The organism is Rhizobium sp. BIGb0125, from assembly GCF_024810055.1.
Lineage (GTDB): Bacteria > Pseudomonadota > Alphaproteobacteria > Rhizobiales > Rhizobiaceae > Agrobacterium.
This window is the reverse complement of sequence record NZ_JANUDV010000002.1, coordinates 345,594-402,386: the sequence shown is the minus strand read 5'-3', so window position 1 is coordinate 402,386 and position 56,793 is coordinate 345,594. Positions and strand designations below refer to the sequence as shown.

Sequence of the window (56,793 nt, the reverse complement as noted above, 5' to 3'; positions counted from 1 at the left end):
TCTGGATCAGCGCGCGGCGCAGCGCCAGATCATAGATCGCGCGGCCGTAGTCTTCCGCGTTGATGATGGTCACGGCTTCGGCAGCAAGACGTGCGAGGTACTGCGCGACGGTCAGATCACCCACCTTGTCATCAGACGGTAGAAAGGTCTTGATCGTGACCGGGTTGGCGGTCTTGCCCATGCGGATGATGTCACCCGCGACTTCGAAGATCTTGCGGTGCAGCGGTTCATACAGATGAACCGGCTTCAGAAAGTCCGAAACGCGATAATAGGCGTCATTATTGACGAGAATAGCACCCAGAAGGGCCTGTTCGGCTTCAATGTTGTTTGGCGCTTCGCGGTAATGCGGTTCGGCCGGGGAGACCGGGGCGATCTTTCGTGCTGCATCATTCATTGTCTAATGGTCTCCCTGTATCTGCGTCTCATGTGCGCTAACACAGCCGTCCGAAAACCGGGGTGCGGGTTTCGGAAAGCAGCAGACGCAAATGCATTAATTATCGCGTTGGTACATCCAGCTTGGCACACACGCTCACTTAACGATGTGGCGGTACCGGCCGGGACAGTCAATGACATAGTTGCAACACTGCCAAACAGCCGCATTTCAGGGGGATTTGGGCGATCACATTTTATGTTGTCCCCATCAATCCACAGCCCTTTCGGCGTTGAGTGCAAAACCCCAAAACGAATCAAACCGCGTCAGCCTTGAATTTATGGCATGGCTGCCACGTCAGCAAAGCATCTTGAAAATCGTCAGTATCACGTATAAATAGGCAATAAATAAGTAGTATGCTAATTATAAGGAAGTCATATCGTGTCGCGACAAACCGACAAGGAGCAACTGCTGGATGAAATGTCATCCTTCAATCGCAAGCTCAGGACGTTTTTCGATGCGCGGGTAGGCGAGCAGGGGCTGACACTGGCGCGGACGCGGGTGCTTTTTGCTCTGTCGCGCCGCGGATCATTGACCCAGAAGCAGCTTGCCGAAGAGCTTGAAATTGAAACGCCTACTCTGGTGCGCGTTCTCGATGGTATGGAAAAACAGAACCTCATCGAGCGCCGTGAAGAAGCCGGCGACAGGCGCGCCAAGCGCATTCACATGACACCGGAAGGCGAGGCGACTGCCGCCACGGTCAATGCAACGGCTGCGGATCTGCGCAAGCGAATTACCACTGACATTTCTTCTGAAGATATTGCCACCACGCTTAAAGTCGTGCGTAGTCTTATCAGCAATATTCAGGCTCTTTCTTCAGGTGAGGAAGACAGATGAGCACGCGCGGTACATTGTCTGCACAGGCTGAGGATGAGGCATCGCCCGCAATTGCGGATCAACAGGTCGTGGTCGAAGAGCCACCACCTGCAGCACCCGCTCAACCACCTGAGAAATCCCTACCGGAAAAATTGATCTATATCGCCGCTGGCCTGCTGTTTTTCGTTACGCAGGGTCTGGGCATGAATATCGTCACGGCCAACATGTATCAGCTGCAGGGCGAGTTTTCAGCTACGGTTGCCGAAGTCGTCTGGCTGTCTGCTGCCTATATGGCGCCCTATGCCAGCCTGTCGATCGCGCTGTTCAAGATTAGGGCACAATATGGTCTGCGTCCCTTTGCCGAACTGAGCATTATTCTGTTCGTCGTGGCGTCCTGTCTCAACCTGTTTGTCACAGACCTGCACTCGGCAATTGTTGTTCGTTTCGTGAGCGGCATGGCGGCAGCACCGCTATCTTCGCTCGGCTTTCTCTATATTCTTGAAGCCTATCCGGCGCACCGAAAATTGTCTTTCGGTCTCTGCACGGCGCTCACTGGCACGCTGTTGTCTGCCCCTATTGCCCGCATCATCTCTCCCTCACTGATGGAGATCGATGGCTGGCGATCGCTTTATACGATGGAACTCGGCGTGGCGCTGATTGCGCTGCCAGCCATCTACCTCCTGCCTCTAACAGCACCACCGCGCGCCAAGATTCTCGAGCGTGTCGACGTGTTGAGCTATCTCTTTCTGGCTACAGGCCTTGGCTGTCTGGCCTTCTTCTTCTCGCTTGGCCGGTTTTACTGGTGGCTGGAAGCAAGCTGGCTAGGTCTGTTGCTTGCGGCTGCCGTCGTCTGCCTGACCTGCATGGCCTTCATCGAATTGCACCGCAAGAATCCAATGATTGACTTGCGCTGGATATTCTCGCGCCAGAACCTGCATATTGCCGCTGTTCTGATCATCTTTCGTGCCGTGACCTCAGAACAGTCGACCACGGCCGTCAGCTTCTACCAGCAGCTGGGCATCATGAATGACCAGACGGTGACCCTCTATGGCATCATTCTGCTGGCAACGATCCTTGGTGGCGCGTTCTGTGCCTTTCTGATGGTAACGAAATATGTTGATACAGCCCACGTCATTGCGCTCAGCCTGATTGCGATTGGTGCTTTTCTGGATAGCCAGGCGACCAACCTGACCCGGCCGGAACAGATGTATTTCAGCCAGGCGATGATTGCGGGAGGTGCTGCGATGTTCTTGCCGCCTGTCATGGCCAAGGGATTTGCCAGCGCCATGGCCAAGGGCTTGCCCTATCTCGTCAACTTCATCGCCATCTTCCTGTTCACGCAGATCAGTGGCTCTTTGATGATGACGGCGGCACTCGGCAGCTTCGTGACGATCCGTGAGAAATTCCATTCAAATATTCTGTCGGAACATATCGTCCTGACTGATCCGAATGTTGCGCTGAGAATATCGCAGCTTGCCTCGTCATACGGCAAAGTCATTACCGACAAGACACTGCTCAACGCCGAAGGCGTATCGATGCTGGCACAGCAGGTAACGCGCGAGGCCTATGTGCTGGCCTATGCCGATACCTTCCTGCTCATTTCCATGGTGACCGCCGCCGCGCTGGTCATGCTTCTCATCCACCTGGCGTGGAACAGGATCAAGCCCACGCTGATGCCTGCTGAACCCGCCGCGGCACCCCAGAACTCATAACGCCAGAATTCATAACGAACGAGTCAGAAAATGCTCAAGAAAATATTCACCCCGGTTTCCCTTATCGTCCTCATGGCTGGTCTGGCTGGTCTCGGCATGGTGCTTTATGCATGGCGCCTGCCACCTTTTTCCAGCTCCGTGGAAATGACTGACAATGCCTATGTCCGTGGTTATGTCACGCTGCTCAGCCCGCAGGTCAGCGGTTACATCGTTGATGTGCCCGTGAAGGACTATCAGGACGTCAAGCAGGGCGACATTCTGGCCCGCGTCGATGACCGCAGCTACGTGCAGAAACTGGCGCAGGCAAAGGCGACACTGGACGGCCAGAAGGCATCCCTTGCCAATTCCGACCAGAAGGAAAATGCCGCTCGCGCCAATATCTCTTCCAGCGAAGCGTCGATTGAAAGTGCGCAGGCCGCGCTCAAGCAGGCACAGCTGGCTTCCGACCGGCAGGACAATCTGACCAAGAGCGGTGTTGGCACATCCAGCACGCAGGAAGAGGCGCATGCCACGCTTGAAAAGGCCAAGGCGGCGTTGTTGCAGGCCAAGGCAGCACTCGAGGTTTCCAATCAGGATCTGCAGACCATCATCGTCAACAGGGGATCGCTTGAAGCGGCTGTTGCAAGCGCCGAAGCCAGTGTCCAGCTGGCAGAGATCGATCTCGGCAACACTGTCATTCGCGCGCCGCGTGACGGCAAAGTCGGTGAAGTTGGCGCACGGCTTGGCCAGTATGTCACGGCAGGCACACAGTTGATGGCGGTGGTGCCAACCGACGTCTGGGTCATCGCCAACTTCAAGGAAACCCAGCTTGCCGGCATGCAGGTGGGGCAACCGGTTTCGATTTCCGTTGATGCCATGCAGCGCAGGGAAATTCGTGGGCATGTCGAGCGTTTCTCGCCCGCTGCCGGTTCGGAATTCTCTGTTATCAAGCCTGATAATGCGACGGGTAACTTCGTGAAGATTGCCCAACGCATCGGTGTGCGTGTGGCGATTGATCCCGGCCAGGATATGACTTCTGAGCTGTCACCGGGCATGTCTGTCGTGGTGCGAGTGGACAAGAGCAAGGCTCCGGAAGCCGTTCACAGCGTCTCCAACTAAGTGGAGGAAGGTCTTGCCGCTCCCCGCCGGGGAGTGGCTGCTGCGATCATCACGCAAACGATCGCATACTCTCTGTGCCCGAGTAACGATCGGTTACCGCAGGTACCCAAGAACGACAAAACCCCGGATGTTGCCATCCGGGGTTTCTTTTTCAGCCCTGGGGCTGAAATTCTTATTCGTTGTCGAAGTCGCCTTCGGCCTCTGGATCGAAGAAGTCTTCTGGACGCAGAGCATCTTCGTCAACGCCGTAGATAGCGTCAGCAGAGGTGAGGCTTTCGCCCTTTGCCTGACGTTCAGCTTCTTCAGCAGAACGAGCAACGTTCAGTTCAACCGAGATTTCAACTTCGGAATGCAGGTGCAGGAGAACGTTGTGAATGCCGATGGTCTTGATCGGTGTGTTCAGCTCAACCTGGTTACGGCCAACGGTGAAGCCTTCTGCAGACAGGATTTCAGCAACGTCGCGAGCAGCAACAGAACCGTACAGCTGGCCGGTTTCGCCTGCGGAGCGAACGACGATGAAGGACTTGCCTTCGAGTGCTGCTGCAACCTTGTCGGCTTCAGACTTGCGCTCGAGGTTACGAGCTTCGAGCGTTGCACGCTCAGAGTCGAAACGGGTCTTGTTGGCAGCGTTGGCGCGCAGAGCCTTGCCCTGTGGCAGCAGGAAGTTACGTGCGTAACCGTCGCGAACCTTGACGATTTCGCCCATCTGGCCGAGCTTGTTGATGCGTTCGAGAAGAATGACTTCCATCTTCTTGATCCTTTCTTGTTTTAATTGTTGGTTTCGTTCGTTGTGTCTGTTTTCCGCATCGGCGTGAGAGAAATCGTGCTGCGCACGTCGCTCATGCCGATAACGAGAATGATGAGCAGCGGCAACATGAATACCGCCGATAGATAAGCAAGCAGTAGAACCGGCAGACGCCAGTCCTTGCCGCGTGTCCGGTAATGCAGCGACGCATAACCCGACATCAGGAAACCTGCGCCGAATGTTCCTGCGATAACAGCACCACACATGGCAATGACACCGCCAAGGAAGGTTGCGACAATACCGGCAAGGAACACGAATACCGCGTTGCGATGCATGCGAAGCGCTGCCGGAATGTCCTCACGTGGGCGAAGGCCCTTGCCGAAAGAACCAACCAGGCGGCTGGCAAAATAATAGGCTGCAAACAGCAGGATAACCCAGAGAGCACCCTGCATGATTGGCAGCATCAGCACCATCAGAGACTTCGTCTGGGCAAGCGCCAACTGGTCAGGGGAGAAGGATGGTTCCTGCGCCGTGACCGACGACATCATCAGGTCAACCATCTGCGACACCAGTTCCGGACCGTAACCGATGATCGCGCCGAGAATGATAACGGCAATACTGATGGCGATGCACAGATGCAGGATGATGCCGGACAGTGGGTACCAGGCAAGCAGGTCTTCAGGACCGCCGATTTCCGATGCCGGACGCGCCAGATTAGCGTGGTGCGAAATCCAGGCAGCAGGTACCAGCGTGAAGATTGCCAAACTCAGCACAGCTAACATCGGAGCCATCAGTGACCCGACAACGCAAGCGGTAATAACGGCGATAATGGCGGCGCGATTGCCCCAGCCGAGACCGGCAATGAAAACAGGCATGGCGGAGGCGGCGTAAAGCAGGAATGCTAAAGACGGCTGTCTGCTTGCGCCCAGTGTCAGAAACACGGCGGCAATACCGGCAAGAATACCGGAAATCAGCACTGTCTGGTTCAACTTTATCACGTCGCTGTCCTGCTTCTATAGCAGTTAGAGGACCGTCTTTAAAAACGTCGTCCCCAACATGGGTTTTATGTCTGGTATCGATCCGCGCCCAACGCGGAAGGAATTCGAAGCTGCGACCGACTGTTTAAAAGTCAGTTGCTCTGTAGAAAAGCGAGGCCGCACAGGGTGCAGCCTCGCCTTAATTCATTACGCTACAACGTATGGCAGCAGGCCGAGGAAGCGTGCACGCTTGATCGCCTGAGCGAGTTCGCGCTGCTTCTTCTGGGAAACGGCTGTGATACGGGAAGGAACGATCTTGCCGCGCTCGGAAATGTAGCGCTGCAGAAGACGGATGTCCTTGTAGTCGATCTTCGGAGCGTTAGCGCCGGAGAATGGGCACGTCTTGCGACGGCGGTGGAACGGGCGGCGTGCCTGAGAAGATGATGCGTCAGCCATTGTTTTTCTCCTTAACGCTTATGCACGGTCTGTGCGCGGACGGGGAGCGCGTTCGAAGCCGCCTTCACGCGGGCCACGATCAGAACGCTCTGGACGGTCGCCATCACGACGTGGACGGTCGTCACGGTCGCGCTTCTGCATCATAGCAGACGGGCCTTCCTCGTGAGCTTCAACAGCGATGGTCATGTAACGAAGAACGTCTTCGTTGATGCGCATCTGACGCTCTACTTCGTGGATAGCTGCTGCTGGTGCATCGATGTCCATCAGGGCGTAATGAGCCTTGCGGTTCTTCTTGATGCGGTATGTCAGGGACTTGAGGCCCCAGTTCTCGACTCGGCCAATCTTGCCGCCGAACGATTCGATAACGCCCTTGTACTGTTCTACGAGTGCGTCAACCTGCTGGGCGGAAATGTCCTGCCGAGCAAGGAAGATGTGTTCATAAAGAGCCATAATAGCTTGCCTTTCTTGCGTTTTGTTCTCACCCGGTTACGGCGCTAAGCCTCAACGACTGGTCTTGATCGGGGAAAAACCCGTTGCAAGAAAAGTGTTGTTCGAGACGGTCGAGAGCGGAGACACGGGAGGCCGGAAAAACCTTATGGTTCCTGCTGTTTCGAAAACGAAACCAGCCCTCCGTTCAGCCACCAGCCAGTAAGACCGGATGTTGCGAACAGCGCGCTTATACGCATTTCTGGCCGTATTGCAAGACTTCGCAGCAAAAAGGCGGTGCGGAAGTGTCTTTAAGACGGTGGGTTCAACGTGAGGTCTTCAACTTTCCATGCTTGAAGTCTTCTTTTACGAACGTGGTGACGTCTGCTTTTTCCATTTGCGCAGGCGACTACGGGCGTTGGCGTAGGGTGACGCCGTATTGAACTGGATCATGCGACCCAGGCTCCATTTGCCGTACCATGGGCGGCCATACAAGGCGCCATCATCCAGCGAGTGAACGAGAGACATCAACTCTTGATGTGTGGTTTCAAAGCGCAGCAGCAATTGCACATAGGATAGAGAATCATAGTCACGGTAGAACTTGGCTGCGAGTTTGCCGAGTTCATTCCATTTATATCCGGTTTCCGGAAAATCGGGTTCTTCACCGGCAGTACGTAACCTGTTCCATTTGAGAACCAGCTCACCCCAGCCGGTCAGATAGGCCACCAGATCTTTCACGCTCATGGTCGTGCCCTTGGCGTGGCCTTCCATATCGGTCGTGGTCGCCAAGGTCTCAGGTAGAGAAGCAAGCTCGGTCAGCAGTTTTACAAAACCGCTCTCCATGGCATTTAAAAGCTCTACCTTGGTCTGCGGTACTGCCATGCCTGATGCCTTCGGCGAATTAAAAAGCGCGGTAACTCGGGTGAGCTACCGCGCTTTTATGGGATCAGATCGGCATCGGGTACAGGCGGTGTATTGCCGCAATGCCCTTCAGCACGTCGTCGGAAAGTGTGACATCCTTGGCAGCGATATCGATTTTCAACTGTTCCATCGTCGTCGCGCCAATAATGCAAGACGCCATGAACGGACGTGTCAGTGTAAATGCGATCGAAAGCTGTGCTGCATCCAGTCCGTGCTGGGTAGCGAGATCGAGATAGGCTTTGACAGGTGCTTCCTGAAGAGGCTGAAGACGGCCACCGATGTCGGTGTTGATGGTGCCGCGCGAACCGGCTGGCCGTGCGCCGTTCTGGTATTTGCCGGTCAAAATGCCGCCAGCCAGTGGCGAATAGGCCAAAAGGCCGACATTCTCATGGTGTGCAACTTCAGCCAGGTCGAGATCGAATGAACGATACAGTAGGTTATATTCGTTCTGGATGCTGGCGACGCGCGGCAGGCCCTTGGCCTCTGCCAGATCGATATACTTCTGCGTGCCCCAGGCGCTTTCATTGGACAGGCCGATAGCACGGATTTTTCCGGCCTTCACCAGTTCACCCAGCGTCTCGAGCTTTTCATCGATCTCGGCAAGTGTGCGGACCGTGTCCTGTCCCGAAGCATCAAAACCCCACGCGCCGCGGAAGTGATAGGTGCCGCGGTTTGGCCAATGGACCTGATAAAGGTCGATATAGTCTGTGCGCAGGCGCTTCAGGCTGGTGTCGACGGCCTCGCGAATGCCATCAGCATCGATATCGCGACCGTTACGGATATAAGGGCGGCCGGAACCGGCAACTTTGGTGGCCAGAACGACATCCTTGCGTTTACCGGTTTTCTGGAACCATGTGCCGATATAGTCTTCGGTAAGGCCCTGCGTTTCGGCTGAAACCGGTGTCGTTGGGTACAATTCGGCGGTGTCGAAGAAGTTCACACCGTTTTCCACGGCATAATCCATCTGTTCGTGCGCTTGCGCTTCCGTATTCTGCGTGCCCCATGTCATGGTGCCAAGGCAGATTTCCGACACTGAAATGCCCGTGCGCCCGAGGGTGTTGTATTTCATGAATGAAATTCCTGACGTGATGAAAGAAAAGGGAGGGGCCTTGGAATTTAGGAAGGAATTGCGCTGGCGCAAGTCAAAAATATTGGTTCTGGTAACCGGGTATAAAACCGCAAGGACTTGTGAATCCGCAGTTTCTAAGCGGCATCGCACTTGACTCCGTACGTCATTGCGTGAATTGGAAAGCAAAAAATAACCGGAAAAACAGGAAATACCTCATGAAAATCGCTTTCACCTTTCCCGGACAGGGCAGCCAGTCCGTTGGCATGGGCAAGGATCTTGCCGAGAATTTCGCTGAAGCTCGTGCGGTTTTTGAAGAAGTTGACGAGGCTCTGGGACAGAAGCTTTCCGACATCATGTGGAATGGCCCGGAAGAATCCTTGACGCTGACGGCAAATGCCCAGCCTGCGCTGATGGCTGTTTCCGTTGCGGTCATGCGCGTTCTGGAAGCCAAGGGCCTGAACCTTGCCGACAAGGTTTCCTTTGTTGCCGGTCATTCACTCGGTGAATATTCTGCGCTGTGCGCTGCCGGTACATTCTCGCTGGGCGACACCGCCCGTTTGCTGCGCATTCGCGGCAATGCCATGCAGGCTGCGGTTCCAGTTGGTCAGGGCGCAATGGCGGCTATTATCGGTCTCGAGCACGGTGATGTCGAAGCGATCTGCAAGGAAGCGGCCGCTGGCGGCATCTGCCAGATTGCCAATGACAATGGCGGTGGCCAGCTGGTTATCTCCGGCTCAAAGGCTCCTGTTGAACAGGCGGCCGCACTAGCCTCCGAAAAGGGCGCAAAGCGCGCCATCATGTTGCCAGTCTCCGCACCTTTCCATTCTGCACTGATGGCACCGGCTGCCGACGCCATGCGCGAAGCGCTTGCCAAGGTGACAAAACATAACCCGGTCGTGCCGGTTGTTGCCAATGTGCGCGCAGCCCCGGTGACAGATGCGGAAGAAATCGCCAGACTGCTGGTCGAGCAGGTGACGGGTCAGGTTCGCTGGCGCGAAACCGTTGAGTGGTTCGCCGCCAATGATGTGACTCAATTGTATGAGATTGGCTCCGGCAAGGTGCTAACCGGTCTGGCAAAGCGTATCGACAAGACGGTTTCTGGCACTGCTGTGAATACAGCAGCCGATATTGACGCCGCCATTGCAACGCTTCTTGGCTGAATGCAGCGCGCATTTTGAGATAAGGATAAAAACATGTTTGATCTGACTGGCCGCAAAGCACTCGTTACCGGCGCAACCGGCGGCATCGGCGAAGAAATCGCCCGTATGCTGCATGCGCAGGGCGCAACCGTTGGCCTGCATGGCACCCGCGTCGAAAAGCTTGAAGCGCTGGCTGCTGAACTTGGCGACCGCGTGAAGATTTTCCCGGCTAACCTTTCCGACCGCGACGAAGTCAAGGCGCTGGGCGAAAAGGCTGAAGCTGAGCTGGGTGGCGTCGACATTCTGGTCAACAATGCTGGCATCACCAAGGACGGCCTGTTCGTGCGCATGAGCGACGAGGACTGGGACAATGTTCTCGAAGTGAACCTGACAGCCATGTTCCGCCTGACGCGCGAACTGACCCATCCGATGATGCGCCGCCGTTTTGGCCGTATCATCAACATCACCTCGATTGTTGGCGTGACCGGCAACCCGGGCCAGGCAAACTACTGTGCCTCCAAGGCCGGTATGATCGGCTTTTCGAAGTCGCTGGCGCAGGAAATTGCAACCCGTAACGTCACCGTCAACTGTGTTGCTCCAGGCTTCATCGAATCGGCCATGACCGGCAAGTTGAACGAAAAGCAGAAAGAAGCGATCATGGGTGCTATTCCCATGAAGCGCATGGGCACTGGCGCCGAAGTCGCGTCTGCTGTTCTGTACCTTGCTTCGAATGAGGCTGCCTACATGACCGGACAGACGTTGCACGTCAACGGCGGCATGGCGATGATCTAAAGCGTTGTTTCTTCGCATGTCGTTTGCAAACGTCTTTGAGCGACATGCGTTACGCCCGCAGGCATTGTCAGGCTCAAATAGTCTGTAGAGTGCGGTGTGCGGCGCGATTTTCAGTCTTTTCGCCCGAATGAAACCGTGTTAATCGGGCGAAGACTGTGAACAGTTGTCCCGTCGGGAACAGGCGATGGTTGCTCTTTTTTGTGACTATGGCTAGCCTTAGGCGGGGTGAAAGGGTTTGCCCTCGGTGCTGGATTTGAACAGCGCATGCGGGTGTTAACAGGGCAGGGTGTCGCAAGGCAGCCCTTCAAGGATAAAGGTCGAGGAAACCGACATGAGCGATATCGCAGAACGCGTAAAGAAAATTGTAATTGATCATCTTGGCGTTGACGCCGAAAAGGTTGTTGAAGGCGCAAGCTTCATCGACGATCTGGGCGCTGACTCGCTCGACACGGTCGAACTGGTTATGGCCTTCGAAGAAGAATTCGGCGTTGAAATCCCGGACGACGCTGCTGACTCCATCCTGACGGTTGGCGACGCTGTAAAGTTCATCGAAAAGGCTCAGGCCTAATCGATCAGAATGAGGGAGGGTGAGAGCCTTCCCGCCTTGGCCCGGCTAAGTTCCGGGCCAAAGTTTTATCATGGACATGTGAATTCTATATAGGTGGAGCGTTGGCGATGAGGCGTGTCGTTATCACCGGTACCGGCATGGTATCTCCTCTTGGATGCGGAACTGAAGTAACGTGGGAACGGCTATTGGCCGGCCAAAACGGTGCCCGTCTCGTAACTGAATTCGAAGTCGAAGATCTTCCGGCAAAAATTGCCTGCCGCATTCCAGTCGGAGATGGCTCCAACGGAACGTTCAATCCAGATGACTGGATGGAACCGAAAGAGCAGCGCAAGGTCGATCCTTTCATTATTTACGGCATGGCAGCCGCCGATATGGCGCTGAGCGATGCTGGCTGGCATCCGGAAACTGACGAAGACCAGATCATGACTGGTGTTTTGATCGGTTCTGGCATTGGTGGCCTCGATGGTATTGTTGAAGCGGGCTATACACTGCGCGACAAGGGGCCGCGGCGTGTTTCACCATTCTTCATTCCAGGGCGACTTATCAATCTTGTTTCTGGCCAGGTTTCCATTCGCCACAAGCTGCGCGGACCGAACCACTCCGTAGTAACGGCGTGCTCGACAGGCGCGCATGCCATTGGCGACGCAGCCCGTCTGATCGCACTTGGCGACGCGGATGTAATGGTGGCCGGTGGTGCTGAATCACCTGTTTGCCGCATTTCGCTGGCCGGTTTTGCAGCCTGCAAAGCCTTGTCCACGCAGCATAATGACGACCCGCAAAAGGCGTCTCGCCCCTATGATCGTGACCGCGATGGTTTCGTGATGGGTGAGGGTGCCGGTATCGTTGTTTTGGAAGAACTGGAACATGCCAAAGCACGCGGCGCAAAGATTTACGCCGAAGTGGTTGGCTACGGCCTGTCCGGTGATGCTTTCCACATCACCGCGCCATCAGAAGACGGTGACGGCGCATATCGCTGCATGTCCATGGCACTCAAGCGTGCCGGCCTGACGGCTGCCGATATCGATTACATCAACGCCCATGGCACATCGACCATGGCTGACACCATTGAGCTGGGTGCGGTTGAGCGCCTGGTTGGTGATGCGGCTTCGAAAATCTCCATGTCGTCCACAAAGTCGGCCACTGGTCACTTGCTGGGTGCGGCCGGTGCAATCGAGGCGATTTTTGCAACGCTGGCAATCCGCGATAATATCGTGCCGCCAACGCTGAACCTCGACAATCCCGATGTCGAGACGAAAATTGATCTCGTGCCACACAAGGCGCGAAAGCGTGACGTGAACGTTGCCCTTTCGAACTCCTTCGGGTTCGGTGGTACCAACGCCTCGCTGGTGCTGCGTCGTTACGAAGACTAATCAAATCTTTCGTGACTTGCCGTTTGTAGCGGAATCAATCAAAAAGCGATGAACATCGCGGGCCGGAAACCAGATGCTTTCCGGCCCGTTGTTTATTCCCATGGCATGTTATTGCAGTTTTTACGCGTAACGACCTCGAAACATGGGCAAATTTGTGCAGACTGCCTGCCGAACCTGTTTTTGCCGCATTGGATGGTCACATAGGCCATTTTGGAATGCAGAACTGAAAAGGACCGCCGGTGAGCGATACGAACCAGAACAATCAGTCGCCTTACGGACGTGATGCCTCAGGCGAAAACAAGACTGGCCCGATCATTCCCAAATCGCCGACCGAAGCTTTGCGCCCGGAAAAGGTTCCAGCCCCACCAAAGCGTTCGCGCAAGGCACACGGACAGTTCATCGTTTTCCTGAACTTCCTGATGAGCCTGGCGGTTATCGGCTGTATCGTCGCTGTTGGCGGTTTCTATTACATGATCAACACGTTCCAGTCGCCGGGCCCCTTGGCCACCAACACGCACTTCATCGTGCGCAATGGCGCAAGCCTGTTTGACATCGCCAACAATCTTGAGCGCAGCGGCATTATCGATAACAGCCGCGTGTTCCGTTACATGACCGATAGTATGGGCAAGGGCCAGCGCCTAAAGGCTGGTGAATATGAGATCAAGGCCAATGCCTCGATGAAGGAGATCATGACCCTTCTCGAATCCGGCAAGTCCATTCTCTATTCCGTGTCGCTGCCGGAAGGCCTGACCAGCAAGCAGATGTTTGATCGCCTGTTGAATGATCCGGTTCTGGAAGGTGATCTGCCTGCAGAAATTCCGGCTGAAGGAAGCCTGCGGCCTGACACATACCGTTTCTCGCGCGGCACCAAGCGTCAGGAAATCGTGTCGCAGATGCAGGCGGCCCAGAAGGGGTTGATTGAACAGGTATGGGCCAAGCGGGATGCCGATCTGCCGATCAAGACAGTTGAAGAATTCGTCACCATGGCCTCCATCGTCGAGAAGGAAACCGGCAAGGATGACGAGCGCGCCCATGTCGCCTCGGTATTCATGAACCGCCTACAGAAGGGCATGCGCATCCAGTCTGATCCGACCATCATTTATGGTCTGTTCGGCGGTGACGGCAAGCCGGCTGATCGTCCGATCTACCAGTCCGATCTGAAGAAGGAAACGCCTTACAATACCTATATCATTCGCGGCCTGCCGCCGGGCCCAATTGCCAATCCTGGCAAGGCCGCACTGGAAGCCGTTGCCAACCCGTGGCGTACCGAAGACCTGTATTTTGTTGCCGACGGCACGGGTGGTCACGTGTTTGCCAAGACACTGGATGAGCACAATGCCAATGTGCGCCGCTGGCGCAAGATTGAGGCGGAACGTGCTGCCGCCGGTGGCACCCCGGAAACCGCCGTTGACGGTCAACCGGGTGGCGCTGAGGCGGAAAAGCCTGCCAACTGATCGTTTGTTACGGGCGCCTGCATGAAAACTGCAGGTGCCTTTCCTTTTGAGTACGCCAAACAAGAGATAGGGCATTTCCGGTGAGCACCAGTCACCTGAAATGCCTTAGCCATGAGGGCAAGATGACATTGCAATCCATGACCGGTTTTTCCCGCAGCGAAGGCACCAGTGGTCGCCACCGGTGGGTCTGGGAGCTTCGTTCCGTAAATGGCAAGGGGCTGGATATGCGTCTGCGTCTACCGCCCGGCATGGAGGTTCTAGAAGTCGAGGTAAGACGGCTTGCCGGGGAAAGCCTGGTGCGTGGCAACATACAGGCTTCACTGTCAGTGTCCGTGACCGATAATCGCCTTGAGGCCGTTGTCAACCGCGAAACGCTGGATGCGGTGATGACGTTGAAAAAGGAGCTTGGCGGCATCATTGCTGATGGGCCGATGAGTTTTGATACGCTGCTGTCGATCCGCGGGCTTGTCGACTTCCGCGAGGCAGAAGACGACGAGGACACGCGTACCAAACGCGAGCAGGAATTGCTGGCCGGTTTTGGTGATGCTCTGGCGAAACTGAAGGAAATGCGCGAGCGCGAAGGGGCGGCTCTGTTTACGGTCCTGAGCGGTCACATTGACCGTATCGCTGAGCTGGCAGCCATCGTGGAACACGATCCTTCCCGCCAGCCGGACAAGATTGCCGCGCGGCTTTCCGCGCAACTGGCACAGCTTGGCGATGGTGTGCACGGGCTGGACCGCGACCGTCTGCACGCCGAGGCAGCGCTGCTGGCCACCAAGGCGGATCTGCGCGAAGAAATCGATCGTCTCGGCGCCCATGTGGTTGCCTCACGCGAATTGTTGAAAAAAGGCGGCCCTGTTGGCCGCAAGCTCGATTTTATTGCACAGGAATTTAACCGGGAATCGAATACCATCTGTTCCAAATCGAACGCCGTTGCCGTAACGGAAGCGGGTATCGAATTGAAAGTGGTTATCGACCAGTTCCGTGAACAGGTTCAGAATCTGGAGTAGACATATGGCACCGGTGAGCAACTCTCCCGACAAGATCGCCCGCAGAGGGCTTATGCTGGTGATCTCGTCTCCTTCGGGAGCAGGCAAGTCGACGATTGCCCATCATCTTCTGGAAGATGATCCAACGCTTGGCATCTCCATCAGCGTGACGACGCGGGCCAAGCGTCCAAGCGAGATCGCCGGCAAGCACTATCACTTTGTGACCATCCCGCAGTTTGAGCGCATGCGCGAATCCGACCAGTTGCTGGAATGGGCCGAGGTTCACGGTAATTTTTACGGCACGCCACGCGAACCTGTCGAAACGGCGATGGCCGAGGGCCGCGACATGCTGTTCGATATCGACTGGCAGGGCGCCGAGCAGTTGCAGGACAAGATGTCGGCCGATGTCGTGTCGATTTTCATCCTGCCGCCAACCATGACGGAATTGCAGTCGCGTCTTCATCGCCGCGCCGAAGACACCGAAGAGGTCATCCGCACCCGCTTGTTGAATTCCCGCTCTGAAATCGAACACTGGCGCGACTACAACTATGTCATCGTCAATGATGACCTCGATAACGCCTTCCGTTCGGTCAAAAGCATTGTCTACGCAGAACGCCTGCGCCGCGATCGTCGCCACGGCATGTTCGAATTCGTCACCAAGCTGCTGGAAGAAGAACCTAAGCTGTAAAGGTGTCGCAGGAAGGCGACACATTTGCTCACCTTTCTGATCCAGATCACTTCAGTATGATTTTTGCGATGTATTCTCCTGGCTGTGAAATCACAGCATACAGGAGAATACCATGAAAGCTGCGCGCTGGCACAAAGCCAGAGATATTCGCATTGAAGACGTGCCGACACCTGTGCCCGGTCCGGGCCAGGTCAAAATCAAGGTCAAATGGACCGGGATTTGCGGTAGCGACCTTCATGAATATGTCGCAGGCCCGATTTTCGTGCCGGTTGATAAACCCCACGCCGTCAGCCACGAGGTCGCCCCCATTGTGATGGGCCATGAATTCTCTGGTGAAGTCGCTGAAGTCGGCGAGGGTGTCACCAAGGTCAAGCCAGGCGACCGTGTGGTCGTTGAACCGATCCTGTCCTGCGGCAAGTGCTCCGCTTGCCAGCACGGCAAATACAATCTTTGCGAAGACCTCGGCTTCCACGGCCTTTCTGGCGGTGGCGGCGGTTTTTCGGCCTACACGGTCGTTGGTGAGCGCTGGACACACAAGATGCCCGATGGCCTGTCCTTCGAGCAGGGCGCGCTTGTAGAGCCCGCTGCGGTGGCATTGCATGCCGTCCGTCTCTCCAGCCTCAAGGCAGGCGGTACAGCCGCCGTATTCGGTGCCGGCCCAATCGGTCTTCTGGTCATCGAGGCACTGCGCGTTGCCGGTGCAACATCGATCTATGTTGTCGAACTGTCCGAGCAGCGTGGCGCCAAGGCCAAGGAGCTTGGAGCAACGGCAGTGATCGATCCGTCCAAGGAAAATGCAGCGGCGCGTATCAAGGAACTGTCCGGTGGCGGTGTCGACGTGGCGTTTGAAGTGACAGGCGTTCCGGCCGTGCTGCAGCAATGCATTGATGCCACCCGTTATGAAGGTGAAACGGTCATCGTTTCGATCTGGGAAAAGGAAGCCAGCTTCCAGCCTAATACGGTTGTTCTGAAAGAGAAGACCCTGAAGGGCATCATCGCTTACCGCGATATTTTCCCCGCGGTCATGGACTTGATGGTGCAGGGATACTTCTCGGCCGAGCGTCTGGTCACCAAGCGCATTGCACTGGATGATATCGTTGCCGAGGGTTTTGAAACGCTGGTGAAGGAAAAGACCCAGATCAAGATTCTGGTTGAGGCACCAGCCTGATATCACGCACTCTTCAGGTTCAGCTTTTTTTCCGGACCTACCGAAGTTCAAGCCTGCGGCATGGTTTCTTGCCGCAGGTGACCATCCCATGGCAGGGAGCAGGTGACAGGTATTGATTAGAGGGCGTTGGCGATCGCCACGAATTCTTCAACCGATAGCGTTTCTGCACGGCGCGTGGCGTCGATACCAACTTTTGCGAGCAGTGTTTCACCACCCAGCGGCTTCAGGCTCTGACGGAGCATCTTTCGGCGCTGACCGAAGGCAGCTTCTGTTACTTTTTCAAGCTTGGCCGCGTCACATGGCAAAGGGTTGGTCTTGGGCAGAAGATGCACCACGGTCGAGTTGACTTTCGGTGGTGGTGAGAAGGCCTGTGGCGGCACGTCAAATGCCATTTCCGACACCGTTCTCCATCCGGTCAAGACACCGAGACGGCCGTAATGATTGTCACCTTCTTCGGCGACAATACGCTGGCCGACTTCCTTCTGGAACATCAGCGTCATCGACAGCCAGTAGGGCGGCCACACAGGTGGCAGCAGCCAGTTGAGCAGCAGTTGCGTTCCCACATTGTAGGGAAGGTTTGCAATGATGCGCACCGGCTCACCCGCTGGTACAAGCGAGGCGAAATCGGTCTTCAGTGCATCACCTTCGATCACTTCAAGACGACCGGGATAATGGTCTGAAATTTCCTCGAGAACCGGCAGGCAGCGCGCGTCGCGCTCCACTGCGATTACCTTCTTGGCACCAAGCGACAGGATGGCGCGGGTCAGGCCACCGGGGCCGGGACCAACCTCAAACACCGTGACGCCTTCGAGAGGGCCAGCGGTGCGGGCAATCTTCTGGGTCAGGTTGAGGTCGAACAGGAAGTTCTGTCCCAGCGCCTTGCGCGCATCAAGGCCATGTCGCTGTATGACGTCACGCAGTGGCGGAAGTTCGTCAATGCCGGCCATTATAACGCTGCCGCCTTCTGGCGTTCCACAAGTTCGGAAGCGAGGTTTAGCGCAGCAACAAGGCTGCTTTCGCTTGCCATGCCCTGACCGGCAATACCGAAGGCTGTGCCATGGTCCGGCGAGGTGCGAATGAACGGCAGGCCCAATGTGACATTGACCGAATCGTCGAAACCTAGCGCCTTCGCAGGAATAAGCGCCTGGTCGTGATACATGCAGACCGCAACGTCATAACGTTTGCGCGCTGAATCATGGAACATTGTGTCGGCGGGCAGGGGCCCAATGGCCTCGATACCTTCATCACGCAGCTGCATGGTGGCCGGATGCACGATGTCGCGATCCTCGTGGCCAATTGCGCCATCTTCGCCCGCATGCGGGTTAAGGCCGGCAACAGCAAGCCGTGGCGACGCGATGCCAAAACGTTCCTTCAAATCCTTGGCGACAACCCGGCAGGTGTCGACAATCAACTGCTGCGTCAACTGTGTAGCAATGTCCTTGACAGGAATATGGATGGTAACAGGCACGACCTTGAGCTTAGGTCCGGCAATCATCATCACGGGGAAGACCTGCTTGCCAGCAATCTGCAATGAAAGATCGGCCAGAAATTCCGTATGACCCGGGAAACCGAAACCAGCCTTGTAAAGGATCGACTTTGCAACCGGGTTTGTCACGATCGCAGCCGCCCGTCCCTCAAGGCACAGCTTGACGGCGGTCTCAATGCATTTGATCGTCGCAAGAGCGGATGCTTCGTGCGGCTCACCGGCCTGCACGGCAAAACCTGCGGGAATATCGAGAACGGGAATGGCCTTGTCGAAAACGCTTGCCGCATCTTCTGGTGTCGCATCCTGCACTGCGACACCGACGCCGATCACCGCTGCCCTGCTTTCCAGCACGGAGCGGTCACCGACATAGATGAATGGCATTATGCCGTTCTGCGAACGGTTTTTCCATGCTGCAATTGCAATATCAGGACCAATCCCGGCGGGGTCGCCCTGCGTCAGGGCAAGCGGAAGTTCAAGAGCAGCCACGTATATTCCTCAGACTCAGTTATTGACGATCTGAGCCTTTTTCCGCAACTCATCAAGATATTTCTTTTCGTTGGGATTGTCGCCATTCTGCTCTTTGGTCAGGTCTTCAGCACGGAAAACGACTTCTGCGGCGAAGTCATCCGACACCTGGCGTTGTTTGCAGATCGCGAGGTATTCGACGCCCTTTTCCGTGACGCGGGTAGCGGTGGTGCCGCCTTCCTTGGTCTTTTCAATCAGCGGCTTCCAGTCTGGTGGCAGCTCAGGCGCCAGAATGCGGCCGAGATCGCGAATGGACACATCCATCATCGTGGCTGCAAAGGTCTTGGCCTGTTCGCAACCCGGGTATTTGGAACGGGATGCTTCGGCTTCCGACTTGCGCTTGCCGGTAATTGACTGACGTTTTGCCTCAGGTACGACGAAGATGATCTGCTGCAGGAAATATTCCGTGGTAACCGGCTTTTCCTTGCGTTCCATCATGCGCGTGACCAGGTCCTGGTTGGACATGCGGCCAGAGCTGCCATAACGAGCATTGACCAGACGAGGCCAGCTCATCTGCACGGCGATAAATGCCTTGAAGTGTTCAGCGGTTACGCCAGACTGCGACAGGATCTGCGTCAGCTGGGTCGGGTTCATCTTGTTGCTGGCAGCAAACCGGGCAAAGGAAGCATCCACGGCTTCCGTGCTGACCGACATGCGCATGCGCGCGATTTCTTCGCGCTTCAATGCCTCGTCGATCATCTGCTCTCGTGCCAGCTTATTAAGGTCACCCTTCTGGCGCTGCAGCTTAAGGAAGGCGACGCGTTTGGCAATGTCGCTGCTGGTAATCGGGTTCTTGTTGACAACCACAGCCACAGAGCTTGCGGCAGCATTTGCATCAAATGAATGAGGTGCAAGGAACAGGGGCAGGGCCAAGAGAGCCGTTCCGAGTGCCACAGTACGTAATGTGGCCTTGCCGAAATTCATCATGTCCTTCTCCTTATCCCCGAAGCGGATGATCTTCGCCCCTGAGTATCACGATTTATGCTGCCTGTTATTGTAAGGCGCCCGTATATATCACCGCTTATGCTGAAACAGCAACGGTTGCAAAGCGTTATTCCTGCCCGCAGGATTTGGCAAAAGCGTGGCGTTGCCGTGCTCGCATTCAATAATCGAGCAAAAACCGGCATCGACAGGGCGATACCGGTTTAAAAATGTTGTCATCAGTCGGTCGAGCCGATGTTGATGTCGCCCAGCGTACGGAAGCTGAGGCGTGCGCCGATCGACCAGTCATTCGCGGCCTGGCGCTGCGAATTGATTGTGCCGACGTCGGTATAGGCAACGGTCAGGATCGTGCATTCGTCCTGATAGGTGATGCCGATCTTGCGCTCACTGGAGAACTTGTTGTTCAGATCGTAGTTGATCGAACCGAACAGCGACCAGTTGTCGTTGACCTTCACGCTACCTGCCGCCTGAACAATGTCACGGTCAAACACGTAGCCATAGTCAGGCTGCGCCTTGACCTGGGTGTAGCTGACCTTGGCGCTGAAACGACGGTCAGTGTAACCGACGCCGGTTTCAGAACGCTCGATCTCCAGATCATCCTTGTCGAAGCGAAGGCTGGTCGACAGAGTGAGGCCGATTGGGGCGTCGATTGCCGCCATCGCCACATAGTCGGAGCGATCTGTTTCGAGGCCGGAATTGGCACCGACGTTAAGTAGGTCCGGGCTTGCAAACGAGTTTTCGCCAGCCAGAAGGAACGACTGTCCAGCCACGGCGCGGATGCCATAACCATTATCAAACGTACCGTTGTAGCGAATGCCGAGGTTGGCACGGGTGCCGCCTTCGATGCGGTCGAAACCGCTGAACTTGTCGCGTTCGAACAGGTTGGTCGCGTCAAACACGAATGCCTGGGCATCTTCGTTTGGCAGGCCGCCACCATATTGTTCATTTGGACGAACAAACAGCTGCGCAATCGGCTCGATGACGTGGCTGCTGCTCGTACCCGAGATCAAAACAGGATAACGAACTTCAAGACCACCGGTGACCATTCCGCGCAGCGTCGCATCAGAACGGAAATCGCCGTCATAGGTAGAAGGTGCTGTCATGTCGTTCCAGCTTGCATCACCGCGTGCGGCGAGAAGCGGGGTGACCTGCAGGCCGCTGTCGAAGGTAAATGTCCGCTTCCACTCAGTTTCGGTGGTGAAGCGCGAATAGGTACCTTCAAGTCCGTTACGGCGCTGGCTGCCGTCGAGTGTGTAGATGTCCTGCTCAAGTCGTGTCAGGCTGGTGAAGTTTGTCGTAACCGACAATTCGCCGCCATAAACATCGTCAGGGGCATACCATTTGTAGTCAAGCGACGGATGAATGATCGCCTGCTTGCGCTCTTCAGTCTCAGCCTCGTCGCGGTCCTGAACGTTGAAATAGTAACCATTCAGATCGAACGAGTTACGCTTACCTTCACCGGTCAGGTAGATGCGGTTGGTCTGGGTAGAACCGCTATATCCAGACAGTTCGTACGTACGCGAGAAGTTGTTGTCGGTTTGGACCATCACGTCCCAGCCGAATGACCAGCGCGGGTTGATTTTGAAATCGCCCTTGGAGGCGATCATGCCGCGGGTGTCATTTTCCGCGTCGCTGGTGCCCAGCGTAAAGGCATCAGAGTTTTTCTGGTTGATGCCAGCCATGTTAACCGTGTGGCTGCCATTTTCGAACCGCTGGCGGATTTCTGCCTGAAGCAGGAGGCCCTGGTTCGTATAGTAATATGGCGTAATCGTCGCATCGGCAGTATCGGACAGAACCTGGAAATACGGAACGCCAATACCAAAGCCAAGATTGTCCGTCACGCTCATGCGCGGGAACAAAAAGCCGGACTTACGCTTTACCGTATTATCAGGAACGACCATGAAGGGGAGGTAAGCAATCGGTTTGCCGAACAGTTCAAAACGGGCCTTTTCCAGACGCACGGTGTGCGTCTTGCCGTCCTGAACCACTCGTTCTGCCTTGACCTGCCACAGCGGTGCTTTGTCAGGGCGCTGGGCGCACGGAAGACAGGCTGTGTAGACACCATTGTTCAATACGGTGGTGTTTTCGTCGATACGCTCCGCGCTTTCGCCGGCAATACGGGTATTGTCGGTTGTCTCAACACGCAGGGAATTCAGGAAGCCTTGCGAGAAGTCATCCGTGACATCAAGTTCATCGGCGTAGATCTTGTTACCGTCAGGTTCGATCAGCTCGATGTTGCCACGTGCAATAACGCGGCCAGTTTTCTGGTCGTATTCAACTTGCTGGGCCACCATGCGGTAACCCGTATAATGCATACGTACGCCACCCGTCGCGATAACGCGCTCGGAGTCACGATTATAGGTCAGTTGATTTGCTGTAAGCAGGAGTTTCGAATCATCTGTGTTTTCCGTTGTGACAATGCCGTCTTGGGCAAAGGCCACCGGAGCAGATGATATGTACGCGCACACAGCGGCACCCGTCAGAAGGGCCGCCCATAGCCGTCTGATATTCCCGCGGTCATATACCGCCACTAGCCGTCCTCCTGATGAAGCAGCACTGTTGCCCCTAACGCGACCGCCACGATGACTGGTACCCAGACCGCGACGAAAGGTGGGATCACGCCACTACTTCCGAATGCCCTTACGAGCACGGTTATTACATAAAGCACGAAGCCGGAAACTATTCCACCCAGAATCACTGAGCGGGATTGAGCGAACCGGCTGAATTTTAACGATACTGTCGCTGCAATCAAGGTCATGGCGACCAGCAGTAACGGCATCGAAAGCATGAAATGATATTGTGTCTCGAGTGCCTTTGACGACAGACCGAACGAACGTGCAATCTCGATTTTTCGGGAAATATCAAAGAAAGCAACGGTTTCCGGCTGCGACATACGCTCTTGCACGAACTCCTGTCTCAAATTGGTGCTGATTTTTGCGCTTTGAAGGAAGCTCGGAATTTGTCCTGGCTGTGTCTGATACACATCAGTAAGATTCCAGTAACCATCCTCCAACTTTGCTGTGCGTGCGTCCTGCCGCATGGTGATGTTGCCGTCCGTATCAAAATGGATCAGCACGGCATCATTGAGCAGGGTGCCACCGTCCTCGAAGCTCTTCGAGCCGATGATTGTGTCCTGTCCGGCGCTGGTTTGACGCAGCCACGGGATCATGTCTGACTGGTGTACGCTGCCCCCGCTGTTGCGCCATCCGGCTTCCATCGTCAGGGACTGACGTTGGCCCCAGGCTGCAAGCGGGTTGACGATGGTCATCGTGGCAACACCCATCAGGGCAGCGCCGATGATGAACGGCATCATGAACTGCCAGACGGAAATACCGGCGGCCCGGGTAACAACCAGCTCATAACGCCGGTTCAGCGAAATCAGCGTCGTCATACCAACAAACAGCGCGATGAACGGAATGGTCTGTTGCAAGATCAATGGCAGACGCAGTGCTGTCAGACCGAGCGCCGCAGGCACCGAGTATCCCGGGAGGCCGGAAAGGCGTCTTGCCGTTTCACTGAAATCGGCAAGGAAAATAATGCCGGAAACGCCAAGCAGAAACCACACCATTGTGATGAGGTAACGGCTAAGGAAATAGCGCGACAGCGTGTTGAAGATCATGCGCTGGCACCTCCCTTATCAGAGGTAAAGCGCTTGACGACAGAGCGGCGCAGCTTACCCAGACCGTCGGCGAGGGCAGAAGGCAGGCGCAACTTGCGGCCGGTCGCCAACAGGTACATGGCAATAGCGCCACTCAGCACCGGAATGGCGTAAACGAATGGAATGAAGGCCGCATTCTGTTTCACCTGATTGGTGAAATAGAAGCCGAGCCAACGCAGCATGAAGGCGGTGATCAGCGCTGCGACCATCGGATGCATGCGGGCTTCACGGTGCGAACGCGCGTCGGCTGCAATGACCAGCGAGATCAACGCAAAGACGACTGGGAACATCCAGTCGGAAAGTCTGCGGTGCAATTCGGAACGGAAGTTTCCGGGCGACTTCTTGTAGGAATCGGACTCGACATCGGGAGACAGAAGGAATGCCAGGCTGCTGTCGCTTGCGGCAAATGTCTGCTCGGTCTTGCTGCTTTCCGACATGGTCGACAGGTCGAAGGCATAGGACATGAACTTGACGATGGACACTTTGCCATCAGGCGTCTTCTGCTGCACTTCACCGTCACGCATGGTGAGCGAGGTGCCACCAGCGTCGATAGCGCCTTCCTTGGCGTAGTAGATCAGGTCGAAATTCGGGTCGCGTCGGTCGGCAACGAACAGACCACGCAAAACGCGACCCTGTCGTGCATCGATCTGCACATAAAGACCGTCCTGAATGGTGCGGAAGGTCTTTTCCTCGATGACCGAAGACAGAAGATCTGCGTAAGCGGTTGCCACCATCTGTCGCGCCGTGCTGCGGGCAGGAGGCTCGATGAAATTGGTGACCACGAAAGAAAATGCGCCGAGCACAACCGCCAGAATAAGAACCGGCCGAAACAGGATGCTGCGCGGCGAACCGGCGGCGTCGATGATGGCCAGCTCGGAATCATTGTTCATGGCTGTCATGGTCTGCGTGATGCCAATCACCAGCGCAAACGGCAAAACAACCGGAATAAGTGTCGGCAGAAGCATGGTTGCCAGCGTGGCAAACGAACCCATGGACTGGCCAGTGTCCGTCACGAGGTTGATCCGCTGAAGAACCTGTATCGTCCAGATAATTGCCAGGACCGGAAGCAATGCGGCCAGAAACATCTGGCTGGTGCGTTGCATTATGTATTTTTCAAGTAGCGTCATTCCGGTCCCTGAAGACGTTTTGGCTTCATTCCCTTAAGGGAAGTTCGGCTTATCTAATCGCATCGAACGGCGTTGGCGACTCCATGCCAGTCACAAATCCGTTTTATAAAACCTTTTTTTACGGACACTGTGTCTTTTCGTCCGCCGCTTATGGCGCGTTTTTGCTTGCCGCAAGCTTATGTGGATAATTCATATAGGTTGAGCGCAATGAAACATCAAAATGACCGTTTCGAGATGGATTGAACACTTGCGCTGGTCAATTAAAAGACGATGATCGGCCACCCGGTTTGATCTTCTGGTTGCGCCACCCATATGGTGCCTCAACCAAACCGGTCCTTAAACGATTATGTACGAGCAGGAAAATCATGTCCGCCAAGTTCAATATCTCTTTCGCCAAATCTGCTGCCCTTGAAGATGCCATTGCCGTATTGCTGCAAGCGGCAGGGGAAGATGCGCCCGCCGGTACCCAGCAGGCTGATCCCGGTGGTGTGATTCCGAAGGCGGCGAAGATTGCGGGCTTTTCGGCCAAGTCGATGAGCGTGCTGGATGTCCTTGCGCCGCATAATTCCGATGCTGACCGTATTGTTGTGCTGGGTCTCGGCAAGGCTGGAAAGCTGACCGCCCATGACTGGCTGCGTGCTGGAGGTGTCGCTGCCGCCAACTTCAAGAAGGCCAGCAAGGTCGTGATCTATGCCGATGCACCAGGCGTGGATGTGGATGGTGAAGCTGCAAGCGGCATCGCGCTTGGCCTGTTGCTGCGCGCCTATTCATTTGACGCTTACAAGACCAAGAAGAAGTCCGACGATGAAAAGACACCGAAGACGGTTGAAATTACCATTGTAACGACAGCGCATGACGCTGCCGAAAAGGCGTTTAAGACGGCGCAGGCCGTTGCCGATGGCGTCAATCTCGCCCGCGAACTGGTCAACCTCCCACCAAACGTGCTTGGCCCAGAAGAATTCGCCGACAAGGCTGTTGAACTGCAGAAGCTCGGCGTCGAAGTCGAAATCCTGGGCGAAAAGGAAATGAAGAAGCTCGGCATGGGCGCACTGCTCGGCGTGGCTCAAGGTTCGGTTCGCCCACCACGTCTCGCAGTCATGCAGTGGAAGGGTGGCTCCAAGAAGGATGAGCCGATTGCCTTCGTCGGCAAGGGCGTGGTGTTCGATACCGGTGGTATCTCGCTGAAGCCAGGTGCTGGCATGGAAGACATGAAGGGCGACATGGGTGGCGCTGCGGCCGTGACCGGCCTCATGCATGTGCTGGCGGCCCGCAAGGCCAAGGTCAATGTGGTTGGCGTCATCGGTCTGGTTGAAAACATGCCTGACGGCAATGCCCAGCGTCCGGGTGACATCGTCACCTCGATGTCCGGTCAGACAATCGAAATCATCAATACCGATGCCGAAGGTCGCCTCGTGCTGGCTGATGCGCTGTGGTACACAAATGACCGATTCAAGCCAAAATTCATGATCAATCTTGCCACTCTGACCGGTGCGGTGACGGTTGCTCTCGGCAATCTGCAGGCTGGTCTGTTCTCCAATGATGATGAACTGTCTGCCCGCTTGAGTACTGCCGGTGACGTGACCGAAGAAAAACTGTGGCGTCTGCCTCTCGGCAAGGACTATGACAAGATCATTGATTCCAAGTTTGCCGACATGAAGAACAGTGCTGGACGTCTGGCCGGTTCGATCACTGCTGCCCAGTTCCTTAAGCGTTTTGTTGGTGACACGCCTTGGGCGCATCTCGACATTGCCGGCACCGCAATGGGTTCGCCACTAACCGAGATCAACCAGTCCTGGGGTTCCGGCTACGGTGTGCGTCTGCTGAACGAGCTGGTTCGCGCCCACTACGAAGATTGATCATCATCGTACCGCCCAAGGGCAATACCCCTAGGGCGGTATGTTATACAGCGATTTGAAGCATAACGAATAAAGGCATGGGCATTCCGATGACGGAAGTTCTTTTCTACCATCTGACGGAATCGAAGCTGGAGGATGCCCTGCCGCCTTTGCTTGAAAAAAGCCTGGAGCGCGGATGGAAAGTTGTGGTCCAGACCGCAGCTGATGATCGGCGCGATGTACTCGACACGCATCTGTGGACATTTCGCGATGACAGTTTTCTGCCGCATGCCACCGAAGCGTCGGATGAGGCTGCAAACCAGCCGGTTCTGCTGACGTCATCTCCCGACAACATCAATCAGGCCAGCGTGCGGTTTATCGTTGATGGTGCCGAACCACCGTCGATTGATTCCTATGAACGTATCGTCTTCATGTTCGACGGGTATGATGCAACCCAGCTTGAGGGCGCACGCGCCCAGTGGAAAAAACTGAAAGGCGAGGGGCATAACCTCACCTACTGGCAGCAATCGCCAGAAGGCCGCTGGCAGAAAAAAGCCTAACGCTTGCGCCATATCTGCCTGACAAGGGCAGTTTCATCGGCAGCGGTACGGTGCCGACCCAACATATCAATGGAAATAATTACGGGTTGTTTCTCGGGTGGAACGAGACCCTAGTCTGCTGATAAATCTTTGTTTAATTTTGTAGTTACGGCTAATGTTTGCTGGTCGTGAGCCTTGCTTGAGGGAAGTCATCTCCTCGAATTGGGCGGGAGAGGAGACATAATGGGTCAAACCGTTCCAGTGCCGGAAAACGAAACTGAACGATTGATGGCCGTACGTTCGATACTGCCTTTTGGAATTGAAGCGACTCCTGAACTTTCTGCCCTGTCTGAACTTGGGCAAAGTGTGTTCTCAACAACCCGGGCTGCGGTTCATATCGTGGATGAGGATTGGCTGCACATTGCTTGCCAGGCCGGTATGCCGTTTTCGGACTGCTCTCGCGATATTTCGATTTGCACCAAAGTTATAACTACCCAAAAAACGTTGATCGTACCCGACCTGAGCGTGCACTCTGAATTGAAGGACTTGCCCTATGTGAAGGCCGGGCCTTGCCTGCGGTTTTATGCAGGCGTGCCGATCGAGCTTGACGCAGGGCTCGTAGTGGGGACTTTCTGCATTGTTGACACGCAACCTCGCCAGCTTTCACCCAATGAGATTGAAAGCCTCCAACGGTTTGCTGTGTTGGCGGCAGCACTGTTGCGGTTGCAGCGCGCTAATTTCACCATGAGCCTAGCCGAACAAGATTTGAAAACGGCTGCCATGACCGATCCGTTGACAGGGTTCTTTAACCGCAAGGCGCTTGACCATCTCGTGACGCTGCAGCTCAATGCCGCATTGCGCGACGACCAGTTCTTTGGTGCGCTCTACCTCGATATGGATGGCTTCAAGGCGATCAATGACACGCTCGGCCACAGCGCTGGTGACACGGTATTGCAGGAAGCTGCCATACGTATACGCGAGACGGTTCGCGCCGAGGATGTGGTGATCCGTGTTGGTGGCGACGAGTTTGCGATCTTTATTCCAAGGCCGGTTGGTCCAGAGAAGCTGGGCGAACTTGCAGACCGGTTGCTGGTGGCATTCCGCGAACCCTTCGATGCCGATGGAGAACATCTCGTTCATGCCCGATTGAGCATTGGTGGCGCCATTGCGCCAGAGGCAGGACGTGATTTGGGAACCTTGCTGCGCACCGTCGACAAGGCGCTGTATCAGGCGAAGGCCGAAGGCCGCGACCGCTTCGTCTGCCGCACGAACTGATCAAACTCAGTCGGGGTCTCCCGCGCCACGACCGATCGCGGCGCGGAAGGAAGCACATCAGTCGTAGAAGGAATCCACGAACTTGTGACGTCCGAGCAGGAAAGCATCGGCAACATGGGTCAGTGGTGCCAGATCGACATCCGACTGCTTCGCCTTGATGATCTCGGCAAAACGTTCGTAAAGCGCCGGATATTCCCGTTCCGGTTCGGCAAACTTCAACTCGCCGTTGATCGACAGTTTCGCGCCGCCTTCAGACAGCACCATCTGGCCAGCGTCGGTTTCGGCAACAATATCCCAGCTCTGCTTGCCGGTCTGGCGCCAGTCAAACTCGGCGTGCACATCAAGGCCGGTCACGTCGGCAAAATGGATGTCGGCGGCAATTGGCGCATCACGGTTTTCCGGAAACTCGAGCGTAGCCTTGGTGATGAACAAGGCGCGCGGCAGGATATGGGTGATGATCGACAGCGCATTGATGCCGGGGTCAAACACGCCAAGGCCGCCAGCCTGCCAGATCCATGCCTGGTTGGGGTGCCAGTGGCGCACGTCTTCTTTCCAGATCACATGAACGCTGTTGAGCTTGGTGGAGGCGAGGAAGGACTTGGCAGCCTCTACAGCGGGGGCATAACGCGAGTGCCAGCTTGCAAACAGTGAAAGACCCTTGGAATCGGCAATGCGCACGAGATCCTGCACTTCCGACAGGGTGGCGCCCGGTGGCTTTTCAAGGAAGACGTGTTTACCAGCCATCAACGCTTTGTGTGCGGCTTCGTAACGGTACTGTGGCGGCATGCACAGCGATACTGCCTCAAGCTCAGGCACGGCCTCCAGCAATGCGTCGATTGTGCCGTAGGAAGGGATGCCTTCAACAGTGCCGTGACGGCTTGCTGTCGCGATCAGATTGAAATCCGGGTTGCTGGCAATAGCCGGGAGATGCTGGTCCCGGACGATTTTACCGACGCCAACGATGGCGAGCTTTGTACTTGGCATGATTGCTATAATCCGTCTGACTGTTCACACTATAAATATTATTTTACAAGGTTGTAGCAGAAAGATGAAGGTGAGCAAGATGGCTCGGGCCAATCCATGTGCAAGTTTTGGATTGGTCGCAATTTGCCTGTAAAATAGCGGTTCTTCAGATAATTCCGGCCATCAGCATCGGTTTTGCGTCTGGCTTCTTGTAGCGCAAATGTACGACTTTATAGCCTTCGGCCCTAAGCTGTGTCAGCAAGGCTGGCAGCATGCTGGCGGTGCGCTTGTGAATGTCATGCATCAGGATAATGCCGCTGCCACGGTGGCGCAATGCGTCCATTGTACGCGAGGCAACAATGGCTGGTGAATCCTTGAAGTAATCCTTCGAATCGACCTGTACGTCCATGATGACCATGCCACGGCTGTCGAGCGCGTGGCGCAGGCGTCCGGTGTCGGCCAGATAAGGAAAGCGGAAGAACGCTGCGTCCGTATCCGTTGCTGTCGCAACGGCATTCGCACCACGGGAGATTTCCGACATTGCCTGATCAAACGACAGGCTGCGCAGATTGGGGTGGCGATAGGTGTGGCTGCCGATACTGTGACCGTCGGCGACAACCTTCTTGGCAATGTCAGGATGGCTTTTGGCCATTTCGCCAACCATCAGGAAAGTGGCTTTCACGCCAAACTCGTCCAGCGTCGCCAGAATGCTTTCCGTTTTGCCAGGTACCGGGCCGTCGTCAAAACTCAATACCACTTCCTTGTTGGCAAGGCTGATATCCGAGAAGGATGAAACGACGATATCGCGTCCGGCCAGGCCAAATGAGCTTCCGGGGCGCATCCATGCAACAGGCGACAGCGCAACGGGGTCATTGGCATGAACAGGGCCATGGGCCGGCATGGTCGCGGCAAAAGAGGTCTTCAGCGAGGCGCCATTAAGATTGGGTTTCCCGGCGCAACCGGACAGGCAGACAGACACAAGTGCGGCGGCGGAAATGGCGCGTAACAGCATGAAGATTCTCGAAAAAAGAGCAGGCTTAAGTGCCTGCGACTTTCTCCGATTATGGTTAATGACTGGTTACTTCACTGCGCGCTTTTTAACGGTCGCGTAAGATTTTAACCGGCCATCGCCTCTTCATATTCGCTGGAAAGCAGCAGCCATTGCTCCTCCGCATCGGAAAGCTTGGCGGCGGCTTCACCACGTTCCTTCACCTTCTGCGCAGCCTTGGCTGGCGCCTTTTCGTAAAGGGCAGGGTTTGCGAGTTCCGCATCGAGAGACTGAATCAGCTTCTCAAGTTTTGCTGTCAGCGATTCGATTTCATTGATCTTTTTCTTCAGTGGCGCCAGCGTGGCACGCTTTTCAGCATTCGCCTTGCGCTGGTCCGCCTTTGAAGCCGCATCTACTGCGACTTCAATTTTTTCTTCTTTTTTTTTACCCGAGGAAACGATGAGGTCACGGTATTCATCCATGTCGCCTTCAAAGGTCGTCACGGTGCCGTTGTTTACCAGCCACAACCGGTCAACGGTTGCCTCGATCAGGTGGCGATCGTGCGAGATCAGGATGACTGCACCATCATAATCGTTCAGTGCCTCAATCAAGGCGCGGCGGCTGTCGATATCCAGATGGTTGGTCGGTTCGTCGAGGATCAGCAGGTTTGGCGCGTGGAACGCGGCCAGGCCCATCAGCAGGCGGGCTTTTTCACCACCGGACAGATCCTTGGCAGCCGTTGCCATCTTTTCCGTGGCCAGACCCATCTGCGCAACGCGGGCGCGCACCTTGGCTTCCGGTGCCTGCGGCATCAGCTTGCGCACATGTTCCACCGGCGTTTCATCCGGGATGAGATCATCCAGCTGGTGCTGCGCGAAAAAGCCGATCTTGAGGGACGGCGCCAGTCGCAGGTCACCGCTTTCAGGGGCCAGCTTGCCAGAGATAAACTTGGCAAATGTCGATTTGCCGTTACCGTTGGAACCCAGAAGCGCAATACGGTCGTCATTGTCGATGCGTAGGTTCAATCCCTTGAGGATGGGGTTGCCCGGCGTATAACCAACGGCGCCGCCATTGATCGCAACGATGGGCGAGGCGGGTTGCTTTTCCGGTTCCGGGAAAGTGATCGGCTGCACGTGATCTTCGATCACGGACGCGACGGTCCCCATGCGCTCCAGAGCCTTGACGCGGCTCTGAGCCTGTTTTGCCTTGGAGGCCTTGGCCTTGAAACGGTCGATAAAGCTCTGCAGGTGTTTGCGCGCGGCATCATTCTTTGCCTTGGCCTTCATCTGCAGTTCGTCGTTTTCGGCCTTCTGGCGCTCAAACTGGTCGTAACCGCCGCGATAGAAGGTCAGCTTTTTTTGGTCCAGATGCACAATGGCATTGACCGCATTGTTCAACAGGTCACGGTCGTGGCTGATGATGATAACCGTGTAGGGATAACGACGGATATAATCTTCCAGCCACAGCGTACCTTCAAGGTCGAGATAGTTGGTCGGTTCGTCGAGCAGCAACAGGTCCGGTTGCGCAAACAGCACGGATGCTAGCGCCACACGCATGCGCCAGCCGCCGGAAAATGACGATGCCGGGCGAAGCTGTGCTTCCTGGTTGAAGCCGAGACCGGCCAGAATGCTGGAGGCGCGCGCCTCCGCCGAATGGGCGTCGATATCGACAAGCCGCATCTGGATTTCCGCAATGCGATGCGGATCCGTTGCGGTTTCAGATTCCAGCAGCAGTGAAGCACGTTCCTTGTCGGCCGCCAGAACAATCTCGATCAGACTGTCCTCGGTGCCAGGCGCTTCCTGGGCCACCTGACCGATGCGTGCGTTTTTAGGAATGGTGACAGCGCCGCTTTCAGCGCCCATGTCGCCGGTAATCACCCGGAACAGGGTGGATTTTCCAGCGCCATTGCGTCCCACCAGACCGGCTTTGGTGCCGGACGGCAGTGTCACGCTGGCGTGGTCAAGAAGAAGGCGTCCGGCAATGCGGGCTGAAAGGTCGCTAATCGTAATCATGGCGCCGTTTTGGCTGAACTCTTGGCTTAAGGCAAGAGCGTGAAAGCCACAGTTTACGTCAGGAATTTGAGGGCTTTTGAATTCAGGCGCCGATTTGCAGCAGATAGCTGTTGCGCGAACGTTTGGCGACGTCCCGCGAATAGGGAACCACACAGTTGCCTTCACGGCTGCGCGCCGCCAGCAACGAAATTTCGGCATTGCCATAAAACTCGGCGGCTGAGGTCAGTCCATCGACAACAGCGACACCGATCGACACGGTCAGTTTGTCGTCTTGTCCGGTCTTGTTGATAAAGCGCAGCGATTCAACGGTGCGACGCAGACGCTCCGCGATGTTTTCGGCTGCATTAAGCGGTACTTCGGAAAACAGGAAGGCGAACTCGTTGCCAGCTGTGCGGGCGACAAAATCCTGCTTCTTGATCGATTTGCGGAACAGGGCTGCCAGACGTCGCAGGGCACGGTTGCCGGCTGTTGCGCCATAACGCTCATTCACATGACGGAAATTGTCGATATTGACCAGCAGCATGGCAAAGTGGGTCTGCGGTTGCTTGTCAATGAACAGGGCTGAGAGTTTTTCAGCAAAAGCGATGCGATTGGGCAGCATCGTCAAGTGGTCGCGCAAGGAAATATGGCGAGCCTTTTCAATGCTGGCCTCACACTCCTGCATGGTTTCCAGGCCTTTGGTCACGAAATGCAGCAGGCTGGATTGTTCCTCATGAAGCGAGGCGGCGAAATGCAATAGCTCTTCCTGCGTGCCGATATGGTCTGCATCGAGGCCCGAGGAAGCGAGAAGCGTGGTGGAGCGGTGCAGCGCAACAGTCAGACGCTGCGAAATCTGTTCAATGGTACGGCTGATCTCGGAGGCAGCTTTGCCGGCGGTAATGCCGCAATGCCCCGGCAGATTGTATTTCAGGCCAATCTCGTCAAGGTCGTGCTGCTGCGGTGCATTGCCAAGCGCGAGTATGTCGCGTCCCATTTCAGGGTTGTGGCCTGACAAGACCTCATAAAACAATTCATAGTTGCGAGGGATCGGGGCAACATGCATCTTCGCCATGAACTGGATGATCTTGGAAGCAACGAGGTTATTTCTGGCAACACTCTTTGTCGCCTTTTTAGCCAGTTCTGCGCCCATATCCGTCTTGGTCCCCTTGTCGAACGAAATGATGCCCAAGCAATTACGTATATTTGCGATTACTTGTATTTTTGATGGTTATTGCAGCAATTCCATCGTCTTATGACAAACTCTCCTTAAAATTGAATAAAGGCCTCACTACAGAATTCTGTATTTAGGGAACGATGCTTCGTTATTGTTATTATTGATAGGCGCTATGATAATTGCTGATTTGATCATGGTCAGAAGATGAGATTTGATAGGGCGAATAGCAGCCAGGAGAACACTGAATGTCGAGAACGCTTTATTCCCTTTGTGGCAAGGATACGGCCCGGCCTTTTTCACCACATTGCTGGAAAACAGTTCTCTCACTGGGGCATAAAGGGCTGGATTTTGAAGAAAGACCACTGCCTTTTAGCGCCATTCCCGATGTAGAGGGCGGCTTTTCAAAAACCGTTCCTATCCTGCGTGACGGCGACTATCTGGTGAATGACAGTTTCCAGATTGCTCTCTATCTCGATGAAGCCTACCCGGAACGGCCGTCGCTGTTTAATGGCGAAGGCGGCAAGGCCATGGCACGGATGATTGAGAGCTGGTCGCAAACCACATTGCACCCGGCAATTGTTCGCATTGCGGTTGTGGATATTCATGACATGCTGGAACTGAAGGATCAGGTCTATTTCCGCGAAAGCCGGACACGGGCTCTTGGTAAATCGCTGGAAGAGGCCAGTGCGGAGCGGGATGCTGAAATTGCGACCTTCCCGCAGAAACTGGAACCGTTGCGCCGCACTTTGGGCTATCAGCCCTTTATCGGTGGCGACGGGCCGCTGTTTGCCGACTACATCGTGTTTGGTGCCTTGCAATGGGCACGGATTGTTTCCGGCGTCGATCTTTTTGGCGCTGATGACCCGGTGCGAGAGTGGTTCGAGCGTTGCCTTGATCTCTATGGTGCGAGGGGCCGGAGTGTGACACCCGCATGAAACTTGGGCGATCCCCCTTGTTTTCGGGCCTTTGGGCGGGTAAACACCGCCCACTTTCTTTAAAGAACAAGGAAACGGACACATGGCGATTGAACGCACATTTTCGATGATCAAGCCGGACGCAACCAAGCGTAACCTCACTGGCGCCATCACCAAGGTATTTGAAGACAACGGCCTGCGCATCATCGCGTCCAAGCGCGTCTGGATGAGCAAGCGCGAGGCTGAAGGCTTCTACGCTGTTCACAAAGAGCGTCCTTTCTTCGGTGAACTGGTTGAAGGCATGACCTCTGGTCCGACCATCGTTCAGGTTCTGGAAGGCGAAAACGCTATCCTCAAGAATCGCGAAATCATGGGCGCTACCAACCCGGCAAACGCTGACGAAGGCACCATCCGCAAGCAGTTCGCTCTGTCGATCGGCGAAAACTCCGTTCACGGTTCCGATGCTCCGGAAACAGCTGTTCAGGAAATCGCTTACTGGTTCGCAGAAACAGAAATCGTTGGCTGAATCAGTTTGTGAGCAACCGGAATCACCTTTTCAGGGAAACGGTTCAAGCAACTGAAATACATCGAAGAACGGAGCCGAAAGGCTCCGTTTTTTATTGGCGTGATTAGGGTTTTGGAGGCGTTGGCTTTATTTCGGGCAACCCTGAACAGGGCTCATGTCCGTCGTGCCATCGCTCCGAAACACATCCGGGTTCGGTGTATAAAGCGGCCCGACCACCAGCGGCTTGGCCGGCAGCAGTGACTGATCGGTGTTCGAGCTTATGCTGGTTTTGATCGTTTGCCGTAACAGCCCATCGGCGTCTTTCAGCCGGATCGTCACCTTGTAAGGTCGACCCTTCTTGACGCATTCAATTGGCGGGCTTTGCAGCACAATTTTTTCCGTTTTGGGAAACAGCTTCTCGACGGTCGAGAGAGGAGCACCGCCGCGGGGATTTTCAAATTCCACCTCTGCCGTGCTGCCGGCAGTGATCGGTGCCAACGGTTGCAGCGTGACCAGATAATTGGCGCTTGCCACCCGGTAATTGAACACAAACATGCGGCCGGACAGTTTGGCGATGTCGCCATGGTCTTCGCGCTGGCAACTGGCCATCGACACGGCAGCCAGAAGGAGCAATGCAAGGCTGAGCCTCTTCATGCCGTTTCCTCCTTTGTGCGATGATAGTGACGGGCAGCTTTTTGCCTGTTGCCGCATACGGCCATGTCGCACCAGACGCGGCTACGGTTCTTGCTACGGTCAATGAACAGCCAGCCGCAATTGCCACAAATCCTGATCCGCTGCCGCTCGGTGCCGGCAATCAGCTGCAGCGCTGATCTGGCGGTTGCGGCCTCCAGCGATTGATCGTGCGGCGCATGGCGAAGCGCAGCCGCAGCCGTCTCCAGCAACCGCGCCAATAACAGGCGGTCATCAATTCCCGAGACCGCCATTCGGAAGTAGCTGTCAGTTGCCTCACGCAGCGAAAGCAGAATGGGACGATTGCGTGCCTCTGTCGGCACCAACTCAGCACCGTGTTTTTGGTCACCGCTCAGCGCACTTGCGGCGGCCGCAAAACTATCGATCTGCGCGGGGACGGCAAACCGGTCGAGAGATTTTTCGGGAGAAAATCGCAAAATCACACTGTTTGCCACATCAAGGGCAAGCGCGCCGCCAGAAAATCGGTGTGGTGTCCACGAAAAATCCATGCCAAATTATAACTATTAAAATGACTTTTACCAGTTATAATAATGCGACAGTTGAGGGCGGCGTGATGGCGTATTTCGTGCAGCAGCTTTTGAATGCCATCCCCATTGCAGCGCTTTATGCCGTGCTGGCCTTTGGTTACACGATCGTTTTTTCCCTGACCCGGCGTGCCGATGTGACCTACGGCGCAATCTTCGCTTTTGCCGGCCAGACCTATCTGCTGTTTGCCGATTTCGGCTGGAACCAGCTGTGGCTTATCCTGCCAGCCACCTTGGCTTTTGGCGCAGCCTTTGCGCTGTTGGCTGGGCTGTGGGCTGGCGTGGCCGTCGGACGCACGATCATTCGCCCCTTGGTGATGGCTTCGCCCAATGCGGTCTTGGTGGCAGGTCTTGGCGTGTTGATTGCCCTGATGGAGGGCGCGCGGCTTGCCGCCAATACGCGGGTCTTGTGGCTGCCGCCTCTTTTTCAGGGACCGATTGTGCTGTTCTCCTATCAGGGCTTTTCCCTGACGGTGACGGCCGTGCAGCTTTTCAACACGGTGGTTTTTATATGCCTGATTGCGCTGACAAATTATTATCTGCGCATCTCGACCTTTGGGCGGCAATGGAAAGCTGTGGCGAATGATGCCTTTGCAGCCGAGCTATGTGGTGTCAATTCCGGCCGTATCCTTTTGCTGTCCTATTGTCTGGCCGCCTGCCTTGCCGCCATCGCCGCGATTTTTGCGACCAGCTATTATGGCAATATGGACTTTGGCGCTGGGCTGACATTCGGGTTGAAGATCGTGCTGATCTCGGCGGCCGGCGGTTATTCCAGTCCGCTTTCCTCTGCCTATGGCGCGGCAAGTATCGGAGTGGCAGAAACCCTGTGGGGTGGCTATGGCCCGGTCATGTGGCGCGACGCAGCCGTGCTGCTTGGTCTCGTGGTCTGGTTGGTGATCCGCAGAAGCGAAACTCAAAGACCATAGGGATTGTGGTGCTTAGCGCCACTTGTCCTTGGCCGTTTCATCTGTGTTTTTGGCATTGATCCATTCACCGGTGCTTCCATCCTTGCCATGTTCCTTTTTCCAGAACGGCGCGGATGTTTTCAGATAGTCCATCACGAAGTTTGCGCCATCAAAGGCTGCCTGCCGATGACGCGAGGCGGCAATAACCAGAACGATGTTGTCGCCGGTTGGGATTTTGCCAAAACGGTGGATGGCCGTGAGACCAAGAAGGTCAAAACGTTCAATGGCGAGCGTAGCAATGCGGTTCAGTTCCGCTTCCGCCATGCCCGGATAATGCTCAAGTTCCAGTGCAGATAGCGTGCCGCCGTCGTCACGGCAAAGACCGGTAAAGGTAACGACCGCGCCAATGCTGCGGTCATTGTCGGTCAGCTTTTTTGCTTCAGCGTTTGCATCGAAATCATCGGACTGCACACGGATGGTCGGCTTGATCGTCATGGTGTACTCGTAACAGCTCTTACTGAGTTGGCCGGGGGTGTAACGACGGACACCCTTATTGCTGTGACAAGCACAGAGTTGAGGGAAGGGGTGCTGCGCCCTTCCATCTTAATCAGCCGCCGGTCATCGGTGGAAAAATGCCGATTTCGCGTGCGCCCTCGATGCTTTCATCGTGGTCGATATGTTCCTGATTGACCGCGACGCGGATGGCGTGCGGAAATTCAAACGCCGCCTCGTAATTCTCGCCAAGTGTGGTCAGATAGGCCAGCAGATCACCTGCTGTTTTGACCGAAGCGGGGATATCCAGCTCCTCTTCGGCCGTGCCAATCTTCTCCCGAACCCAGGCGAAATAAACGAGACGTGTCATTATTCAGCGTCCACGATGTGCTTGAGGCCAGCTCTGAAATAGTCATAGCCAGTGTAAATCGTCAGTGCTGCGGCAAGCCACAACAGGCCGATACCAGTTTCGGTGGTGTAAGGTAGAACCTTGTCGCCGGCAGGACCGGCCAGCAGGAAGGCAATGGCCACCATCTGGATGGTGGTCTTCCACTTGGCGATCTGCGTGACCGGAACGGACACCTTCAATGCAGCGAGATATTCGCGCAGGCCGGAAACAAGGATTTCACGGCACAGAATAGTAATGGCGGCCCATACCGACCAACCGGCAATCGTGCCATCTGCTGCCATCAACAAAAGAACGGAGGCAATCAGCAGCTTGTCGGCAATCGGATCAAGCATGCGGCCGATGTTGGATGTCTGGTTCCAGATACGTGCCAGATAGCCATCGAGAAAGTCGGTGATCGAAGCGACGATAAAAATCCACAGGGCTGTCCAGCGCGCAAAATCCGAGCTTGCCAGCTGTCCTTCCACAAAGAAGCACAGCACAATGACCGGTACGGCCAGAATACGGGCATAGGTAAGAAGATTCGGAATATTGTACGCGCGAGAAGCCATTGAGAACCTGCCTTACGGAATTTCAGCTTTAGATGAAGCCGCACGCTGTCAGCGTCAACATCTGTTTGTGTTTTTTTTAGCAAGCAGATGACGAGGAGATCGTCATTCTGCGCCATTTTCGTGAAAATGATTATAAACCTGCCGGGCAACCGCCTCGGAAATGCCGGTTACATTCATCAGGTCGTTGAGACCGGCCCGTGAAACGGCTTTTGCCGTACCGAAGTGCTGCAAAAGCGCGCGTTTGCGGCCCGGGCCAATACCGCTGATTTCATCCAGCGGATTCTTGATCATTTCTTTCTTGCGGCGTGCCCGGTGGGAGCCGATGGCAAAACGGTGCGCTTCATCGCGCATGCGCTGGATGAAGTAGAGAACCGGATCGCGTGGTGGCAGGGAAAAGTCGCTGCGACCGTCGGCGAAAAAACGCTCTCGGCCGGCATCACGGTCGACACCCTTGGCAACACCGATGGCTGTGACGCAATCGCGGATATCAAGTTCATCCAGAATACCACGAACCGCGGACATCTGGCCTTGGCCACCATCGATCAGGATAACGTCCGGCCATGCGGGGAAAGGCATGTCAGCGGCATCCTCGGTTGACGTTACCTGGTTGCGGTCCGGTTTGCCTTCCTCTTTCAACAGGCGTGAAAACCGGCGGGTCATCACCTCGCGCATCATGCCAAAATCATCGCCGGGCGTGATGTCCGTCGATTTGATGTTGAATTTGCGATACTGGTTCTTCACGAAACCTTCCGGTCCCGCCACCACCATGCCGCCAACAGCATTGGTGCCCATGATATGGGAGTTATCGTAGATTTCGATACGGCGTGGCACATAAGACAGGTTGAAGGTGTCTGCAAAACCTTTCAGCAAGCGCTCCTGAGAGGACGTTTCGGCCAGCTTGCGGCCATGCGCTTCACGTGCATTGCCCAGTACGTGGTCAACGATATCCTTTTTCTCACCGCGTTGCGGCACCGAGATCGTGACCTTGTGGTTGGCCTTTTCGCCAAGTGCTGCCGCCAGCAGTTCCTGTTCTTCCACTGTCTCGGAAAGCAGGATTTGCCTTGGCACCGGCTTGTCGTCGTAAAACTGCGCTAGAAACGCGTTGAGGACCTCCGAAGGCGGCAAAGAAGGATCGGCTTTCGGAAAATAGGCGCGGTTACCCCAGTTCTGTCCGGTGCGGAAAAAGAACACCTGGATACAGGAAATGCCACCTTCGTGATGAATGGCAAACACGTCAGCTTCTTCAATGCCAGCCGGGTTGATGCCCTGATGGCTCTGCACATGGCTTAGGGCTGCTAGCCTGTCGCGGTAGACGGCAGCGCGCTCGAAATCCAGATCTTCCGCCGCTTCGTTCATCTGCCGGGCAATCGCGGTCTTTACACTTTGGCTTTTGCCCGAAAGGAAGTCTTTGGCTTCCTGAACAAGTTCTGCATACCCCGCATCGCTGACTTCATGCGTGCAGGGGCCGGAACATCGTTTGATTTGGTAAAGCAGACAGGGGCGGGTGCGCGTTTCAAACACACTGTCTGTGCAGGTGCGGATAAGAAACGCCCGTTGCAACGAGTTGATGGTGCGTCCAACCGCACCGGCCGATGCAAATGGCCCGAAATAATCGCCTTTACGGGCGCGCGCGCCACGATGTTTGAAGATCGCAGGGGCGCGATTGTCAGCCGTAATCAGAATGTAGGGAAACGACTTGTCGTCGCGCAGCAGCACGTTGAACCGTGGGCGCAGACGTTTGATGAGGTTTGCTTCCAGCAGCAGAGCCTCGGTTTCCGTGCGGGTGGTGACAAACTCCATATTCACCGTCAGCCGCACCATTTGGCCAATTCGGTTGGAGTGGAAGCGGCCCTGGGCGTAATTGCCGACACGCTTTTTCAGCGAACGCGCCTTGCCGACGTAAAGCACGTCGCCTGCGTCGTTGAACATGCGATAAACGCCCGGCCGGTTCGGCAGGTGTTTCACAAACTCGGCAATCAGGTCCATGCCCTTCAGGCCAGTTTCATTTTTCCATCCGGCAGACCAGTCAATGGATGCGCCAACGCTTGCGACTTCGCTCTCAGGGGACGAAGCAATGGCGTCATCTTCATCATCGTCGGTTTCATCGAAGAGAATGCCGCCCTCGGGCAGCTTCTGTCCGTTCATTCAGGTATCTCCGCCACGTCAGGGGTTTCCCAAGCGAGGTGTTGCCCGCCATCAAGGGCGATCATCTGCCCGGTGATAGACGGTGTGTCAAAAAGAAAACGAACCGTGCGGCCGAATTCATCCGGCTGCGGTCCTCTCTTTAATATAAGGCCGTCGATCTGCGCCTGAAAGTCCTGTGGTCGCTGTCTTTCACTTCTAAATGACGGACCAGGGCCAATGGCATTTACCCGCACGCGTGGTGCAAAGGCCTGCGCCATGGTCTGCGTTGCTGTCCAAAGTGCAGATTTAGACAAGGTATAAGAATAAAAGCGTGGATTGAGTGCCCAGACGCGCTGGTCAATAATGTTGACGATCAGCCCGTTCATGTCCTGCGGCAACTGGTGCATCAATCCGGCTGCCAGAATGGACGGCGCACGGACATGAACGGCAAAATGTGCGTCAAATGTCGCCGAATCGAATGTATCAGCCGAGTCGCTTCGGAAAATCGAGGCGTTATTGATGAGAATTCCGATAGGACCAAGCGCATTACTGGCCTTTTCCATCAAATCGGATGTCGAGGCGATATCGGCGAGGTCTGCCGCAAAAGCCTGCGCTTTGCCACCGTTGCGCCTTATTGTATTAGCGAACTCTTCTGCTTCGTGTATGGAAGAGCGTGCATGGACAGCAATAGCGAAGCCGTGAGCCGCCATATCTTCGGCAATTGCCCGCCCAAGTCGTCTGGAAGCGCCGGTGATCAAGACTGTTTTGGGTATTTTTTCCATCGAAACCGGCTTTATATCTGCATCTAAGTATATAGGAAGACGATATAAATCAAATTTCGAAGCCCTGTACAGCGCCGTTTCGGGTTATACAGGAATAGGGTTTTAAGTATATTTGGCGTTTATTTTAAATAAATACATGTAAAAATCGACTGTTCTGAATTTAATGAAGTGTTATCCTTAACAAAAATTCGTTGTATTTTAGCAACGTCAAACTTCAGTCACTGCCGCGCCACAAAGAATTCACAGTTTGGCTTTTTGATCTCCTCATTCACCCATCATTTTCAATTTCCAGAAGGGCAGGGAACCTAACTGTTTTTAACCGCGTTGAGACTTTGGTTTAGCGCACAATGCGGTGGTGAAAAGGAGAATGACATGCGTATTTTTGTTGCAACTCTTATGGCTTCCACGATGGCAGCAGGAGCTTTCTCGGCAGCCAAGGCGGCTGACGCGGTCAACGAAGTTCCACAGGCACCAGTTGCTTATGAGCAGCCAGCACCGGTTTCCGATTGGTCCGGCGCTTACGTTGGTGGTACCGTAAACTATGATTGGGGCCGCTTTAGCAGCAGCAACGACGGTCGCGATGCCAAGGGCTTCGGCGGCGGTCTGTACGGCGGTTACAACTGGCAGAATGGCCAGATCGTCTACGGTGCAGAAGCAGACATCGGCCTCGGCGATGAAAGCGGTTCTGCTGGTGCAGTTGGCACCGGTCTTTCCGGCAAGCAGGGCGTAAACGGCTCGCTGCGTGCTCGCGTTGGTTACGATATGAACCCATTCCTGATCTACGGTACGGGTGGTCTCGCAATCTCCGAGAACAAGCTGCGTGACGCAACGTCCAGCGACAGCGCAACAGCACTCGGCTACACCGTTGGTGCAGGTGTTGAAGCTCTCGTAACCGACAACATCACAGCTCGTCTTGAGTACCGTTACTCTGACTACGCTAAGAAGGACTACACACTTGATTCTGGTTCCTTCTCCCGTGGTTACGACGACCACAGCGTTAAGGTCGGTATCGGCGTGAAGTTCTAATCTGCGGAAACGCGATTAAAAGAAAACCGGGGCCAACAGCCCCGGTTTTTTATGCGCTTTTATTGGATGCAAACCGTGCAATAAAAAGAGCAGAGAGGCGGGCCTCTCTGCTCTTCTTGCATTTCGGTTTTAATTACGCCGGTGTCTTCATCTCGGCATAGTCCTTGAAGCGCTTGCCGAATTTGTCTGGCCAGGCGGCCAGGTCTTCGCGGCCGGTTGCCCATTCGCCCGCAAAACGCAGGTCGAGATAACCGATCATCGCGGCAAGCGCGAAATGGCCGCCATTCAGCTTCTTACCTGTTTTGGGCAGGTTGGCGTTGAGATAGTCAAGCGCGCGGGTAACTTTGCTCCACTGCTTGTCGATCCATGGCTGGTGGATTTTTTCTTCCGGACGGAAACGGCGCTCGTAAACAATGGCGAGCAGACAATCCATTACGCCGTCGCACAGTGCTTCGAGGATTTCCGCATCGGCGCGTTTTTGATGTTTTTTTGGATAGAGTTTTCCAAGCGAAAGTCTGTCGAGATAATGCATGATGGCGACGCTGTCATAAACCGAATTCCCGTCATCCAATAGCAAGGTTGGGATTTTACCAAGCGGATTATTGTCGATCAGCGTCGCCGGTTCGGCATTGGTATCGACGCTGACGTCCTTGATGCCGAGATTAAGATAGCGGGCAGCCATACGCACCTTGGCGGAATAGGGAGAGGCGGGGGAATAAAGCAGTTCCATGGATGTTTCCTATCGGATGGGGGGAATGGTCATTTGTTTTGTCTGGCAGCCTTGCCTGTCGACTTGCTGACAGGCGCGAAACTGCAAATCCTGGGTGAGGCAGATGCGGACCTCTTCAAAACGTCCGCCGTCGCAGCTGATTGAGATACCCTGTTGGCTCATGCGCGGATTGGCGGCAATGAACGCCTTCTCCAGCCCGTCGGCAGAGATTGTTTGATTGTTCTGGCCTTGTGAAATCGTCTGCGGCAACTTTACCGCGTCGAAGGCAGCCCGTGTGGTAGCAAAATAGTCCTTTTGCGAATGCCCGGAGCAGGAACCGTGTTTACGCCACTGGTGACCGATCAGCCCCATTGACGGCATGATGTCGAACATCGATCTGCCCAGCGCATCGGGAACGCGTTCTGGCTCGCTGCTTGAACAAAACTGCGGGTAGCCATTCTCATTTTGTGGCCACAGGCCATGCACCACAAAACCATAACGGCGGTTGGTGCCGCATTGCTGACGGTTGCCCGCGCCTTCGGAACTCGCGCAGTAACTGGGCGACCATGACAGGGACAGCACGTAAAAATCAAAATCTGTGGACTTGGGCAGGGTGCGTGTCGGCGTGCCAACTGGTGCGGTGCTGGTTGTCTGCGTGTTGTTACCAGTCTTAATTTGGGGTGAAGGCGCTGCCGGTTTTTGAGGAGCAGGCGCTTCCTCACGAAAGAAAACTGCCGCGGCCACCGCCATCACGCCAAGCGCGATTATGCCTGCATATTGTTTCATGGGCAGCAAGGACGTTCGTAGGCATGAGGCATAGGGCAATTACCTGAATGGATAACTGAAATGTGTTTCAACTTTATATCAGCTTTACACCCCAGAAAAACGGGGCCATCGCGCATTTTCTGGAGGGATTTCAACTATTGTTTGATACGATAAACGCGATGGTAAAGGTTGAAAGTTTATTCAGATAACGACTAAAGTTGGACGAATCTTTTAATTCGTTGGCGTGCGGAAAGATGAAAAGGCTGTGCAGCCTTTTGTCGTCTCGTCGCGTTATTCATCAGTGATCACGCTGATGGATAGGATGGAGTGTGAACAAGGCAGTGACGCTGCCGGGAGGAACGAGCGGGCATGTGCGTATGAAAGTGAAGAAATATCTATGGCCGGTCGTCGGCCTCGCGACGATAGGGTTCTCGATATGGCTGCTTTACCATGAAGTACGCGGATTATCGCTTGATGATGTCTGGGACAGCCTAACAGCGATTTCGTGGAAAGGCTGGTCGCTTTCTGCACTTTCAACACTTCTGGCCTACGCCGCCCTTGCCGGATATGACCGGATCGCCTTGCAGCATCTTGGCCGTAAAGTGAACCTTCTTTTTATTACACTGACCTCGTTCACCACTTACGCCTTGTCGCACAATGTCGGTGCGTCGGTGTTCTCAGGCGCTGTGGTGCGGTACCGCGCTTATACGTCGAAAGGTCTCAGTGGCACGGAAGTGGGTATTCTGGTGGCCATGTGCTCCTTTACCTTTTTCTTCGGCACAATGTTCCTGACCGGTCTGGTGCTGGTTTATGAACCAGACATCACCGAACGCTTCGGTGACCTGCTGCCGGTTGGTGCTTCAAGGACAACTGGCTGCATATTGTTGGTGCTTTGCGGCATCTATGTCGCCGGAAGTCTGCTGAGACCACGCCCTCTAAAAATTGGAAGCCGTGTGTTTCCCTATCCGGCCCCGCCCTTGGTCGCACAACAGCTTATCATCGGTCCGCTGGAGTTGATCGGTGCGGCTGGCATTATCTATTTTGCGTTGCCGGAAGCCGGTAACCCCGGCTACATGGTTATTCTCGGCATCTTCCTGGTGTCTTTTTCTGCGGCCTTGATTTCCCATGCCCCGGGTGGCCTTGGCGTGCTCGAACTGTTGTTCGTCACCGGCCTGCCGGATATGAACCCGGCAGATGTCATTGCTGCTCTTCTGGTGTTCCGCCTGTTTTACCTGATCATCCCCTTGGTCATGGGGCTGATCGTCATTCTGCTGTTTGAACGGGCAAAATTGTCCGAGCCGGACGAACCGTCTACGAGTGGCTGACACCACGCGGCCGGCGAGGTTTCAGGCCTCGCCGCGCAACCAGAACGCACGCTGGGACGCATAACGATCCTGCGCCATGATGGTTTTCAACACAGGCAATAACGTGTGCAACTCATCTTTCAGGGTGAAGGGTGGGTTGACGATGATAAGGCCGGACCCGCTCAATCCCTCTTCGCGGTCGCTACGCACGGAAAGTTCGGCACACAGCATCTTTGGAATTTCGAGCGCTTGCAATTGCTCGTGAAAGTCCTTGATCGGTGCGCCTTTTTTGATGGGATACCACAGGCAATAGGTGCCTGTTGCAAAACGTCGGTAAGCTTTGGCAAGGCCATCCACCAGACGCTCATATTCACCGGCTATCTCAAAGGGTGGGTCGACCAGAATGAGGCCGCGCTTTTCCTTAGGTGGCAGGTGGGCGCCTAACGCCAGCCAGCCATCCAGCTCGGTAACACGAACCTGAAAATCCCCTTCGAACTGGCGCGATAATGCTCGGGCGTCGTCCGGATGCAGTTCCATGGCGGACAACCGGTCCTGCGGGCGCAACAAGAGGCGGGTCAGCTTGGGTGATCCGGGATAAAGCTTGACGCCACCATCGGGGTTCAGTTCCCGGACGGCGGAGAGGTAAGGTTCCAAGAGATCGGCGACAGGGGCGGCAAGCTCCGCCTGCATGAGCTTGCCAATGCCGGTCTGCCATTCGCCTGTCTTCTGCGCCTCTTCGGAGGACAGGTCATAAAGCCCGATACCGGCATGGGTATCCAGAACCCGGAAAGCCTTGTCCTTGTTCTGCTGGTAACGAACCAGCCGCGCCAGAACCGCGTGTTTGAGAACATCGGCAAAATTGCCTGCGTGATAGATATGGCGGTAATTCATGCGTGCCGATGCCTTTTATGAATAATCTTGATGATGGTCAGTTGGCACTTTTGGCCGCTTCACACTTGCAATATAGAAAACTGATGAACGTTGCGACCCAGATTTCACCCAAATCCACCACCGGACACACTGTTTGTCCGCATGACTGTCCCTCCGCTTGCGCTCTTGAGGTGGATATCACCTCTGAAGGGCGTATTGGCCGTGTGCGCGGAGCCAATAGCAACACCTATACCGCAGGTGTCATCTGCGCAAAAGTGGCCCGCTATTCCGAACGGATTTATCATCCCGGCCGACTGTTGACCCCAAAGCGCCGTAAGGGTGCGAAAGGGGCGGGTGACTGGCAGGAAATAAGCTGGGATGACGCACTGGATGAAATTGCCAATGCCTTTGTAAAGGCAGAAGCCGTACATGGTTCGGAAGCCGTTTGGCCTTATTTTTATGCTGGCACCATGGGGCAGGTGCAGCGCGACAGCATTGAGCGCTTGCGCCATGCCAAACGCTATTCCGGATTTTTCGGCACTATCTGTACCAATACCGCCTGGACCGGTTATGTGATGGGCACCGGCGCATTGCGTGGGCCGGATCCTCGCGAGATGGCCAAGGCCGATGTCGTTGTGATCTGGGGCACCAATGCGGTTGCCACACAGATCAATGTCATGACCCATGCGGTCAAGGCACGCAAGGAACGCGGTGCCAAGATCGTCGTCGTCGATATCTACGACAATCCGACCATGAAACAGGCCGATCTGGGGCTGGTGCTGAAACCCGGCACTGATGCGGCGCTCGCCTGTGCTGTCATGCATATCGCATTTCGTGACGGGTATGCGGACCGTGCCTATATGGCTAAATTTGCCGATGATCCCGCCGGGCTCGAAGCCCACTTGCAAAGCAAAACACCACAATGGGCCTCGCAAATCACTGGCCTGTCCGTCGAGGAGATCGAGGCCTTTGCGCGGCTGGTCGGCACGACCAAAAAGAGCTTCTTCCGTCTTGGCTATGGGTTCTCCCGCCAGCGCAATGGCGCAGTTGCAATGCATGCGGCGCTGTCCATCGCAACTGTGCTCGGCTCCTGGCAGTATGAAGGCGGCGGGGCATTTCACAACAATGGTGAAATCTTCCGTCTCGACAAATCCGAATTGATGGGCACGGCCTATGCTGATCCGGATATTCGCCAGCTTGACCAGTCTCAGATTGGCCGTGTGCTGACCGGCGATGCCGCAGCGCTTCGCAATGGTGGGCCTGTGACGGCAATGCTGATACAGAACACCAATCCGATCAATGTCACGCCGGAACAGCGGTTGGTGAAGCAGGGCTTCCTGCGGGACGACCTGTTTGTTGCGGTGCATGAGCAGTTCATGACGGAAACGGCTGAGGTCGCCGACATCGTGCTGCCCGCCACCATGTTCCTAGAACATGATGATATCTACCGCGCCGGAGGACAGAACCACATCACCCTTGGTCCCAAGCTGGTGGAGCCGCCTGAAACGGTGCGCGCCAACCTGTATGTCATCGAGGAACTGGCCAAGCGCCTCGGCGTCAGCCATATGCCGGGTTTTGGCCTGACGGCACGTGAACATGTTGACCGCATTCTGTCGGCCAGTGGCTGGCCGGGTTTTGACGCTCTGTTGGAAGACAAGTGGATTGATGCGCAGCCACCCTTTGAGGTCGCCCATTATCTGCAGGGCTTTGGTCATGCGGATGGAAAATTCCGTTTCCGCCCTGATTGGCGCAACGGTCCGTCACCGGACAAGCCACCAGAGAATGTTGGCCTGATGGGGCCTGTGGACCAGTTGCCACTGTTTCCCGATCAGGTTGATGTGATCGAGACGGCCGATGCCGAACACCCGTTCCGGCTTGCCACGTCGCCGGCGCGTAACTTCCTCAACTCGACCTTCAGCGAAACCAAGACATCGCTGCAAAAGGAAGGTCGTCCGGAAGTGATGATCTGTCCTGAGGATGCCGAGACCTTTGCTATTGCCGATGGCGATGTGGTGCGCATTGGCAATAAACGCGGCGAAGTCCGGCTTCACGCCAAGATCGTCGCCGGTGCGCGCGTGGGCGTGCTGATCGCTGAAGGGCTGTGGCCAAACAAGGCACATCTCGACGGCGAGGGCATCAATGTGCTGACTGGTGCGGATTCGCCAGCCCCCTATGGTGGTGCGGCATTCCACGACAACAAGGTCTGGCTTCGCAAGGAGTAACGTCCGGCTTGTCTTGCGGACGCCATGAGGATGGTAAAAAACGGTGTTACGCATCGGCTTCTAGTGCGATGAGACATGCTGATTGTCTTGTGTCGTGACGTGACGAGCGAAATTGGAAATGGAGATGAGTGTGGATAATCAGGTGAATAGCGGTTCTCTGGCAGCCAATGATGATGGCCGGATTACGCTGGTTGAAAAACAAACCGTCTGGAAACGCTTCGTGCATATGCAAACACTGGTGTTTGACCAGAAAATGCCTGATGGCCGGGTCATCCGCATTGATCGTGAAGTCCATGATCATGGCAGTGCTGCCGCCATTCTTCTGTATGATCCGGCACGCAACATGGTTGTGTTTGTGCGCCAATTCCGTCCGGCGGTGTTCATGAATGGTGAACCCGCCTTCTTGCTGGAAGTGCCAGCAGGCCTGCTGGATGACGACAATGCCGAAGATGCCATTCGCCGGGAGGCAATGGAAGAAAGCGGTTATGCGGTCGAGAGCGTCAAATATCTGTTCGATATGTATGCCAGCCCCGGCACGCTGACGGAAAAGGTCAGCCTGTTTTTCGGCAGGATCGATCTGGATATCAAGGCAGGTGAGGGCGGTGGGCTCGACAGCGAAGGCGAAGACTTGGAAGTCATCGCCCTGTCGCTCGACGATGCCTTTGCGATGATTTCCACGGGCGAAATCACCGACGCAAAGACAATCATCCTGCTGCAATGGGCAATGCTGAACCGGCAGACGCTGTAAAGGCGAATAGCCTAAACCTCGGCGGCTCGCGGCTTCAAGCGGAAATGATAAAGGAGGTGGCGTCTGTGGCGCCGCTTTCGCAGATTGCGTTGCCGCCTTCCATGCGCACCTTGCCTTCGGCGAGACGCTTCAGCGCAAGCGGATAAAGCTGGTGTTCAACAGTCAGCACTCGGGTTGCAAGGCTTTCGGCGGTATCATCCGCCAGAACGGGAACCGCAGCCTGGCCGATCACCGGACCTTCATCCATACCCTCAGTCACAAAATGCACTGTGCAGCCGGTAATCTTTGCACCGGATGCAATTGCGCGATCATGCGTATGCAGGCCGGGGAAAAGCGGCAGTAGCGATGGATGGATATTGATGATGCGGCCTTCATAGGGCGCGATAAAGTCACCCGAAATCAAGCGCATGTAACCCGCAAGGCAGATGATATCAGGATTGATGTCAGCCAGCGCCGCCAAAATGGCGCTCTCATGCTCTGCCTTGCTGGCAAAGGATTTGCGCTCGAAGGCAAGGGTGGCAATGCCAAGTGCCCCGGCTTTTTCCAGACCGCCAGCCGACGCCTTGTCGGAGATTACGCAGGCAATCTCCGCTGGAAAAGATGGATCCTCGCATGCCTTAACCAGCGCCAGCATATTGGAACCGCCGCCGGAAATAAAAACCACAACCCGTTTTTTGCGGGCAGGCGAGGACTGGTTACTCATAGACCAAGCGTACCCTTGTAAACCGTGCCATGATCACCCTCGTTACGGGCAATCATACGGCCAAGCGGAAATACGGTTTCGCCTTCTGCGGTCAGCGCGTCGGTCACCTTCTGGGCGTTTTCAGCCGAGACGACAACAATCATGCCAACGCCGCAGTTGAAGGTGCGCAGCATTTCATTGGCTGCAACGCCGCCGGTCTTGGCAAGCCATGAGAAGACCTGGGGTACCTTGATCGAACCGAGGTCGATTTCTGCGGCGAGGTGCTTTGGCAGAACGCGCGGAATGTTCTCCGGAAAGCCACCGCCGGTGATGTGTGCTAGTGCCTTCAATGCGCCGGTTTCGCGGATCGCCTTGAGAAGTGGCTTCACATAGATGCGGGTTGGGGTCAGCAGGGCTTCACCCAGCTTCTTGTCTTCTGCGAATGGTGCAGGTGCACTCCACTCGAGACCAGACAGCGACACGATCTTGCGCACCAGCGAAAAGCCATTGGAGTGAACGCCCGAGGAAGAGAGGCCCAGAATGACGTCGCCTTCGGCAATGTCGCCGACTGGCAGCAGCTGGCCACGCTCGGCTGCGCCAACTGCAAAGCCGGCCAGATCGTAATCACCATCGGAATACATGCCAGGCATTTCAGCGGTTTCACCACCGATCAGCGCACAGCCGGATTCACGGCAACCGGCCGCAATGCCGGATACGATGGCAGCGCCCTGATCGGGGTCCAGCTTGCCTGTTGCGAAGTAGTCGAGGAAGAACAGTGGCTCGGCGCCCTGTACGACAAGATCGTTGACGCACATGGCAACGAGGTCGATACCAACCGTGTCATGATAATCTGCGTCGATAGCAATCTTCAGCTTGGTGCCGACGCCGTCATTGGCCGCAACCAGAACCGGATCCTTGAAGCCTGCGGCCTTGAGATCGAAGAGACCGCCGAAGCCGCCAATTTCACCATCAGCGCCGGGGCGGCGCGTCGAGCGAACAGCAGGCTTGATTTTCTCGACCATCAGGTTTCCGGCGTCGATATCCACGCCTGCATCGCTGTAGGTAAGACCGTTCTTGCCGGACTGGCTCATGGCTGTTGTCTCCGCTATCGCCTTTTGGCGTGCCCTTCGCATGAGCGAGGGTGTTATGCAAGAGTAACCAGGGCCTCTGTCCCGCTTTTTCACGGGTTTGACCACGTTTTCCTCACTTCTGCCTGTTCGCTGTGGCCTTAAACCCGATCAAGTCTTGACCGTTCCGGTAGGTGCATCCTATCTCCTGATGAAATGCAAAGGCGATTGCGCCACAAGGGACCGACGATGCAACCTCATATCAGTGGCACAAATTTGCGACGCCAGGTGTTTTTCTGGATCGGCGCGCTTGCGATCTTTGTGATCTTTTTGACGGTGTTCAGTTCCATCCTTCTGCCATTCGTTGCAGGCATGGCGCTGGCCTATTTTCTTGATCCGGTTGCCGACTGGCTGGAGCGTCGCGGTTTGAGCCGTATGATGGCGACAGTGGTCATTCTGATTACCTTTGTGCTGTTGTTTGCCCTGTCGCTGATCATCATCATTCCGGTGGTCGTGGCGCAGGCCTCTGATTTCATCACCCGTATTCCCGGCTATATCTCGTCTCTGCAGCAGCTTGTCGCTGGCACCGGTTCGACAATCCTGCCGGATTGGGTGGCTGCACAGGTCGAATCCATCCGTGAAAACTTCTCCAAGCTGCTGGCAGAGGGCGCCGGTTTTATTGGCACGCTGCTGACGCAGATATGGAACTCCGGCAAATCTCTATTGGACGTCGTGTCGCTGCTGGTGGTGACACCTGTTGTTGCCTTCTATCTGCTGCTGGACTGGGATCGCATGATCAAGAAGGTCGACAGCTGGATACCACGCGACCATGTGCAGACCGTGCGCCAGATCGCCAGCGACATGGACACCACCATTGCCGGTTTCGTGCGCGGGCAGGGCTCCATGTGCCTTATCCTCGCCATCTATTATGCCGTAGGCCTTTCTCTGGCCGGCCTGAATTTCGGCCTGCTGATCGGTTTTGCAACGGGCATGCTCAGCTTCATTCCTTATGTTGGTGCGACGCTGTGCCTGCTGATTGCCGGCGGCGTGGCCCTCGTACAGTTCGGTGCGGATTACGTGTCGATTGCCATTGTTCTCGGCGTGTATTTCACTGGCCAGTTCATGGAAGGCAATGTTCTCCAGCCTAAACTGGTGGGTGGCAGCGTGGGCCTTCATCCGGTATGGTTGATGTTCGCACTTTTTGCTTTCGGTGCGATGTTTGGTTTCGTCGGTCTGCTGATTGCGGTGCCGGCGGCAGCGGCGGTGGGCGTACTCGTGCGGTTTGCCCTGTCGCGATATCTTGAAAGCGATTTATACCACGGACGTGCGCAAGCTTTGCCTTGGGAGGGGCAAAAGGATGAAGCAGCCGTCAAGACGATCACACAGAGCCAGAAATGAACGACCCACAAAATCCTGACCGGGCCCGGCCAAAAGCCGAGCAGCTTCCACTCGTCTTTTCTCATGTCACGGCGTCCAGCCGCGATGACTTGCTGGTGTCTGCGCCCTTGAATGCTGCCGTATCAATTGTCGATGCATGGCCGAACTGGCCGTCGCCGGTGGTGATTCTGGCCGGCCCTATCGGTTCTGGAAAATCGCACCTTGCCAATATCTGGCGGGAAAAGAGCGGTGCCACCGACATTCATCCCATTGCAGGTAGCCAAGCCGCCCGCAAGGCCGAAACCGGTCCGGTAATATTTGAAGATGCTGATCGCAACGGTTTTGATGACACGGAACTGTTCCATGTCATCAACAGTGTCCGGGAAAACGGCACATCACTGTTGATCACCACCCGGCTTTGGCCATCTGCCTGGCCGGTCACGCTGCCAGATCTGCGCTCGCGCCTCAAGGCGGCGACCGTGGTGGAAATCGGTGAGCCGGACGAGGACCTTCTCGCACAGGTTTTGATGAAGCTTTTTGCTGATCGTCAGCTTTACATGGATGACAAAATCATCAGCTATATCGTGGCGCGAATGGAACGTTCACTGGATGCGGCGCAGACGGTGGTGGAGAAACTGGACAGGCTGGCGCTTGCCCGTGGTATCCGCATCACTCGAGCCCTGGCCGCAGAGGTTTTGAACGAACCAGGCAATGACATGGATGATGATTGACTGTCACAGTTCCGTCGTCAAACTGTTATAATGGCAGAACAATGTTTTACGGGTGGAGTTGTTGATGGATTCGGCAGTACAGGACAGTCACGAACAGGGCATTACAGAAGCTCCTCAGCGTAGCCCTTTGTGGGACAGCCCTGAGCGGTTTATCAACCGCGAATTTTCCTGGTTGCAGTTCAACCGCCGCGTTCTCGAAGAAACGCTGAACGTCGCGCATCCTCTGCTGGAGCGTTTGCGGTTTCTCTCGATTTCCGCCGCCAATCTCGATGAATTTTTCATGGTGCGCGTCGCCGGGCTTGAGGCACAGGTGCGCCAGTCTATCACTGTCAGGACGCCGGATGGAAAGACACCAGCTGAACAGCTCGAAGACATCCTGAAAGAAATCGACAACCTGCAGATGGAGCAGCAGGCGTCGCTTGCTGTTCTGCAGCAGTATCTTGCCAAGGAAGATATCTACATCGTGCGCCCTGCCGCACTGGCTGATGAGGATCGCCTCTGGCTTGAGACAGAGTTCGAGGAAAGAATCTTTGCGGTTCTGACGCCTCTTTGCATCGACCCTGCGCACCCGTTCCCGTTCATTCCGAACCTTGGTTTCTCCATGGTTCTGCAGCTCGAAAGCCTGCATGGCCGTGAACCGATGACCGGCCTTCTGCGCCTGCCGCCAGCACTCGACCGCTTCATCCGTCTGCCGGATGAAGGTAACACCATTCGCTACATCACGCTGGAAGATGTGGTTGGGCTGTTCATAAACAGGCTTTACCCCGGTTATGCCGTCAAGGGTTTTGGTACCTTCCGCCTGATCCGTGACAGCGATCTTGAAGTTGAAGAAGAAGCCGAAGATCTGGTTCGCTATTTCGAAAGCGCTCTGAAGCGCCGTCGTCGCGGCTCGGTTATCCGTATCGAGACCGACAGCGAAATGCCGCAATACCTGCGTCAGTTCGTGGTCCACGAACTCGGTGTGCCGGAAAATCGCGTCGCCGTTCTGCCCGGCCTTCTGGCGTTGAATACGATTTCCGAAATCGTCAAGGCACCGCGCGACGAGCTGAAGTTCGAGGCTTACAATGCCCGCTTCCCGGAGCGTGTGCGTGAACATGCCGGTGATTGCCTGGCCGCGATCCGCGAAAAGGACATGGTTGTTCACCACCCCTACGAATCCTTCGACGTCGTGGCGCAGTTCCTGTTGCAGGCCGCCCGCGACCCGGATGTTCTGGCTATCAAGCAGACACTGTACCGTACCTCCAACGACAGCCCGATCGTTCGTGCTCTGATCGATGCGGCCGAAGCCGGCAAGTCGGTGACGGCGCTTGTCGAATTGAAGGCGCGCTTCGATGAAGAAGCAAACATCCGTTGGGCGCGCGATCTTGAGCGCGCTGGCGTTCAGGTGGTGTTTGGCTTTATCGAACTGAAAACGCATGCCAAGATGTCGATGGTCGTTCGCCGTGAAGACGGCAAGCTGCGCACCTATTGCCACCTTGGAACGGGCAACTACCACCCGATTACCGCCAAAATCTACACCGATCTTTCCTTCTTCACCTGCAACCCGAAGATCGCCCACGACATGGCGAATATCTTCAACTTCATCACCGGGTATGGTGAGCCGGAAGAGGGCATGAAGCTGGCGGTTTCGCCCTACACGTTGCGCCCACGCATCATCAAGCACATCAATGATGAAATCCAGCACGCCAAGAATGGCGCGCCGGCCGCCATCTGGATGAAGATGAATTCGCTCGTTGATCCTGAAATCATTGATGCGCTTTACCGTGCAAGTGAAGCAGGCGTTGAAGTTGATCTGGTGATCCGTGGCATCTGCTGCCTGCGTCCGCAGGTTGCCGGCCTTTCGGAAAACATCCGCGTCAAATCGATCGTTGGACGCTTCCTGGAACACAGCCGCATCTTCTGCTTCGGCAACGGGTATGGCCTGCCTTCGGAAAAGGCGCTCGTCTATATCGGCTCCGCCGATATGATGCCGCGCAATCTTGACAGACGTGTTGAAACGCTGGTGCCGTTGGTTAACCCAACGGTGCATGAGCAAGTTCTTTCACAGATCATGCTGGGTAACCTGATTGACAACCAGCAAAGCTACGAGATACTTGCCGACGGAACGTCTAGGCGCATTGAGGTGCGCAAGGGCGAGGAACCGTTCAACGCGCAGCACTACTTCATGACCAATCCCAGCCTTTCCGGACGTGGTGAAGCCTTGAAATCCAGTGCGCCAAAACTGATTGCGGGTCTTATCTCGGCTCGCAAGAAACAGGCTGAATGACAAGATCAGAAGCACAGGGGCGGCTTACCGGCATCGCCCCCGTTTCCGTCATCGATATTGGTTCGAACTCTGTTCGTCTCGTCGTTTATGAAGGGTTGTCCCGTGCACCGGCAGTACTTTTTAACGAAAAAGTACTGTGCGGTCTGGGTAAGGGGCTGGCGCTTACCGGTCGTATGGACGACGAAGGGGTAAACCGCGCGCTCGCGTCGCTGCGTCGTTTCCGTGCGTTGTCAGAACAGGCCCAGGCCCACAAACTCTACGTGCTGGCAACCGCTGCCGCGCGTGAAGCCAGCAACGGACCTGATTTCATCCGTGCTGCCGAAGAAATACTGGACTGCGAGATTGAAGTTCTATCTGGCGAAAAAGAAGCGCTCTATTCGGCATACGGCATCATCAGCGGTTTTTATGACCCCGATGGCATTGCCGGTGACCTTGGCGGCGGTTCGCTTGAACTGATCGATATCAAGGGCAAATCCTGCGGGCAGGGCATTACCTTGCCGCTCGGTGGTATCAGGTTGTCCGAGACATCTGGAAGCTCGCTTGAAAAGGCCGCTACCTTTGCCAAGAAACAGATCAAGACCGCCAAGCTGCTCGCCAAGGGCGAGGGCCGTACCTTCTACGCGGTTGGCGGGACATGGCGCAGTATTGCCAAGCTGCACATGGAAATTCGCCAGTACCCGCTGCACATGATGCAGGGTTACGAAGTGCCGTTGCAGGAAATGCTGGCATTTCTCGATGACGTCATCACGGCCAAGGATTCGAAAGATCCGGCATGGCAGGCGGTCTCAAAAAGCCGCCGTTCGCTTTTGCCCTACGGTGCCATCGCCATGCGTGAAGTGCTGGAAGCGATGAAACCTTCCAAAGTGGTGTTTTCTGCTCAGGGCGTGCGCGAAGGTTATCTCTATTCGCTGCTCAGCGAAGAGGATCAGGATACCGATCCGCTGCTGGTCTCTGCCGATGAGCTTGCCATTCTGCGTGCACGTTCGCCCGAACATGCCCGTGAGCTGGAAGACTGGAGCGGTCGGACTATACCGGTCTTCGGCATTGAGGAAACGGTGGAAGAAAGCCGCTACCGGCGTGCCGCCTGCCTTCTGGCCGATATCAGCTGGCGCGCACATCCGGATTATCGCGGTTTGCAGGCCGTCAACATCATCGCCCACTCCTCCTTTGTTGGCATCAGCCATCCCGGCCGCGCCTATATCGCACTTGCCAACTACTACCGCTTCGAAGGCCTCAATGATGACGGCACGACCAAGCCGTTGACGGCGATTGCCGGTGACCGCCTTTCGGAACTGGCCAAGCTGGTGGGTGGCATGTTGCGTGTGGTCTACTTGTTCTCTGCCTCCATGCCCGGTGTGATTGATCACCTGCGTTTCCGCGTTTCGGAAAACCCGGATGTCGATCTGGAGTTCGTGGTGCCGCATGGCTATTGCGATTTTGCCGGTGAACGGCTTGAAGGCCGTTTGCAGCAGCTGGCAAAACTAACCGGCAAGAAGCTGGCTTTCGTTTTCGAATAAAATCAGAAGCGCTGCCGATATCCCGGCAGCGCTTCTGTTTGTCTTAGTTACTTGGCATCCAGCAGGTCTTTGACCTCAAGCAGAACGAATTCATTGTCGTCTGCCTTGTCGAGTGCACGACCGGCCGAGAAGGGCAGGTTGTTGTCATTGCCAACGATGATGTGTGTCGCGTCAACGCGGTCAACATTCTCGATGGTAACGAACGGCATGTCATAGAAACCTTCGCCGCCACCCTGACGCTTCTTGTTGTCCGGATCGGAAATCTTCAGCAGGT

General features: G+C 55.5%; 55 protein-coding genes (2 of these 55 running past the window's edge). 25 read left to right on the top strand and 30 right to left on the bottom strand.

Features of this window, described 5'->3' with window-relative positions; translation table 11 throughout:
• On the bottom strand, positions 1-394 hold the start of the coding sequence (locus tag M2418_RS05945; protein ID WP_192487425.1) for a replicative DNA helicase. It extends 1,103 nt beyond the left edge of the window; only the first 394 of its 1,497 coding nucleotides appear in the window; the start codon lies at positions 392-394; the stop codon falls past the left edge of the window.
• A gap of 417 nt (positions 395-811) precedes the next feature.
• Between M2418_RS05945 and M2418_RS05940 the strand changes: the two genes are divergently transcribed.
• Genes M2418_RS05940 through M2418_RS05930 form a run of 3 tightly spaced genes read left to right on the top strand, consistent with a single transcriptional unit; the run spans position 812 to position 4,056 of the window.
• Entirely contained in the window at positions 812-1,267 is a 456-nt protein-coding gene (locus tag M2418_RS05940; protein ID WP_192487426.1) for a MarR family winged helix-turn-helix transcriptional regulator, read from the top strand.
• Positions 1,264-2,958, top strand: coding sequence for an MFS transporter (locus M2418_RS05935; protein WP_259145444.1), 1,695 nt, complete (start codon positions 1,264-1,266; stop codon positions 2,956-2,958). Before M2418_RS05940 ends, M2418_RS05935 begins: the two co-directional genes overlap by 4 nt.
• 30 nt (positions 2,959-2,988) lie before the next feature.
• Positions 2,989-4,056, top strand: a complete 1,068-nt coding sequence (locus tag M2418_RS05930; RefSeq protein WP_259145443.1) for an HlyD family secretion protein — start codon at positions 2,989-2,991, stop codon at positions 4,054-4,056.
• A 172-nt stretch (positions 4,057-4,228) separates the two neighbouring features.
• Here the strand turns inward: M2418_RS05930 and rplI are convergent, their stop codons facing one another.
• The 6 genes from rplI to M2418_RS05900 form a co-directional block, all read right to left on the bottom strand.
• Complete coding sequence (gene rplI / locus M2418_RS05925) at positions 4,229-4,804, bottom strand: 50S ribosomal protein L9 (protein WP_192487429.1); 576 nt, start codon at positions 4,802-4,804, stop codon at positions 4,229-4,231.
• Between the two features lie 20 nt (positions 4,805-4,824).
• Positions 4,825-5,799 (bottom strand): DUF2232 domain-containing protein, encoded by a 975-nt coding sequence (locus M2418_RS05920; RefSeq protein ID WP_259145442.1) that lies wholly within the window; start codon positions 5,797-5,799, stop codon positions 4,825-4,827.
• A gap of 186 nt (positions 5,800-5,985) precedes the next feature.
• Positions 5,986-6,234, bottom strand: a complete 249-nt coding sequence (gene rpsR / locus M2418_RS05915; protein WP_192487431.1) for a 30S ribosomal protein S18 — start codon at positions 6,232-6,234, stop codon at positions 5,986-5,988.
• A gap of 18 nt (positions 6,235-6,252) precedes the next feature.
• Positions 6,253-6,684: a 30S ribosomal protein S6 gene (rpsF, locus tag M2418_RS05910; protein WP_192487432.1), complete on the bottom strand. Its 432-nt coding sequence runs from the start codon at positions 6,682-6,684 to the stop codon at positions 6,253-6,255.
• A gap of 342 nt (positions 6,685-7,026) precedes the next feature.
• A complete protein-coding gene (locus tag M2418_RS05905) occupies positions 7,027-7,542 on the bottom strand; it encodes a ClbS/DfsB family four-helix bundle protein (protein ID WP_259145441.1) in 516 nt (171 codons plus the stop codon).
• A 64-nt stretch (positions 7,543-7,606) separates the two neighbouring features.
• Complete coding sequence (locus M2418_RS05900; RefSeq protein ID WP_259145440.1) at positions 7,607-8,650, bottom strand: aldo/keto reductase; 1,044 nt, start codon at positions 8,648-8,650, stop codon at positions 7,607-7,609.
• A gap of 215 nt (positions 8,651-8,865) precedes the next feature.
• Between M2418_RS05900 and fabD the strand changes: the two genes are divergently transcribed.
• The 8 genes from fabD to M2418_RS05860 all read left to right on the top strand — a co-directional run bounded on the left by fabD (position 8,866) and on the right by M2418_RS05860 (position 16,818).
• Complete coding sequence (gene fabD, locus M2418_RS05895) at positions 8,866-9,810, top strand: ACP S-malonyltransferase (RefSeq protein ID WP_259145439.1); 945 nt, start codon at positions 8,866-8,868, stop codon at positions 9,808-9,810.
• Between the two features lie 33 nt (positions 9,811-9,843).
• A complete protein-coding gene (gene fabG, locus M2418_RS05890) occupies positions 9,844-10,581 on the top strand; it encodes a 3-oxoacyl-[acyl-carrier-protein] reductase (RefSeq protein ID WP_250982954.1) in 738 nt (245 codons plus the stop codon).
• Between the two features lie 331 nt (positions 10,582-10,912).
• The gene (locus M2418_RS05885; RefSeq protein WP_027507378.1) at positions 10,913-11,149 is read left to right on the top strand and encodes an acyl carrier protein; all 237 of its coding nucleotides are present in this window, start codon (positions 10,913-10,915) and stop codon (positions 11,147-11,149) included.
• A 107-nt stretch (positions 11,150-11,256) separates the two neighbouring features.
• The gene (fabF, locus tag M2418_RS05880; protein ID WP_259145431.1) at positions 11,257-12,519 is read left to right on the top strand and encodes a beta-ketoacyl-ACP synthase II; all 1,263 of its coding nucleotides are present in this window, start codon (positions 11,257-11,259) and stop codon (positions 12,517-12,519) included.
• 239 nt (positions 12,520-12,758) lie between these two features.
• A complete protein-coding gene (gene mltG / locus M2418_RS05875) occupies positions 12,759-13,973 on the top strand; it encodes an endolytic transglycosylase MltG (RefSeq protein ID WP_259145421.1) in 1,215 nt (404 codons plus the stop codon).
• Positions 13,974-14,095: 122 nt separating this feature from the next.
• Positions 14,096-14,983 (top strand): YicC/YloC family endoribonuclease, encoded by an 888-nt coding sequence (locus M2418_RS05870; protein ID WP_259145418.1) that lies wholly within the window; start codon positions 14,096-14,098, stop codon positions 14,981-14,983.
• A gap of 4 nt (positions 14,984-14,987) precedes the next feature.
• Entirely contained in the window at positions 14,988-15,650 is a 663-nt protein-coding gene (gene gmk, locus M2418_RS05865; RefSeq protein WP_259145417.1) for a guanylate kinase, read from the top strand.
• A 112-nt stretch (positions 15,651-15,762) separates the two neighbouring features.
• Positions 15,763-16,818: a 2,3-butanediol dehydrogenase gene (locus M2418_RS05860; RefSeq protein WP_259145416.1), complete on the top strand. Its 1,056-nt coding sequence runs from the start codon at positions 15,763-15,765 to the stop codon at positions 16,816-16,818.
• A 116-nt stretch (positions 16,819-16,934) separates the two neighbouring features.
• Here the strand turns inward: M2418_RS05860 and rsmA are convergent, their stop codons facing one another.
• From rsmA to lptF, 6 genes are all read right to left on the bottom strand, one after another.
• A complete protein-coding gene (rsmA, locus tag M2418_RS05855; protein WP_259145415.1) occupies positions 16,935-17,765 on the bottom strand; it encodes a 16S rRNA (adenine(1518)-N(6)/adenine(1519)-N(6))-dimethyltransferase RsmA in 831 nt (276 codons plus the stop codon).
• Positions 17,765-18,790, bottom strand: coding sequence for a 4-hydroxythreonine-4-phosphate dehydrogenase PdxA (gene pdxA / locus M2418_RS05850; protein ID WP_259145413.1), 1,026 nt, complete (start codon positions 18,788-18,790; stop codon positions 17,765-17,767). The genes rsmA and pdxA overlap by 1 nt, the downstream gene beginning before the upstream one ends.
• Positions 18,791-18,805: 15 nt before the next feature.
• On the bottom strand, positions 18,806-19,756 hold the full coding sequence (locus M2418_RS05845) for a peptidylprolyl isomerase (protein ID WP_192487444.1): 951 nt from the start codon (positions 19,754-19,756) through the stop codon (positions 18,806-18,808).
• Between the two features lie 233 nt (positions 19,757-19,989).
• Positions 19,990-22,302, bottom strand: a complete 2,313-nt coding sequence (locus M2418_RS05840) for an LPS-assembly protein LptD (protein ID WP_250982947.1) — start codon at positions 22,300-22,302, stop codon at positions 19,990-19,992.
• On the bottom strand, positions 22,302-23,390 hold the full coding sequence (gene lptG, locus M2418_RS05835; protein ID WP_192487446.1) for an LPS export ABC transporter permease LptG: 1,089 nt from the start codon (positions 23,388-23,390) through the stop codon (positions 22,302-22,304). The genes M2418_RS05840 and lptG overlap by 1 nt, the downstream gene beginning before the upstream one ends.
• On the bottom strand, positions 23,387-24,556 hold the full coding sequence (gene lptF / locus M2418_RS05830; RefSeq protein WP_192487447.1) for an LPS export ABC transporter permease LptF: 1,170 nt from the start codon (positions 24,554-24,556) through the stop codon (positions 23,387-23,389). The genes lptG and lptF overlap by 4 nt, the downstream gene beginning before the upstream one ends.
• 365 nt (positions 24,557-24,921) lie before the next feature.
• Here lptF and M2418_RS05825 point away from each other — a divergent pair, with 365 nt between their 5' ends.
• The 3 genes from M2418_RS05825 to M2418_RS05815 all read left to right on the top strand — a co-directional run bounded on the left by M2418_RS05825 (position 24,922) and on the right by M2418_RS05815 (position 28,205).
• A complete protein-coding gene (locus tag M2418_RS05825; RefSeq protein ID WP_259145409.1) occupies positions 24,922-26,412 on the top strand; it encodes a leucyl aminopeptidase in 1,491 nt (496 codons plus the stop codon).
• Positions 26,413-26,501: 89 nt separating this feature from the next.
• The gene (locus M2418_RS05820) at positions 26,502-26,951 is read left to right on the top strand and encodes a DNA polymerase III subunit chi (RefSeq protein ID WP_192487449.1); all 450 of its coding nucleotides are present in this window, start codon (positions 26,502-26,504) and stop codon (positions 26,949-26,951) included.
• A gap of 222 nt (positions 26,952-27,173) precedes the next feature.
• The gene (locus M2418_RS05815) at positions 27,174-28,205 is read left to right on the top strand and encodes a sensor domain-containing diguanylate cyclase (protein ID WP_259145408.1); all 1,032 of its coding nucleotides are present in this window, start codon (positions 27,174-27,176) and stop codon (positions 28,203-28,205) included.
• A 57-nt stretch (positions 28,206-28,262) separates the two neighbouring features.
• On the opposite strand, the gene M2418_RS05810 is transcribed toward M2418_RS05815, so the two are convergent.
• The 4 genes from M2418_RS05810 to M2418_RS05795 form a co-directional block, all read right to left on the bottom strand.
• On the bottom strand, positions 28,263-29,189 hold the full coding sequence (locus M2418_RS05810; protein ID WP_250982942.1) for a Gfo/Idh/MocA family protein: 927 nt from the start codon (positions 29,187-29,189) through the stop codon (positions 28,263-28,265).
• 145 nt (positions 29,190-29,334) lie between these two features.
• Entirely contained in the window at positions 29,335-30,180 is an 846-nt protein-coding gene (locus M2418_RS05805; protein ID WP_259145405.1) for a polysaccharide deacetylase family protein, read from the bottom strand.
• Between the two features lie 104 nt (positions 30,181-30,284).
• Entirely contained in the window at positions 30,285-32,168 is a 1,884-nt protein-coding gene (locus tag M2418_RS05800) for an ABC-F family ATP-binding cassette domain-containing protein (RefSeq protein ID WP_259145401.1), read from the bottom strand.
• 82 nt (positions 32,169-32,250) lie between these two features.
• Complete coding sequence (locus M2418_RS05795; protein WP_259145400.1) at positions 32,251-33,336, bottom strand: GGDEF domain-containing protein; 1,086 nt, start codon at positions 33,334-33,336, stop codon at positions 32,251-32,253.
• Between the two features lie 230 nt (positions 33,337-33,566).
• On the opposite strand from M2418_RS05795, the gene M2418_RS05790 reads away from it, so the two are divergent.
• Together M2418_RS05790 and ndk are read left to right on the top strand one after the other, a co-directional pair.
• Positions 33,567-34,256: a glutathione S-transferase family protein gene (locus M2418_RS05790; protein ID WP_259145398.1), complete on the top strand. Its 690-nt coding sequence runs from the start codon at positions 33,567-33,569 to the stop codon at positions 34,254-34,256.
• An 82-nt stretch (positions 34,257-34,338) separates the two neighbouring features.
• Positions 34,339-34,761, top strand: a complete 423-nt coding sequence (gene ndk, locus M2418_RS05785; protein WP_018898730.1) for a nucleoside-diphosphate kinase — start codon at positions 34,339-34,341, stop codon at positions 34,759-34,761.
• Between the two features lie 126 nt (positions 34,762-34,887).
• Here the strand turns inward: ndk and M2418_RS05780 are convergent, their stop codons facing one another.
• Together M2418_RS05780 and M2418_RS05775 are read right to left on the bottom strand one after the other, a co-directional pair.
• Positions 34,888-35,394, bottom strand: coding sequence for a hypothetical protein (locus M2418_RS05780; protein WP_259145395.1), 507 nt, complete (start codon positions 35,392-35,394; stop codon positions 34,888-34,890).
• A complete protein-coding gene (locus M2418_RS05775; RefSeq protein ID WP_259145394.1) occupies positions 35,391-35,939 on the bottom strand; it encodes a CGNR zinc finger domain-containing protein in 549 nt (182 codons plus the stop codon). The genes M2418_RS05780 and M2418_RS05775 overlap by 4 nt, the downstream gene beginning before the upstream one ends.
• A gap of 65 nt (positions 35,940-36,004) precedes the next feature.
• Here M2418_RS05775 and M2418_RS05770 point away from each other — a divergent pair, with 65 nt between their 5' ends.
• Positions 36,005-36,901 (top strand): branched-chain amino acid ABC transporter permease, encoded by an 897-nt coding sequence (locus tag M2418_RS05770; RefSeq protein ID WP_259145896.1) that lies wholly within the window; start codon positions 36,005-36,007, stop codon positions 36,899-36,901.
• Between the two features lie 12 nt (positions 36,902-36,913).
• Here the strand turns inward: M2418_RS05770 and M2418_RS05765 are convergent, their stop codons facing one another.
• The 5 genes from M2418_RS05765 to M2418_RS05745 form a co-directional block, all read right to left on the bottom strand.
• On the bottom strand, positions 36,914-37,375 hold the full coding sequence (locus tag M2418_RS05765) for a molybdenum cofactor biosynthesis protein MoaE (RefSeq protein ID WP_259145390.1): 462 nt from the start codon (positions 37,373-37,375) through the stop codon (positions 36,914-36,916).
• A 112-nt stretch (positions 37,376-37,487) separates the two neighbouring features.
• The gene (moaD, locus tag M2418_RS05760; RefSeq protein ID WP_192487458.1) at positions 37,488-37,742 is read right to left on the bottom strand and encodes a molybdopterin converting factor subunit 1; all 255 of its coding nucleotides are present in this window, start codon (positions 37,740-37,742) and stop codon (positions 37,488-37,490) included.
• Positions 37,742-38,329 (bottom strand): CDP-diacylglycerol--glycerol-3-phosphate 3-phosphatidyltransferase, encoded by a 588-nt coding sequence (pgsA, locus tag M2418_RS05755; RefSeq protein ID WP_250982935.1) that lies wholly within the window; start codon positions 38,327-38,329, stop codon positions 37,742-37,744. Before pgsA ends, moaD begins: the two co-directional genes overlap by 1 nt.
• Before the next feature lie 102 nt (positions 38,330-38,431).
• On the bottom strand, positions 38,432-40,474 hold the full coding sequence (gene uvrC, locus M2418_RS05750) for an excinuclease ABC subunit UvrC (RefSeq protein WP_259145389.1): 2,043 nt from the start codon (positions 40,472-40,474) through the stop codon (positions 38,432-38,434).
• Positions 40,471-41,235, bottom strand: a complete 765-nt coding sequence (locus tag M2418_RS05745; RefSeq protein WP_259145388.1) for an SDR family oxidoreductase — start codon at positions 41,233-41,235, stop codon at positions 40,471-40,473. The genes uvrC and M2418_RS05745 overlap by 4 nt, the downstream gene beginning before the upstream one ends.
• Before the next feature lie 372 nt (positions 41,236-41,607).
• Between M2418_RS05745 and M2418_RS05740 the strand changes: the two genes are divergently transcribed.
• The gene (locus M2418_RS05740) at positions 41,608-42,261 is read left to right on the top strand and encodes an outer membrane protein (protein WP_192487462.1); all 654 of its coding nucleotides are present in this window, start codon (positions 41,608-41,610) and stop codon (positions 42,259-42,261) included.
• Between the two features lie 133 nt (positions 42,262-42,394).
• Here the strand turns inward: M2418_RS05740 and M2418_RS05735 are convergent, their stop codons facing one another.
• Together M2418_RS05735 and M2418_RS05730 are read right to left on the bottom strand one after the other, a co-directional pair.
• Positions 42,395-42,991 carry a glutathione S-transferase gene (locus tag M2418_RS05735; RefSeq protein ID WP_259145387.1) on the bottom strand — a complete coding sequence of 199 codons (597 nt, stop codon included), beginning with the start codon at positions 42,989-42,991 and terminating at the stop codon, positions 42,395-42,397.
• A gap of 9 nt (positions 42,992-43,000) precedes the next feature.
• Complete coding sequence (locus M2418_RS05730; RefSeq protein ID WP_259145895.1) at positions 43,001-43,756, bottom strand: ribonuclease T2 family protein; 756 nt, start codon at positions 43,754-43,756, stop codon at positions 43,001-43,003.
• A 356-nt stretch (positions 43,757-44,112) separates the two neighbouring features.
• Here M2418_RS05730 and M2418_RS05725 point away from each other — a divergent pair, with 356 nt between their 5' ends.
• Positions 44,113-45,060 carry a lysylphosphatidylglycerol synthase domain-containing protein gene (locus M2418_RS05725; RefSeq protein ID WP_250983238.1) on the top strand — a complete coding sequence of 316 codons (948 nt, stop codon included), beginning with the start codon at positions 44,113-44,115 and terminating at the stop codon, positions 45,058-45,060.
• Between the two features lie 21 nt (positions 45,061-45,081).
• On the opposite strand, the gene M2418_RS05720 is transcribed toward M2418_RS05725, so the two are convergent.
• Positions 45,082-45,930 carry a 23S rRNA (adenine(2030)-N(6))-methyltransferase RlmJ gene (locus M2418_RS05720; protein WP_259145386.1) on the bottom strand — a complete coding sequence of 283 codons (849 nt, stop codon included), beginning with the start codon at positions 45,928-45,930 and terminating at the stop codon, positions 45,082-45,084.
• An 8-nt stretch (positions 45,931-45,938) separates the two neighbouring features.
• Here M2418_RS05720 and M2418_RS05715 point away from each other — a divergent pair, with 8 nt between their 5' ends.
• Entirely contained in the window at positions 45,939-48,131 is a 2,193-nt protein-coding gene (locus tag M2418_RS05715; RefSeq protein ID WP_405049391.1) for a molybdopterin oxidoreductase family protein, read from the top strand.
• A 124-nt stretch (positions 48,132-48,255) separates the two neighbouring features.
• Positions 48,256-48,879: an NUDIX domain-containing protein gene (locus M2418_RS05710; RefSeq protein ID WP_259145384.1), complete on the top strand. Its 624-nt coding sequence runs from the start codon at positions 48,256-48,258 to the stop codon at positions 48,877-48,879.
• Positions 48,880-48,913: 34 nt separating this feature from the next.
• Here M2418_RS05710 and purN read toward each other — a convergent pair whose 3' ends face one another.
• Together purN and purM are read right to left on the bottom strand one after the other, a co-directional pair.
• Complete coding sequence (gene purN, locus M2418_RS05705; RefSeq protein WP_259145383.1) at positions 48,914-49,582, bottom strand: phosphoribosylglycinamide formyltransferase; 669 nt, start codon at positions 49,580-49,582, stop codon at positions 48,914-48,916.
• On the bottom strand, positions 49,579-50,652 hold the full coding sequence (purM, locus tag M2418_RS05700; RefSeq protein WP_259145378.1) for a phosphoribosylformylglycinamidine cyclo-ligase: 1,074 nt from the start codon (positions 50,650-50,652) through the stop codon (positions 49,579-49,581). The genes purN and purM overlap by 4 nt, the downstream gene beginning before the upstream one ends.
• A gap of 225 nt (positions 50,653-50,877) precedes the next feature.
• Between purM and M2418_RS05695 the strand changes: the two genes are divergently transcribed.
• From M2418_RS05695 to ppx, 4 genes are all read left to right on the top strand, one after another.
• Positions 50,878-52,026, top strand: coding sequence for an AI-2E family transporter (locus tag M2418_RS05695; RefSeq protein ID WP_192487470.1), 1,149 nt, complete (start codon positions 50,878-50,880; stop codon positions 52,024-52,026).
• Positions 52,023-52,736, top strand: coding sequence for a DnaA regulatory inactivator HdaA (gene hdaA / locus M2418_RS05690; protein ID WP_250982925.1), 714 nt, complete (start codon positions 52,023-52,025; stop codon positions 52,734-52,736). Before M2418_RS05695 ends, hdaA begins: the two co-directional genes overlap by 4 nt.
• Before the next feature lie 64 nt (positions 52,737-52,800).
• Positions 52,801-55,002, top strand: coding sequence for an RNA degradosome polyphosphate kinase (locus M2418_RS05685; protein WP_259145376.1), 2,202 nt, complete (start codon positions 52,801-52,803; stop codon positions 55,000-55,002).
• Positions 54,999-56,519 (top strand): exopolyphosphatase, encoded by a 1,521-nt coding sequence (ppx, locus tag M2418_RS05680; protein ID WP_259145375.1) that lies wholly within the window; start codon positions 54,999-55,001, stop codon positions 56,517-56,519. Before M2418_RS05685 ends, ppx begins: the two co-directional genes overlap by 4 nt.
• A gap of 47 nt (positions 56,520-56,566) precedes the next feature.
• On the opposite strand, the gene M2418_RS05675 is transcribed toward ppx, so the two are convergent.
• A protein-coding gene (locus M2418_RS05675; protein ID WP_259145370.1) for an esterase-like activity of phytase family protein crosses the window boundary here: on the bottom strand, positions 56,567-56,793 show its 3' end. 1,135 nt of this gene lie beyond the right edge of the window; the window shows 227 of its 1,362 coding nt (coding positions 1,136-1,362); its start codon lies beyond the right edge, outside the window — the gene reads right to left on this strand; its stop codon occupies positions 56,567-56,569.

What these genes read in the sequence shown, in the direction of transcription:
- M2418_RS05935 (WP_259145444.1), top strand. Translation starts at nt 1,264, where the DNA reads ATGAGCACGCGCGGTACATTGTCTGCACAGGCTGAGGATGAGGCATCG.
- M2418_RS05930 (WP_259145443.1), top strand. Translation starts at nt 2,989, where the DNA reads ATGCTCAAGAAAATATTCACCCCGGTTTCCCTTATCGTCCTCATGGCT.
- rplI (WP_192487429.1), bottom strand. Translation starts at nt 4,804, where the DNA reads ATGGAAGTCATTCTTCTCGAACGCATCAACAAGCTCGGCCAGATGGGC.
- rpsR (WP_192487431.1), bottom strand. Translation starts at nt 6,234, where the DNA reads ATGGCTGACGCATCATCTTCTCAGGCACGCCGCCCGTTCCACCGCCGT.
- rpsF (WP_192487432.1), bottom strand. Translation starts at nt 6,684, where the DNA reads ATGGCTCTTTATGAACACATCTTCCTTGCTCGGCAGGACATTTCCGCC.
- M2418_RS05905 (WP_259145441.1), bottom strand. Translation starts at nt 7,542, where the DNA reads ATGGCAGTACCGCAGACCAAGGTAGAGCTTTTAAATGCCATGGAGAGC.
- M2418_RS05900 (WP_259145440.1), bottom strand. Translation starts at nt 8,650, where the DNA reads ATGAAATACAACACCCTCGGGCGCACGGGCATTTCAGTGTCGGAAATC.
- fabD (WP_259145439.1), top strand. Translation starts at nt 8,866, where the DNA reads ATGAAAATCGCTTTCACCTTTCCCGGACAGGGCAGCCAGTCCGTTGGC.
- fabG (WP_250982954.1), top strand. Translation starts at nt 9,844, where the DNA reads ATGTTTGATCTGACTGGCCGCAAAGCACTCGTTACCGGCGCAACCGGC.
- M2418_RS05885 (WP_027507378.1), top strand. Translation starts at nt 10,913, where the DNA reads ATGAGCGATATCGCAGAACGCGTAAAGAAAATTGTAATTGATCATCTT.
- fabF (WP_259145431.1), top strand. Translation starts at nt 11,257, where the DNA reads ATGAGGCGTGTCGTTATCACCGGTACCGGCATGGTATCTCCTCTTGGA.
- M2418_RS05870 (WP_259145418.1), top strand. Translation starts at nt 14,096, where the DNA reads ATGACATTGCAATCCATGACCGGTTTTTCCCGCAGCGAAGGCACCAGT.
- gmk (WP_259145417.1), top strand. Translation starts at nt 14,988, where the DNA reads ATGGCACCGGTGAGCAACTCTCCCGACAAGATCGCCCGCAGAGGGCTT.
- M2418_RS05860 (WP_259145416.1), top strand. Translation starts at nt 15,763, where the DNA reads ATGAAAGCTGCGCGCTGGCACAAAGCCAGAGATATTCGCATTGAAGAC.
- rsmA (WP_259145415.1), bottom strand. Translation starts at nt 17,765, where the DNA reads ATGGCCGGCATTGACGAACTTCCGCCACTGCGTGACGTCATACAGCGA.
- M2418_RS05845 (WP_192487444.1), bottom strand. Translation starts at nt 19,756, where the DNA reads ATGATGAATTTCGGCAAGGCCACATTACGTACTGTGGCACTCGGAACG.
- lptG (WP_192487446.1), bottom strand. Translation starts at nt 23,390, where the DNA reads ATGATCTTCAACACGCTGTCGCGCTATTTCCTTAGCCGTTACCTCATC.
- lptF (WP_192487447.1), bottom strand. Translation starts at nt 24,556, where the DNA reads ATGACGCTACTTGAAAAATACATAATGCAACGCACCAGCCAGATGTTT.
- M2418_RS05825 (WP_259145409.1), top strand. Translation starts at nt 24,922, where the DNA reads ATGTCCGCCAAGTTCAATATCTCTTTCGCCAAATCTGCTGCCCTTGAA.
- M2418_RS05820 (WP_192487449.1), top strand. Translation starts at nt 26,502, where the DNA reads ATGACGGAAGTTCTTTTCTACCATCTGACGGAATCGAAGCTGGAGGAT.
- M2418_RS05815 (WP_259145408.1), top strand. Translation starts at nt 27,174, where the DNA reads ATGGGTCAAACCGTTCCAGTGCCGGAAAACGAAACTGAACGATTGATG.
- M2418_RS05810 (WP_250982942.1), bottom strand. Translation starts at nt 29,189, where the DNA reads ATGCCAAGTACAAAGCTCGCCATCGTTGGCGTCGGTAAAATCGTCCGG.
- M2418_RS05805 (WP_259145405.1), bottom strand. Translation starts at nt 30,180, where the DNA reads ATGCTGTTACGCGCCATTTCCGCCGCCGCACTTGTGTCTGTCTGCCTG.
- M2418_RS05800 (WP_259145401.1), bottom strand. Translation starts at nt 32,168, where the DNA reads ATGATTACGATTAGCGACCTTTCAGCCCGCATTGCCGGACGCCTTCTT.
- M2418_RS05790 (WP_259145398.1), top strand. Translation starts at nt 33,567, where the DNA reads ATGTCGAGAACGCTTTATTCCCTTTGTGGCAAGGATACGGCCCGGCCT.
- ndk (WP_018898730.1), top strand. Translation starts at nt 34,339, where the DNA reads ATGGCGATTGAACGCACATTTTCGATGATCAAGCCGGACGCAACCAAG.
- M2418_RS05780 (WP_259145395.1), bottom strand. Translation starts at nt 35,394, where the DNA reads ATGAAGAGGCTCAGCCTTGCATTGCTCCTTCTGGCTGCCGTGTCGATG.
- M2418_RS05775 (WP_259145394.1), bottom strand. Translation starts at nt 35,939, where the DNA reads ATGGATTTTTCGTGGACACCACACCGATTTTCTGGCGGCGCGCTTGCC.
- M2418_RS05770 (WP_259145896.1), top strand. Translation starts at nt 36,005, where the DNA reads ATGGCGTATTTCGTGCAGCAGCTTTTGAATGCCATCCCCATTGCAGCG.
- M2418_RS05765 (WP_259145390.1), bottom strand. Translation starts at nt 37,375, where the DNA reads ATGACGATCAAGCCGACCATCCGTGTGCAGTCCGATGATTTCGATGCA.
- moaD (WP_192487458.1), bottom strand. Translation starts at nt 37,742, where the DNA reads ATGACACGTCTCGTTTATTTCGCCTGGGTTCGGGAGAAGATTGGCACG.
- pgsA (WP_250982935.1), bottom strand. Translation starts at nt 38,329, where the DNA reads ATGGCTTCTCGCGCGTACAATATTCCGAATCTTCTTACCTATGCCCGT.
- uvrC (WP_259145389.1), bottom strand. Translation starts at nt 40,474, where the DNA reads ATGAACGGACAGAAGCTGCCCGAGGGCGGCATTCTCTTCGATGAAACC.
- M2418_RS05745 (WP_259145388.1), bottom strand. Translation starts at nt 41,235, where the DNA reads ATGGAAAAAATACCCAAAACAGTCTTGATCACCGGCGCTTCCAGACGA.
- M2418_RS05740 (WP_192487462.1), top strand. Translation starts at nt 41,608, where the DNA reads ATGCGTATTTTTGTTGCAACTCTTATGGCTTCCACGATGGCAGCAGGA.
- M2418_RS05735 (WP_259145387.1), bottom strand. Translation starts at nt 42,991, where the DNA reads ATGGAACTGCTTTATTCCCCCGCCTCTCCCTATTCCGCCAAGGTGCGT.
- M2418_RS05730 (WP_259145895.1), bottom strand. Translation starts at nt 43,756, where the DNA reads ATGAAACAATATGCAGGCATAATCGCGCTTGGCGTGATGGCGGTGGCC.
- M2418_RS05725 (WP_250983238.1), top strand. Translation starts at nt 44,113, where the DNA reads ATGAAAGTGAAGAAATATCTATGGCCGGTCGTCGGCCTCGCGACGATA.
- M2418_RS05720 (WP_259145386.1), bottom strand. Translation starts at nt 45,930, where the DNA reads ATGAATTACCGCCATATCTATCACGCAGGCAATTTTGCCGATGTTCTC.
- M2418_RS05715 (WP_405049391.1), top strand. Translation starts at nt 45,939, where the DNA reads ATGCCTTTTATGAATAATCTTGATGATGGTCAGTTGGCACTTTTGGCC.
- M2418_RS05710 (WP_259145384.1), top strand. Translation starts at nt 48,256, where the DNA reads ATGAGTGTGGATAATCAGGTGAATAGCGGTTCTCTGGCAGCCAATGAT.
- purN (WP_259145383.1), bottom strand. Translation starts at nt 49,582, where the DNA reads ATGAGTAACCAGTCCTCGCCTGCCCGCAAAAAACGGGTTGTGGTTTTT.
- purM (WP_259145378.1), bottom strand. Translation starts at nt 50,652, where the DNA reads ATGAGCCAGTCCGGCAAGAACGGTCTTACCTACAGCGATGCAGGCGTG.
- M2418_RS05695 (WP_192487470.1), top strand. Translation starts at nt 50,878, where the DNA reads ATGCAACCTCATATCAGTGGCACAAATTTGCGACGCCAGGTGTTTTTC.
- hdaA (WP_250982925.1), top strand. Translation starts at nt 52,023, where the DNA reads ATGAACGACCCACAAAATCCTGACCGGGCCCGGCCAAAAGCCGAGCAG.
- M2418_RS05685 (WP_259145376.1), top strand. Translation starts at nt 52,801, where the DNA reads ATGGATTCGGCAGTACAGGACAGTCACGAACAGGGCATTACAGAAGCT.
- ppx (WP_259145375.1), top strand. Translation starts at nt 54,999, where the DNA reads ATGACAAGATCAGAAGCACAGGGGCGGCTTACCGGCATCGCCCCCGTT.